The sequence below is a fragment of the Nocardia sp. NPDC059691 genome (genome assembly GCF_042733915.1).
Classification (GTDB): Bacteria; Actinomycetota; Actinomycetes; order Mycobacteriales; family Mycobacteriaceae; genus Nocardia; species Nocardia sichangensis.
Genome location: NZ_JBHWFB010000001.1, coordinates 902897 through 960567, shown reverse-complemented (window position 1 = coordinate 960567; position 57671 = coordinate 902897). Strand labels below are relative to the sequence as shown.

Below are 57671 nucleotides of genomic sequence, written 5' to 3'. Positions count from 1 at the left end.
CTCGCCGTGGGCGCCGTACCGGTTCTGCTGCCGCCCGGAGGCGACCCTGTTGACGCTGGTAGCCGCGCCGCCGAAGCGGCCGGGCGCCGACACGGGCCAGGGAGTGTCGGCATCGGAGGCCGTCGCCCGCTAATGTCCCCTGCCGAGACGTGTGGCAGGTAGGGGACAACTGTGAGTGGATTCGACGACCGGCGCGACCCGACGACTCCGGGACGGCCCGCCGGGCCGCCGACTCCTCGGCAACAGTCCTACCCCCCATTACGTTCCGTTCCCGCCTCGGCGGACGGTAACGACGCTCGACCACCGCACAGCGGAGCGCATCCCGGCGGAGCCGACGACTCGGGACGCCCCGCCGGCACGCCTTGGCAGCGGGGCGCTCGGTCGTCCGGCCTGATCCCGGGGCAGCCGCATTCGGGCCCAGCCGAGCACGGCGCGACGCCTCAGTGGTGGCAGCCCGACCCGGCCACGCAGTGGCAGCAGTACCAAGAGCCCGCACCCACACTCCAGTGGCAGCCGGGCGGGCAGAGCGATCCCGCACCGGCTCGGCCGCAGGGCACGCAGGACGACCCGACCTTGCTCGCTCCGTCGTCGGGTGGTCCCGCACAACCCGGACCGTCGGGCCACAACGATCCCACCATGCAGGCCCCGTCCCTCGGGCAGACGCCCTCCGGGCAGTGGCCGCCACAGGGCGGTCCCGGCCCCGGTACAGGCGGGCGCAACGATCCGACCATGCTCGGCCAACCGCTCGGCGCGCTCGACCCCTTCGGCCGCGGGGGGCCGGGTCCCGCGCCGGGCTCCGGCGATTCGGCACCGACCTTGCTCGGCTATCCGAGCGCCGATCGATTCGGCCAACCGGCACAGGCCCCACAGTGGCAACCGGGCGGCGGGCCCGGGCAATACGGCACGGCACCGGATGGCCGATATCACCCGGGCTATGGTCCACAGGCCGGAGGGCCGCCACCGAACCGTCCGAGCGGGAGCGGCCGAGGGAAGGTCCTTCTGTCGGTTGGCCTGGCGGTGCTGCTGGTAGCCGGTCTCGTTGCCGGGGCAGTGGCCCTCACCCGCATGAAGACGAACGATCCCGCCGAGGGCGCCGCGCCATCGATGGTGAACGCGCTCAACACCACCACAGCGAGCGCGCCCGCCAGGAGCACGACCAGATCGGCCCCGACGACGACCGCGCGAGGTTCCGGCGACAAGACTCCGGTCGTCCCCGGCTATCAGGTGGTCCGAGCGCCCGACAGCGGCGCCGCCTACGACGTGCCCGCCGACTGGACGGTGGCGCCGCAGGGCACCATCGGCGGCTTCGGCGAGCCGCCGAATGCCGTCGCGGGGAAGGGCTTGGCCAGCGAGGGCAAGGGCTACTGCCCGGGCTCGACCCGGACCGTAGCTTTCCTGACCGGCTCGAACACCTCAGACCCGGGGAAGGCGGCCACCGAACTCGGCACGAGGACCGCCACGCTCGCCTACACCGCGACCCAGGGCGGCACACCCGGCCTGCCCATGCCGCTGGCGTCGCTGGACGGATCACAGCACGGCATGTTCGTGGAGACCAAGGGCACCGTCTCCGACGCCAAGCCCGGCTGCGCGAAGGCATACTCCGTCTACACCGCCGCGTTCCCCAACGACCAGGGCAACTTCGTCATGGTGATCGCCGCCGACACGGGCGTCCCGCACGCGCTCGACGCCGAGACCGCCAAGAAGATCTTTACCAGCATCCGCCCCCTCGCAGGGTGACTGACCTGCCGGTTTAACGTCTCGGGCACCCCTGTTGTAAGCTACTCCAGGTTCGCTTCACGGGGTGTGGCGCAGCTTGGTAGCGCGCTTCGTTCGGGACGAAGAGGTCGCAGGTTCAAATCCTGTCACCCCGACTCGTGGTTGAGACGACGGGAAGGCCCCTGACCGGTTCACGGTCGGGGGCCTTCTCCGTTGTGCGGCCCTTCGTAGGTTGGTCCGCTCGCATGCGGGAATATCATCGCTGAAACCGAATTCCCGCAATCGACGAAAGGTCGGCAGATGAGCAAGCCCGTCGACAGCGTGCCCGCGGACAGACCGCTGTCCGGGAAGACCGCCCTGGTCACGGCGGCCTACACCGGAATCGGCAGGTCGATCGCGAAAACTCTTGCCGCGCAAGGCGCTCAGGTCGTGGTGCAGCATCCGCACTTCCCCGAGCCCGCCGCGGACGTCGTCAAGGAGATCACCGAAGCGGGCGGCGCGGCGCTGGCACTCGCGGCGGATATCGCCGATCGCGACGAATACGAGGAGCTGGTGCAGGCGCTGCTCGAGGATTGCGGCGGGTGGCACGTGCTGGTCAACACCGCGGCGGTGCCGGAGTCCGAGCCGTTCCCGAAGCTCAGCTCGGAGGCGTTCGACAGCAATTTCGCGGCCACGGTGAAGGGCGTCTTCCACGGCCTGCAACTGGCCTTGCAGCACTTGGCCGACGAAGGCCGGGTCATCACCGTCTGCGATCCCGCCGACCCGGGCGGCGCGGTGCACGAAGCGGTGCGCGGCGCGGTCGAGCAGCTCGGCCAGGCGGTGGCCCCGGACTTCGGCTCCCGCCGGATCACCGTCAATACGGTCAGCTACGGCGCCGGGACGACCGACAACGCGCAACTCGAGACCGCCCTCGCCGCGATGCGGCCGACCGAGCCGGGCGCGGTGGTCGCCTATCTGGCCGGTAACGCGGCGAGCACGGTGAACGCACAGGTCATCCGGCTCGACGGCACGGGCGGCCGGTAGCAGGCGCGGCTGCGGCCGACGCGCCCGCGGTCAGCGAGCGCGCCGGCCGGTCGCTCAGGCGGTGACCGTACCGCCGTAGGAACTGAATCCCCGGCCCAGAGCCTGGCAGGTGAAGCTGCCGTGGAAGCCGACCTGGCACGACGCTCCGGCGTGCTCGATGATCGGACCCCACTGGCCCGAGCCGGTTTTCACGTCGTTGATGCTGGGGTTGCCACCCGGCAGCGTGTACGGCGTGGCCGGGTCGAAGGTGGGATGCGCGGGCAGCCAGGCCTGGTCGATCACGATCTCGTTCACCGTCACCGGTACCGGGATGTAGGTGCCGCCGACGTAGTAGCTCATGTGCTGGGGATAGCCGAAATCGCATCCGACGGAGCCGTCCGCGAAGATCGCGCAGTTCGTGCTGCCCGCCGAGAAGTAGACCGTGCCCGGATCGGCTTGGGCGTTGCCTGCCGCCACAAGGGTCGCCATCGCCGCGGCGGCGAGGGCTCCGGCGATCTTCGTGCTGCGCTTCATACCGTCTCCTTGATGCTTCGCTGATGGACAACCGACTCGATGAGACTGTCGGGGCCGCGCGGGATTTCGTTTCGCTCCGAGTACCCCGGACGGCGGCCGAACATTGCTCCGACCGGCGCGGTGAGCAGACGCTAACGCGGCGATAACTTACGGTCACTCCATCGAAACGCGAGGTCAATAGCGTATACAGCCATGTCGACACGGATAGCGACACTGGCCGACGCGGCGGGCAAACCCCTGCGCGACGTGGTGTACGAGAAGCTGCGCAGCGAACTCATGAACGGGGACATCAAGTTCGGCGAACGTCTCACCGAGCCGAAACTCTCCACCCGCTTCGGCATCTCGCGCACGCCGATCCGCGAAGCGCTGACCGTCCTGTGCTCGGACGGACTACTCCAACGCGAAGAATACGGGTTCAGTCCGGTCCGGCCGAGCATTCCGCTGATCCGCGACCTGTACGAGCTGCGAATCACGCTGGAGCTGGGCGGTCTCCAGCGCGCGATGACCAATCCCGCGGTCACGCACGATCGGGCGCTGCTGGAGGCCGAGCGCGCCGCCTGGCTGGAACTGCGCGCCGACCCTCCGGCCCAGGAGCCCGGCTTCGTGGTGCGTGACGAGGAATTCCACGTCACGCTGCTGACCGCGGCGGGAAACACCGAGATGGTGCGCGCGCTCAAAGCGGTGAATTCCCGCATTCGGCACGTACGCATGTACGACTTCATGGTCAACAACCGGATCGAGACCACCATCGCCGAGCACCTCGGAATCCTGGACGCCGTTCTGGCGGAGGACCTTCCGCTCGCGTATCGGCTGCTGCACACGCACATCGGTGAATCGCTGGACGTCGTGCTCGAGCGGGTCACCCGCGCGATCGCGGCGATGTCGCTGGCTACGGAATAGCAGGGAGCGGTAGTGAGTCTGGAATTCGATACGGTACTCGTCGCCAATCGCGGCGAGATCGCTTGCCGCATCATGCGCACAGCCCGGGAACTCGGGCTGAAGACGGTGGCCGTGTACTCCGATGCCGATGTCGGCGCCGCGCACGTCGAAATGGCCGATGTCGCCGTGCACCTGGGTCCGGGACCGGCCGCGCAGTCCTACCTGCGTGCCGATTCGGTGGTCGAGGCGGCGCTGGCGACCGGATCGGGGGCCATTCATCCCGGCTACGGATTTCTCTCGGAAAATGCCGATTTCGCCGCCGAGGTGGAGAAAGCGGGCATCGCGTTCGTCGGACCGACCCCACAGCAACTGCGCGTCTTCGGTGACAAGCACACCGCACGCACCGCCGCACGCGCGGTGGGCGTGCCGCTCATCCCGGGCAGCGACCTGCTCGAATCGGCCGAACACGCGGTGGCGGAAGCGGAGCGGATCGGTTTCCCCGTGATGCTGAAGGCGGTCGGCGGCGGTGGCGGCATCGGTATGCAGGCCTGCTTCGGCCCGGACAAGGTGCGCGCGGCCTACGAGCGGGTGCAGCGCATCGCCGCGGCGAACTTCGGTTCGGCGGGCGTCTTCCTGGAGCGTTTCGTCGCGCGCGCCAGGCACGTCGAGGTGCAGTTGTTCGGCGACGGCAACGGCCGCGTCGTCAGCCTCGGCACCAGGGACTGCTCGCTACAACGCCGCAACCAGAAGGTGATCGAGGAGGCGCCCGCGCCGGGACTCACCGCGGAGTTGTCCGAGCACCTGCTCGCCGCGTCGCGGGAACTGGCCCGCTCGGTCGGGTACCGCTCGGCCGGGACGGTGGAGTTCGTCTACGACACCGACAGCGGCGCGGCGTCGTTCCTGGAGATGAACACTCGCCTTCAAGTCGAACACCCGGTCACCGAGGCGGTCACCGGCGTCGACCTGGTCGAGTGGATGCTGCGCCTGGCCGGCGGCGACACCGCGATGGTGGACGAGCAGCCCGAGAGCGGACCGGCGGTCACCGGCCATGCGGTGGAGGCGCGGGTCTACGCGGAAGATCCCGGCCACGATTACCGTCCGAGCGCGGGCCTGGTCACGGCCGCGCACTTCCCGGACGACGTCCGGGTCGACACGTGGGTCGGCACCGGTTCGGAGGTCAGTTCGTATTACGACCCGCTGCTGGCCAAGGTGATCAGCGCGGGCGAGAGCCGAGCCGACGCCTTCGCCGCGCTGCGCACCGCGCTCGGCGCGACTCGCGTCTACGGTGTGCAGACGAATCTGCCGCAACTGCGCCAGGCCGCGGCCGACGGCCGGGTCCTGCGCACCGAGCACACCACGACCACGCTGGCCGAGATCCGCCCGGTCGGCCGCCGCATCGACGTGCTGCGCGGCGGAACGATGACCACGGTGCAGGACCATCCGGGCCGGATCGGCTTGTGGGAGGTCGGCATTCCGCCGTCCGGTCCGATGGACGACCTCTCCTTCACCCTCGCCAACACAGCGGTCGGCAACCCGGTCGGCGTCCCCGCGCTCGAATGCACCTTGCAGGGACCGCAATTGCGCTTCTCCGACACCACGGTCGTGTGCGTGACCGGTGCGCAGGCTCCGGTGACGGTGGATGGCCGCCCGGTGGCCATGTGGGAGCCGGTCACCGTGGCCGCGGGCGCGGTGCTGGACATCGGCGCACCGGCCGACACCGGCCTGCGCACCTATCTGGCGGTACGCGGCGGCATCGACGCGCCGCTCTATCACGGCAGCGCGTCCACCTTCACCCTCGGCGGATTCGGAGGTGTGACCGGTAAGGCGGTGGCCACCGGCGACGTGCTCGGAATCGCCCCGGCGGCCGCCGACACGCTCGGCGCGCCGGCCGCGGTGCCGCCGGGTGACCGGCCGGAGTTCACCCACGAGTGGCAGCTCGCGGTAGGTGTCGGCCCGCAGACCTCGCCCGCGTACTTCACCGACGCCGACATGACCCAGTTCTGCACGCACCCATGGCGGGTCGGCAGCCACGCCAACCGCACCGGCATCCGGCTGGAGGGCCCGAAACCGGCCTGGTCGCGCAGCGACGGCGGTGAGGCCGGGCTGCACCCGTCCAATCTGCACGACAACCCCTACAGCGTGGGCGCGTTGAACGTCTCCGGCGACACGCCCATCCTGCTCGGTCCCGACGGCCCGAGCCTCGGCGGCTTCGCCTGCCCGCTCACCGTGGTGTCCGCGCATCGCTGGCGGATGGGCCAGTTGCGTCCCGGCGACTCGGTGCGGTTCGTGCCGGTCGACGACGACAAGGCGGCCGCGTTGCGCGCGTCCAACGGCAGCCGCGTGCCGGATCTGGTCACCGATACCCGCGCCGCCCTGCGTGATCGCGGCGTACTCGGCAGTGTCGAGGCGTCGCAGGACCGCCCGCGCGTGCGCTATCTGCGCGGCGGGGACGACAACGTGTTGGTCGAATACGGGGAGATGGTCCTCGATCTGGGGCTGCGCATGCGGGTGCACGCACTGGCCGAAGCTCTCGCGGCCGTGCGGCTGCCCGGCATTCTCGACGTGACTCCGGGCGTCCGGTCGCTGCACGTCCACTTCGACCCGGAGGTGCTGCCGCAGCATCGGTTGCTCGGCACGTTGGCCGAACTCGAACTCGATCTGCCCGCCACGACCGACCTGGTGGTGCCCAGCCGCACCATCCGGCTGCCGCTGTCGTTCGACGATCCCTCCATCGCCGAGGCGATCGACCGCTACCGCAGCGGCGTGCGCGACGCCGCGCCCTGGCTGCCGTCGAACATCGAGTTCATCCGCCGCATCAACGGGCTCGACAGCGTGGAGGATGTGCGCGCCACCGTCTTCGACGCCGAGTATCTGGTGCTGGGCCTCGGAGACGTGTATCTCGGTGCGCCGCTGGCGGTTCCGCTCGATCCGCGGCACCGCCTGGTCACCACCAAGTACAACCCGGCGCGCACCTGGACTCCCTCCGACGCGGTCGGCATCGGCGGCAAGTACCTGTGCGTCTACGGCATGGCCTCACCGGGCGGTTACCAGCTGATCGGCCGCACCGTGCCGATCTGGTCCAGCTACCGGCAGTCCGCGCCGTTCGAACCGGGCACGCCCTGGTTGTTCCGGTTCTTCGATCGCATCGTCTGGGAACCCGTCGGCGCGGAGCAGTTGCTCGAACACCGTGCCGCGGCCGAGGCGGGCAGATTCGACGCCGAGGTCAGTGAGGGCAGTTTCGCGCTCGCCGACCATCTGCGGCTGCTGCGCACGGAGGCCGATTCGATCGCCGAGTTCGAGACCAGGCAGGCCGCCGCGTTCGAGGCGGAGAAGGAAGCCTGGCGGGCGGCGGGTGAGTTCGAACGCGGCACCGTCGCGCCCGTCGCCGCGCCGATCGAAGACCCGTTGGCCGGGCTGCCCGCCGACGCGACGGTGGTGTCCGCGCCGATGATCGGCAATGTGTGGCGCGTGGAAGTCGAGCCGGGGCAGCGAGTCACGGCCGATGCGCCGGTTGCCGTCCTGGAGGCGATGAAGCTCGAACTACCTGTGCACAGCCCGAGCGCGGGCACCGTGCTGAAGGTATTGACCGCGCCCGGCGCCAAGGTGGAGCCGGGCACGCCCCTACTAGTGATCGGAGTCGACTGAATGCCCGTTCCAGGCAACACGGCAGCCGACCCCGTCGAACGCGTCGCGGCCGCCTATCGGCGGATCGTCGAGGTCGATCGGCCGGAGGTGTGGATCATCCTGCGACCGGAGCGCGAGGTCGCCGCCGAAGCGGCCGCCCTCGCGCGACGGCTCGCCGCCGGAGAGACCTTGCCGCTGGCGGGAGTCCTGGTGGCGGTGAAGGACAACATCGATGTGGCGGGGCTGCCGACCACCGCGGCCTGCCCCGAGTTCGCCTACCAGCCGGAGGTGACCGCGGCGGCGATCGAGCGGTTGCTCGCGGCCGGGGCGCTGGTGCTGGGCAAGACGAATCTGGACCAGTTCGCCACCGGGCTGGTCGGGACGCGCAGCCCGTACGGCGCGGTGCGCAACGCTTTCGATCCGGAGTTGGTGTCGGGCGGGTCGAGTTCCGGTTCCGCGGTGGCGGTCGCGCTCGGCATCGCGGATATCGGAATCGGCACCGACACCGCCGGATCCGGCCGCGTGCCCGCCGCACTGCACGGGATCGTCGGCATCAAAGCCACGCTGGGCGTGATCCCGGCGCACGGGACCGTGCCTGCCTGCGCGGACTACGACGCCGTGACGGTCTTCGCCGCCGACCTCGCCTCGGCGGTGGCCGCGGCGGCGGTGATGGCGGGCCCGGAGCCGCGTGACTCGCGCAGCCGAAGCTGGCCCGCCGACGTCCGGTTGGCCGCCCCGCTCGCGCCGCGCATCGCCGTGCCGCGCCCCGAGGACCTGGCCGCGCTCAGCGAGCCATATCGGGAAGCGTTCGCGCGCACCGTCGCCGCTGTCGGCGAAACCGGTGCGAAGACCGAGGAGATCGACATCTCCGCCCTGCTCGACGCCGCGCTGTTGCTCTACGACGGCGCGCTCGTCGCCGAACGCTATGCCGCGGTGGGCGCGTTCCTGGACACCGCCCCCGCGGGCGCCGATCCCACGGTCGCCGCCATCATCGGCGCGGCGCGGCACAAGACCGGTCCCGCGTTCGCCGCCGACCTCGACACCCTCGCCCGCGCCAAGGCGGCGGCCACAGAACTCCTGCACGGCTTCGACGCACTGCTGTTGCCGACGACCACCGAGCACCCGAGCATCGCCGCGGTGCGGGCCGATCCGATCGGCATCAACCGGCGAATGGGCACGTACACCAACTTCTGCAACCTGCTGGACATGGCCGCAGTCGCCGTCCCCGGCGCCCCTACCGCCGAGGGCGCGCCGTTCGGCGTCATGCTGGTCACTCCCGCCTTCGCCGATCAGGTGGCCGTCGATCTCGCCGCCCGTCTTGTCGGTCTCGACAGCGCTCCGCTGTTCGTCGATCGCGGTGTCGACCTGGCCGTCTTCGGCGCGCACCTGCGCGGGCAGCCGCTGCACTGGCAGCTCGAGCAACTGGGCGCCCGCTTCCTCGGCGACATCCGGACCACCGACGCCTACCGCCTGACCGCACTGGACACCACGCCGCCCAAGCCGGGCTTGGTGCGACACGGACCGGGCCGCGGCGCTCCGATCGAAGGGGAACTGTTCCGCGTCTCCCCGGCGGGGCTGGGTGGCTTCCTCGCCGATTTGCCGGCTCCCATGGCGCTGACCAGCATCGAACTCGCCGATGGCCGCGACGTCGTCGGGTTCGCCTGTACCTATGACGCCGCGAGCGCCGCAACCGACATCACCCACCACGCGAGCTGGCGCGGATACCTCCGGCACCGCGCCTAGCTCCTGCGATCCACCAGTGGCCCATGGCCGCGAGAACTCCTCGCCGCCATGGGCCTTTCGCATTCGGGGCCGCTTAGACATTTGTACTAGACATCCGTGCAAGTGTCGTGTTAGACATATGTCTAAGACATTTGGACAAACCCCATGGGAGTCGAGGAAAGTCATGAGCGCCAAGTCCGTAAGCAGCCAGCTCCGCGTGCTCGTCGCCGGCGGCGGCATCGGCGGCAATGCCGTCGCGCTGCAACTGCTCCGGTCCGGCATCCGGGCCACCGTGGTGGAGCGCGCCGCGGCGCCGCGACCGGGCGGGCAGGCCGTCGACCTGCGCGGACCCAGCCGCGAGGTGGCCGAGCGGATGGGCATGATGCCCGGCATCCGCGATTATCAGCTCGACGAGCGCGGCATGAAGTACGTCGACGACGCGGGCCGCGAAATCCTCCGCATGCCCGCAGAACTCTTCGACGGCAAGGGCGCCGTCGCCGAAATCGAGATCACCCGCGGGGACCTCAACCAGGTGCTGCTCGACCTGCTCGACGCCGAAGGCGGCGTCGACTACCGCTACGGCGAGTGGATCACCGACATCCGGCAGGACGACGCGGGCGTCGACGTGACCTTCGCTTCCGGCGCGGCCGGGCGATTCGACATCGTGATCGGCGCGGATGGGCTGCACTCCGCTACCCGCGGGATGGTGTTCGGCCCCGAGGAGCAGTTCGCGACGTACCTGGGCGGATACATGTCGTTCTTCACGCTGCCGCGACCGGAAGACCTGGAACCGCACTGGTTCACGATGCATTCGATGGTCGGAGCCACCGGCTTGGGCATGCGCCCCGACGCCGACCCGGCCACCTGCAAAGCGCTCGTCGTGATCCGCGCGGCGGCGGATCCCGCGCTGCGCCGGGACGTCACGGCACAGCAGCAGTTCATCCGCGAGCGCCTGGCCGGCGGCGGCTGGGAGTCCGCTCGCATCGCGGCGGCGATGACCGATGCGCCGGACTTCTACTTCGACGAGCTGGCCCGCATCGACATGCCGAGCTGGGTCCAGGGCCGGGTGGTCCTGCTCGGCGACGCCGGGTACTGCGGTTCCCCGCTCACCGGGCAGGGCACCGCGATGGCACTGGTGGGCGCGTACGTGCTCGCCGGTGAACTCGCCGCGCACGCCGACAACCCCGGACAGGGCCTGGCTCGCTACGAGGAGGTCCTGCGCCCCTTCGTGAAGACGGCCCAGCAGTTGCAGCCGGGCGGCTTGAACGCGATGACGCCCAAGTCGCGCTTCGGCATCCGCGCGGGCCACACCCTCAGCAAACTGATGCTGTCGAAGGCGATGCGACCGGTCATGATGCGGATGCTGAGCAAGACCGAGACCTACGACCTGCCCGACTACTCGGCAGCGACCGTCTGAACCCGTGGCCCGCGCTTCGACCGGAGTCCCGTAGGGCTCCGGTCGACGACCGGCGTCAGTCGATCACGGTCCGGTCGTCGAGCAGGAACGGCAGCACGAAGGTGCGCAACATCGCTCGTTCCTCGTCTTCTCCCGCGCCGGGCAGCGTCAGCAACGACACCATCGCGCGCACCACCCATCGGCCGACGCGCTCGGCCGCGTGCAGGGGCAACCAAGGACGGAATCCGGCGACGAAATCCGTGGCGAGCGCGTCGACCACACCCGGCGAATTGGCCAGCTGGGTCACGATTCCCGCGTTGGACGGTTCGAACCAGACCGCCAGATGCGGCGTCTTGCGCACCTCGGCCAACAGTGCGGTCAACGTGTCGAGCAGTCGCTCCCCCGGCTCCGCGCTCGCGGGCTCCGCCCGGTCCCGCCACACCCGCTCGACCAGCTGCCGAGCCTCCCGGCCCGCGAACGCCACGTAGAGCGCCTGCCGATTCTCGAAATAGCGATACAGCGTCGCCCTGGAACAGCCCGCGGCGTCGGCGACTTCGGCCATGCCGACCCCGCTGACGCCCTTGTCGATGAACAGCGCGCGCACCGCGTCGAGAATGCGCTCACCGGCCAGTTCGGCGCGACCGTCGCCCAGCCAATCGCCACTCATGCCGTGTCCCTTCCGGCGCGAACGAGGTCTTCCGTGGTCACGCCCCGCACCGGAACGGCACAGTAGTCGGCCTGCGGACGTACGGACCGCTCGCGTACTCGACCGCGTCGACGTCGACGACGTACTCCGGGAAGCGATCGAGCAACTCTTCGAGCGCGACACGGGCTTGCATCCGCGCGGCCGCCGCGCCGAGACAGTGATGCGGCCCGTGCCCGAAGGTGAGGATGCGCTGCGGATTCCGGTCGATATCCAGCTCGGCGGCGTCGGCGCCGAACGCCCGCTCGTCCCGGTTGGCCGACCCGAACACCAGTAACACCTTCCGCCCCGCGGGCACCGTCTTCCCGGCCAGTTCCACATCGCGCGTCGCGGTCCGCGCCAAACCTTGCACCGGTGCGGTGAGCCGGGCGAACTCCTCCACCGCGACGCGAATGCGGTCGGGTTCCGCGGCGAGCGCTGCGCGCTGGTCCGGGTGCTGTTGCAGCAGTTGCACGGCGCCGCCGAGCAGGCCCGTGGTGGTGTCGTTGCCGCCCGCGACCATGGTCCAGGTGTAGGCGAGGATCTGGATCAACCCGCGCACGTCCGTGTCGTCGGCCGCCATTCCCGCCTGGACCAGCAGGGACACGGTGTCGTCGCCGGGGTCGGTGCGCCTGCGTTCGATCAGCTCGGCGAAGTAGCCCATCATCTCCGCCGACGCCGCCTGCGCCTTGGTGTTCGTCCGGTCGATGCTGCCCGCGACGACGGCATCGGTCCAGCCGTCGAACCTCGCCCGGTCCTGTTCCGGCACCCCGAGGTAGTACGCCACCACCATGCTCGGCAGCGGCTTGAACAATTGCTCGACGATGTCCCCGCCGCCCAGGGCCGCGATGGCGTCGAGCCGGTCGCGCACGAAGCGGCGGACCACCGGCTCCACCTCCTCGACCTGGCGTGGGGTGAATCCGCGAGCGACCAGTTTGCGGAAGTCGGTGTGCTGCGGCGGGTCCTGCATCACCAGCGGAGGGTTGTCGGTCAGGCCGAGTTCGTCGAGTTCGCCGTATTCCACCGTCAGCCCGTCGCGGGAGGAGAACGTGTCGCTGTCGCGCGCCGCCGCGTAGACGTGCTCGTGCCGGGTGAGCACCCAGTAGTCGTTCTCCGGTCGCGCGGCCGGTACGACGTGCTGCACCGGATCGTGCTCGCGCAGTGCCGCGTACATCTCCCACGGCGACGCCCAAGTGGGACCGGAACGAAGTTCGAAAACGGGATCCGTCCGATACGCAACATCCGCCATGTATCGACCGTAAGACAAATTAACCAAACTGTCTAGAACTGGTTTCAGGTCGGCCGGCCGGTCACCATTCACGACCAGCCCAGCCGCGCCCGCCTCGCGTGGGGCCCGGCGCCGCACACTCGTGGGTTACCTTCGGCAGCGGCAACACCGTCTCGTTGCCGGTCAGCTCCAGGAAGAGCCAGCGCGAGCGACCGCTCCGCGTCCCGCGTCCGCCGGACCGGCCACCCCTCGTAGACCGGCCCGGCGGACACCACCCCCGAGTTCCGACCTGTCACCCCTCGAGACAGGTCGTTCCTCGGTTCGCACCTGCGGTGCTGGGTATGTCCCTCCCGCGAGACAAAGAATGCAGGGGCGGGCTTGGCGCGCACTTAAGAACACCTTGCAAGATCGAAATCGCAGATGAGCGGGTCGACCGAGCGGTGACCCCGCTAGCGCCTATCGCCCGGCCCCGGATCGCGGGATGATGGTCATAAGTGCGCCAAGAAGATTGGGAGCGACGATGGAAACCGTGGTGGTCTGGATTCTGGCGACCCTGCTCTACTGGTGGGGCCTGCTGTAGCTGACCGGAGCCTGGCCGCCCGATCCGGCCAGGTCTACTACAACTCGTCGTAATCTTTGCCCTTCGGACGCCACCGAGTTCGTCCTCGACGAGCCGAGGGCGCCGCCCCCGCCACGGCCCCCGGCCTCGCTATCGGCGTCCGCTTCCGCCGACACACCCGGCGAGTGTCACCGGAGCCGGTCCACGGCCACCTTCGTCACTTCCGCCAGCAGGTCGTTGTTCACCTCGGCGTCCTCGGCCGGTTTGCGGCTCATGATCGCGATCACGATCGGCGCCCGCCCGCCTTCGGGCCAGACGATCGCGACGTCGTTGGCGGAACCGTAGGAGCCGGTGCCCGTCTTGTCGCCGGTGACCCACTCGGCGGGCAACCCCGCCCTGATGCGCTTGCCACCCGTCGTGTTCGCCTTCAGCCAGACGGCCAACTGGTCGCGTTCCCGGACGCCGAGCGCGTCGCCCAACGCCAAGACGCGGTAGTCCGCGGCCAGTGCGGCCGGAGTGGTGGTGTCGCGCTCGTCCCCGGGGATCGCGGTGTTGAGTTCGGTCTCCCAGCGGTCGAGCCTGCTGGTCGGATCACCGAGCGTGCGAAGAAACGCCGTGAGCCCCGCCGGGCCGCCGATCTCACGCAGCAACAGGTTGCCGGCGGTGTTGTCGCTGCGAGTGATCGCGGCCTCGGCCACGCGCGCCAGCGTCATCCCGTCGGCCAGTTCGGCGCTGGTCACCGGCGAGTTGTCGACCAGATCAGCCTCGTGGAAGCGGATCACTCGATCGAAGTATCCCGTGTCGAGCGGATGCGCTCGCAGCACCGCGGCCGCCGCGAGCGTCTTGAAGGTGGACAGGAACGGGAAACGCTCGTCGGCGCGGTGGGTCACCGTCCTGCCGGTGCCGGTGTCCACCGCGAACAGCCCGATCTGCGCCCCGTACCGAGCCTCCAGATCCGCCACGCGCGCGTTCGCGGCGGGACCGGCCTCGACGCTCGTCGTGATCGGCTGCGTCGCATCGGTTTCGGCACCGCAACCGGCCAGCAGCGCCAATGCGGCGGCCAGCGCCACCCGGTAGTCGCGTGTCAGCCGAGACATGTCTTCACTCTGACATCCGAGCACCTACCGGGCAAACAGGATCGGCCGGACACGCCGAAGGCAGGTGCGCGGCGCCGCGCACCTGCCTTCGATGCGGATTTTCTCAGCCCCGCGAGCTGTCGAGCCCGCGCGCACGCCCTCTTCGACACGCTTGCCGAGATCGGCGTCCACGTTCTTCCAGTACTGGAAGACCCGGCTCAGCACCGGCTATCGGACACCGCCGAGTACGTGGCCGTCGATGTTGTCCACCAACCGCTTCCGCTGCGCGTCATCGAGTACCTCGCGCACGAGATTGCCCGCCTGGGTGAAATCGCCGTCCTCGGCATGCTGGAGGTAACCGGCTCGCACGATGGCCGGATCGAAGTCCCAGATGCCGTCGTCCTGAGACTTTTCCGGGTCGGCGTGCGGTCCACCGAACGAATTCGGTGCGTACACCGGCACATTCGGTTCGTTGTAGTAGTACCGCATGGCGCCCTCCTCGGAATAGGAGTTCACCTCCGCCGCCCTTGCCTGGTTCGGCGGCAGCTGCGCGTAGTTCGTGCCGATGCGGTAGCGGTGCGCGTCCGCGTAGGCGAAGACGCGGCCGAGCAGCATCTTGTCCGGCGAGAAGCCGATGCCGGGCCCTGTGCGCCCGCGGTGAGCGATTCGTCGTCGCTTTCGACCGGGATGCCGGTGTTCGTGGTTCGGTCACAGGAGACTCCTCGGCTGGTGAACATCGTTTCCCGGGATGGGACCGACCCGGATGTATGGACCGCTACTCGGAACGGCAGGACGGGCAACAACGGGTCTCGCAGCGCGGCGCGCCACATCGATGCATCGAGTGGCGAGCGTCACAAATCCGGCCCGGAATAGCTTCCGCGAGCGCGTGGTTGAACCCCCTGTCGGCGTCCGGACAGCCCCGGGCCGCACCCTTTGTCGCTACGAGCGACCACCCGCCGAGAGGCGCTTGTGGGACGTCGACACCCACCGTCGGCGTCCGGACAGCCCCGGGCCGCACCCTTTGTCGCTACGAGCGACCACCTGCCGAGAGGCGCTTGTGGGACGTCGACGGTTACAGACACCAGCACGGTGTCCCAGCCCACAGCGCCGCCAGGTCATTCCGACCTGGCGGCGCTGTCGCTTCCAGCGGTCTCCACCCCACGAGTGGGACATGGTTGTGCGGGCTTCTCGCGTTCTGCCGCGGCCATGTGCCACTCGCGGAGTCGCGCTGCGAGGGCGGGCGTGGTGGGGGAGGATGCGGTTATGGCGTCGCGAGATGGGGTTTTGCGTCGACGGCTCGGGCTTGCCGATTCGGTGGTCATCGGGTTGGGGGCGATGGTGGGTGCGGGGATATTCGCGGCGCTCGCGCCTGCGGCCGCGTCGGCGGGGAGTTGGTTGCTGGTGGCGCTCGCGGTGGCGGCGGTGCTGGCGTATTGCAACGCGACGTCGTCCGCGCGGCTGGCGGCGCGATACCCCGTTTCCGGCGGCACCTATGTGTATGGGCGGGAGCGGCTCGGACCGTTCTGGGGATATCTCGCGGGGTGGGGGTTCGTCGTAGGGAAGACGGCCTCTTGTGCGGCGATGGCGCTGACGGTCGGTAGCTATGCCTGGCCCGAGCAGGCGCACGCCGTGGCGGTGGGCGCGGTGGTGGCGATCACCGCGATCAATTACACGGGCGTACAGAAGTCGGCGTTCGCGACTCGGGTGCTCGTCGCGGTAGTGCTCGCGGTGCTCGCGGTGGTGGTCGTGATCGGGCTGTTCGGAACGCATTCGGCGGCAACCGCATTGCCCGGCCGGGTCGGTCCGCGCGACGTGCTCACGGCGGCGGGACTGCTGTTCTTCGCGTTCGCTGGGTACGCGCGCATCGCCACGCTCGGTGAGGAGGTGCGCGAACCGCAACGCACCATCCCCCGCGCCATCATGATCGCGCTCGCACTCGCGCTCGCGGTCTACACGCTGGTCGCGGTCGCGACGCTGAGCGTGCTCGGCTCCGCCGGACTGGCCGAGGCGGCCGACCCGCTGGCGCGAATGGTCAGCGCGGCGGGCGTTCCCGCTGCCGCGCCGGTGGTGCGGATCGGCGCGGTGCTCGCGGCGGCCGGATCGCTGCTCGCCCTGATCCTCGGCGTATCCCGCACGATGCTGGCCATGGCGCGGGACCGCTATCTGCCGGGCGCGCTCGCCGCCGTGCATCCGCGGTTCGGGGTGCCGCACCGCGCCGAACTGGTGGTCGGCGCGATCGTCGCCGTGGTCGCCGCGCTCTTCGATGTACGCGCGGCCATCGGGTTCTCCTCGTTCACGGTGCTCTTCTACTACTTGATCGCCAACCTCTCCGCCGCCACACTGACCGTCGAGGAGAATCGGCCGCCCCGGTGGATTCCCGTGGTCGGCGCGGTGGGGTGCGTCGTCGTCGGATTCGCGCTGCCCCTCGGCTCCGTTCTCTCCGGGCTCGGCGCGCTCCTCGTCGGCGCGGCGCTGTACGTGTCGGGCAAGCGCTACCGTTGAAGATCGGGCCGTCCACCGCGCCGCCCCGACTGGCCCCGCGACCTCCCTTGGCCTTGCGCTGTAGACATCGGGTGAGCGCTACCACCGAAGGGGTCGCGGCGTACCGGCCCGCGGTGTCCGACCAAGGCGAACGGTGTGGTGTACCGAAGCGGCGGGGTCGCGCCGCACGGCAAGTGCCCGGTCTGTTCCACCCCTCGACGCCGATATCAGATGTCCAGTTCCCCGCCTGTTTACCGCGTGAACAGGCCAAAGGGCGCTAGCCTTTTGCACATGGGGCGTTTCGGTGGATTCCTGGCGGGAATCGCGGCGGTTTCGCTGGTGGCGGGCAACGTCTTCGCCGGAGGCGCGGCCGCCGCGACCGGCGACGAGGTGCGGTGCGCGGTCACCTCGGGGCGCGATCTGGAGCGGGCGGCGCCCGAACAAGTCGGTTTGGATTCCGCGAAACTGCGGGATGCGCTGACCTTCGCGAACGGCCGAAACCGCTTCAATGTGCAGGTGTTCCGGCACAACTGCCTCATCGGCGAGGGACCGACGAACGACCGGACCGGCAACGTGGCGTGGAATATCTGGAGTGCGACCAAGAGCGTCGTCTCGCTGCTCGCCGGAATCGGATGGGACCAAGGAAAACTAGATCTCCACGCGCCCATCGACCGCTATCTGCCCGCCGGGCTCGGTGATGCGGAGCACCGGTCGATCACCGTCGAGAATCTGCTCACCGAGACCTCGGGCATGCGGGTCGGCGTGCTGACCGAGGGCGTCACCGGTGTGATCCCGGTCGACCCGGACAGCGCGGTGCAGGCGCTCGGCGTGCCGCTGGACAACCCGCCGGGCACCGTCTTCACCTACAGCCAGCGCAATGTCGATCTCTTGGCCTACGTGCTGGAGCTGGCCGTCGGCGAACCTCTGCAAGATTTCGCGCAGCGCGAGCTGTTCGATCCGCTCGGAATTCCTCGCGGGGACTATTACTGGGCTCAGGACCGATCCGGGCACACCTACGGCTACGCGCACTTGATGATCCCGCCGAACGATTTCGCGAAGCTCGGACTCCTGGTGAGCAACGACGGGCACTGGGGAGCGCAGCAGATCGTCTCCCGCGACTACCTGCGCAAGGCGCGCACGCCCTCACCCACGAACGCGTGCTACGGCTACCTGTTCTGGCTCGGTGGCGGTTGCGCCGAAATCGCCGACTTCCTGCCCGACGACGTGTACGCGATGGCCGGCCTCGGCATGCAGAACGTCTTCGTCATACCCAGCCTCGACCTCACCGTGGTGTGGACCGGCGTCTTCGGGAACGTCAGCAGCCAGGGCGTGTCCGGAGTCGTGCAGAACACCCAGGAATTGCCCTACGAGTTCTTCCGCAAAGTGTTCGACGCGTTCTACGACCGGCCGGTACCCGACCCGGGACCGTACGTCGAGCCGCCGCTGCGGCTGGACCCACGTCGTTTCGTCGACACGGACATCCTTATCGCGGTATTCGGCCTCGGTCCCGCCGCCTATCCGGGCTGCAACGTCTTCGCTTGCCTGAGCCACCCGCTGGATCCGCCGTTCGCGGACGTCCCGCCGGGCTGCGCCATCCTGGTCTGCCTGGGACCCGACCCGCGCACCCCGGCCATCCGCTGAACGAGCCGCTACCTGGTCGCGGACAGATCCGTGACCCAGCCGTGCACGTCGTCGGTGCGCAATGCCGCATGGTGGCGTTTGCGCAGCGCCTGGGAGATCGGGCCGGGGACGCCGTCGGCGACAAGGCGGCCGTCCACCTCGACGACCGGCGCGGCACCGGATGATGTGCCGGTGACGAACACTTCGTCGGCGATGTACAACTCGGTGAGATCCACGGTGCGTTCCACCACCGGGATGCCGTCCTCCGCCGCCAAGGTGAGAACGGTCCTGCGGTTGATGCCGTCGAGGATGTCGCAGGAGACGTCGGGCGTGATCAACGTGCCGTTGCGGACCAGGAAGATGTTCGCCGCGCTGAGTTCGCAGACGTGCCCGTTGCCGTCGAGGAAGACACAGTCGTCGTAGCCGCTGTCGATCGCGTCCTGCTTGGCCAGCACCGAGTTCACGTACGCGCCGTTGACTTTCGCGCGGGAGGGAATCGCGTTGTCCGGAATGCGCCGCCACGGACTGGATTTCAGGCGCATACCGTCCTGCGGCACGATGGGCACCGCGTCGTAGACGAAGATGCTGACCCGAATGGCACAGCCCCGCACCCGCGTGCCCGGGATGGACTCGACCACGTGCACCGTCGCACGCACGAAAACGTCCTCACGCGGAGCATTCGCGGCGATCAGCTCCACGACGGCCGCACGGAAACGCGCGTAATCCCACTCCTGCGCGAATCGATCGATCCCGATGATCTTGCAGGACTCCTCGAGCCGACGGAAATGGTCGTCCAAACGAAACGCCGTACGCGCTGCCCCGTCCACGTGCACCGGGAACACGGTGTAGACGCTGAGTCCGTACAACACCGCCGACGATGCGACGCCCACCGTGGCCGCTTCGGCCGCGACGATCCGGTCGCCGAGATACACGTGAGGATGTGGATTCGCCATCGGCGCAGGCTAACAGCCCCGCCCCGCGCCGGGCGAGGCCATTTTCAGCCCGCGGCCAGGCGGGCGAAGCGGGCGGTGTCCATGTAGTCGCGGAAGAGCACCACTTGGCCGTCGCGGACCCGGACGACGTTGACGGAGGTGCGCCTTCGGGCGCGGCCGGATCCGGGGATGGTCATGTCGACCTCGTTCTCCACGAGCAGCACTTCGGGATCGGTGGTCTCGTAGACCTGCGGGTGGATCGCGTGCACTTCGATTCCGGACAGGCCCGACCATCGTTGCGCCAGGTGCTCGCGGATCGCTTCGCGGCCCTCCAAGCGGCTCGGGTGGCCGGGGATCGCGAACGGGATTTCGAAGCCCGCGTCGGGCGCGAGCAGCGCGACGAACGCATCGGGGTCACGGGCCGGTAGCTCACCGAACAACCGCTCGACCAACTCGCGCGGGCTTCGCACGGACGAATCAGCAGCCATCACAAACCTCCAGATAAGCGGAACGAAGGACCCGCTTATTTTTCGGAACGAGCGCCCCGTTTGTCAACAGTAGACTCGGTCCTCGTGACCGAACCCGAGCGCCGACCGCTGCGCGCCGACGCTCGCCGTAACCGCGAGCGAGTCCTGGCAGCCGCGCAGGAAGCGTTCGCGGCGGAAGGACTCTCGGTGCCGCTGGACGAGATCGCGCGGCGGGCCGGCGTCGGCGCGGGCACCGTCTACCGGCACTTCCCCACCAAGGAAGCGCTGTTCGAGGCGGCTATCGTGGATCGGGTCGACCGGATCATCGCGCTGGCAAGGGAATCGGCCGACGCCGCGGAACCGGTGACCGCGTTCTTCGACTTCCTGGCCAGGCTCGTGGCGGAGGGCAGCGTCAAGCGTGATCTCGCCGATGCCGTAGGCGGGCAGGACGCCCCGGAATATCTCCGGCCGGTGCACGAACTGAATTCGGCCATCGGCACGCTGCTCACCCGCGCGCAGGAGGCGGGCGGCGTGCGCACCGACATCGAGGTCGAGGACCTGATGCGCCTCATCAAGGGCGCCTTCCTCGCCACCCACGGCACCGCCGCTACTCCAGCGCAGCGCGAACGCACCTTCGCCGTCGTCTTCGACGGACTGCGGGCCCGCTGATCCGTCGCCGAAGCGCCTCCCGGCGGCAGGCCGCCCGATCCGCGACCAGCACAGCGCGGATACCAGCGACATGGAGCCGCCAACAGCACCGGCGGCATCATCCACGCTGGGCGCGCTCGCGCGAATGCGGGAAACGACGAACGGGCCGCGGAAAGTCCACGGCCCGTTCGATCGAGAAACGTCTCAGCGGTCGCTGAGCAGTACCTCGGCAATCTGAATGGTGTTGAGCGCAGCGCCCTTTCGCAGGTTGTCGCCGGAGATGAACAGCGCGAGTCCGCGACCGTCCGGCACGCCCGGGTCCTGGCGGATGCGGCCGACGAGCGAATCGTCGACGCCCGCCGCGGCGAGCGGGGTAGGCACGTCGACCAGCTTCACGCCGGGAGCCTTGGCCAGGATCTCCTTGGCGTGCTCGACCGAGAGCGGCTCGGCGAATTCGGCGTTCACCGAGAGCGAGTGGCCGGTGAAGACCGGCACGCGCACGCAGGTGCCGCTCACCGCGAGATCCGGGATGCCGAGGATCTTGCGGCTCTCGTTGCGCAGCTTCTGGTCCTCGTCGGTCTCGCCGGAGCCGTCGTCGACCAGCGAACCGGCCAGCGGAAGCACGTTGAACGCGATCGGCGCGACGTACTTGTTCGGCGCGGGAAAGTCGACGGCGCGGCCGTCGTGGGTCAGCTTCTCGGCGTCATCGATCACCGCGCGGGCCTGGCTCGCCAACTCTTCGACACCGGCCAGCCCGCTGCCGGAGACCGCCTGGTAGCTGGAGACGATCAAGCGGCGCAGACCGGCGATGTCGTGCAGCGGCTTGAGCACCGGCATGGCGGCCATCGTGGTGCAGTTCGGGTTGGCGATGATGCCCTTGACCAGGTTGCGCGCCTGCTCCGGGTTGACCTCGCTGACCACCAGCGGGACCTCGGGATCCTTGCGCCACGCCGAGGAGTTGTCGATCACCGTGACGCCCGCGGCGGCGAAGCGCGGCGCCTGCACGCGGGACATGGTGGCGCCCGCGGAGAACAAGGCGATGTCCAAGCCGGACGGATCGGCGGTCTCGGTATCCTCGACGACGATCTCGCGGCCGCGCCAGGGCAGCGTCTTGCCCGCCGAACGAGCCGAGGCGAAGAACCGCACCTCGTCGGCCGGGAAGTTGCGCTCCTCCAGCAGTTTCCGCATCACGGCGCCGACCTGCCCGGTCGCGCCGACGACTCCTACGCGAACACCCATGACCTATCGCCCCGTTCCCGCGTGGACCACCGCGACCTCGTCGCCGCCCAGGTCGAACGCCCTGTGCAGCACCTTGACCGCCTCGTCCAGCTCGGTGTCCTTGACCAGCACGGAGATCCGGATCTCGGAGGTGGAGATGAGATCGATGTTGACGCCCGCCTCGGCCAGCGCCTCACAGAACTTGGCGGTGACGCCGGGGTGGCTCTTCATGCCCGCGCCGACCAGCGACACCTTGCCGATGTGGTCGTCGTAGAGCACCTGGGAGAAACCGATCTCGGACTGGCGCTTGGTCAGCATCTCGACCGCGCGGGCGCCCTCGGTCTTCGGCAGCGTGAAAGTGATGTCGGTCTTGCCCGTCTCGACCTTCGAGATGTTCTGCAGGACCATGTCGATGTTGATCTCCGCGTCGGCCACGGCGCGGAACACCTTGGCGGCGTAGCCCGGTTCGTCCGGCAGGCCGACCACGGTCACCTTGGCCTCGCTGCGGTCGTGCGCGACGCCAGTGAGGATTGCTTGCTCCAAGGGGATGTCCTCCATCGATCCGTAAACGTAGGTGCCCTGCTTGTCGGTGTAGGACGAGCGCACATGCACGGGCACGTTGTAGCGGCGGGCGTATTCGACGCAGCGCAGCATCAGCACCTTGGCCCCGCAGGCCGCCAGTTCCAGCATCTCCTCGTAGGAGACCTGCTCGAGCCGCTGCGCGTCGGGCACGATCCGCGGGTCGGCGGTGAAGACGCCGTCCACGTCGGTGTAGATCTCGCAGACGTCCGCGCCCAGCGCGGCGGCCAGCGCGACCGCCGTGGTGTCGGAGCCACCGCGGCCGAGCGTGGTGACGTCCCTGCTGTCCTGGCTCACGCCCTGGAAACCGGCGACCAGCACCACGAGGCCCTTGTCCAGTGCGTCGCGGACGCGGCCGGGGGTCACGTCGATGATCTTCGCGTTGCCGTGCGCGCCCGTGGTGATCACGCCCGCCTGCGAGCCGGTGAACGAGCGGGCCTCCGCGCCGAGGGAGTGGATGGCCATGGCGACCAGCGCGTTGGAGATGCGCTCACCCGAGGTGAGCAGCATGTCCATCTCGCGGGCAGGCGGCGACGGCGCCACCTGCTGAGCGAGATCGAGCAGCTCGTCGGTGGTGTCACCCATGGCGGAGCAGACCACCACCACGTCGTGGCCTTGCTTCTTGGTCTCCACGATCCGTTCAGCGACGCGCCGGATCCGCTCGGCGGTCGCTACCGAGGATCCTCCGTACTTCTGAACCACGAGAGCCACGACAGGGTCCTCCAAGATCGACAACAAACTGGTAACAGTCATCCAGGGTACCGGCCGAGGCCAGCGGTTTTGCCGCTACCTACCCGGCTTGTGGAAAAGCACACAGCCGCATCCGATCCCGGTCGCGCCGCGCGGGCCGCCGCGGATGGGGGACGATGGGCGCATGAAGAGCACGCTGCTCGAGGTGAGAACGGGCCACAGTGAAGTGGTACAGGACATCACGCCGCAGTGCGCGACATTCGCGCGAGAAGCGGGCGGTGACGGGCTGCTGCACGTCTTCGTGCCGCACGCCACGGCCGGAATCGCGATCATGGAACTCGGCGCGCGCAGCGACGACGATCTGCTGGCCGCGCTACGTGATCTCCTGCCCGCCGACGACCGGTGGCGGCACGCGCACGGCTCGCGCGGACACGGGCGTTCGCACGTGATGCCCGCCCTCATCCCGCCCTACGCGACCGTTCCGGTACTCGGCGGAAAGCTCGCCCTCGGTACTTGGCAGTCGATCGCGCTGGTCGATCTCAATGTCGACAACCCGGACCGGCAGGTGCGGCTGTCGTTCCTCACCGACGCGAGCTGAACCGGGCCCCTCCGGCCGAGGCGACGAATGTCCGGGCAGACCGCCGCCCGGACAAGCCCAACCCCGGCGTGACGACCCGGCCCGACTCCGCCGGGCCGACGTGTGGCCGCGCGGGCGTGGGCAGCGTCCCGGGGGGGACTCCGCCACAGCGCGTGACACGTAGTACTACAAGCGGAGTGCTTTCAACTGCCGAGCGGTCCGCCGCGGTCACCACGGAGCGGAGCCGGGCACTGATCGAAGCCGCGGCCGACCGCGTGATGAGCTCGGATGACCGTGATCGGATCCCGCGCGCCTTCACGGAGTGGTTGTGACGCGCAGCACTCCGTTCGATAATGGGGCGATGATCGCACATGTAGGAGATCGACTCTGCGTGCACGGACACGTGGTGGGAGAAGTGGATCACCTGGCCGAGATCATCGAGGTCCGCGGGCCGGACGGGACGCCGCCCTACGTGGTGCGCTTCTCCGACGGTCACGAGTCACTGGTGTATCCAGGGCCCGACGCGATCGTCGAGCCCGCCACGTCGGAATGACCGCCGCGCCGGACCGAGCGCTGGGCGGCCTCGCCCGCGCCCGGCCCGGCGCTCACCGACGGGGAACTGCGCCCGCATCGCTCAGGCGCTTCGCTTGGCGCGCCGGGCCAGCGCGAAAGCCAGGATGGCCGCGATCAGCACCTTGCTTGCCGTCTCGATGATCGCGTTGACGTCCACGGCCGGATGCCAGGTCAGCCGACCATCGCGAAGCACGTAAGCGCCGACCGGCTTGGCGCCTACACCGAACGCCACGCCTTCGCCGGAGCCATCCCCGCCGGCGCTGTTCCCGGTACCGCCGCCGCCACCACCGCCACCCCCGACCGAGGCGGCGGGAATGACTATCGCGCCGCCGGATTCGTAGGGGTCGCCGTAAACCCGGCGCACCGTGATCGCGTCGCGCGCCTGCGCCAGCAGTTCGGCGTATTTCATGACATCCTCCCGCCCGTACCGAAGGCGCCGGATACCGCGCCCATTCGGATCCGATCGTAGGCGCGCGAACCTCGGCCGAGCCCGTCGTTCCGGACGGAAGTTGTTCCGGCGGTTGCCCGATCGCCGATCTCGAGCAGATAACGGCACGTTATCCCGGTAACCGAGATGTGGTCTGGCACAGTCAGGTTGACGAACCGGACAAATCACGGAGACAATCGGCCGGACTTGTCCATCCGGGTGTCGGAGGTATGCCATGCGCACCAAAACGGATATCCGATTCTTCGTCGACACCGATCCCGGACAGGTCATGGACGCCCTGACCGACGTCGAAGCGCTTCCGGAATGGTCGTCGTCCTACAGCGACGTCCGGGTCGCGACCCGCGACGCACGACGCAGACCCCGGCGGGTCTTCCTCAAGGCGGAGCTGCTCGGCAGCTCGGATTTGCAAGTGCTGGAATATGATTGGACCGACGACCGGTCCTCCTGGATCGTCGCCGACAGCACCAGGGGCGTGCGGGGCGGCGGTTTTTTCGAGGTGACCGACAGCGTCGACGGCACGCACGTCTGGTACCACGTCGAGCTCTATCTGCCCCTCCCGGTTCCCGGATTTCTGCTCAAACGCACTTTCCGTAAGGCCAACGAGGTGGTCGTGGAGTGCTTCATAGATTTCGCCGAGCGGTTCCCCGAAACGGAGACCTATCAACCCGTATAGCGCGAACGGCTGCGCTCTGCGCGAAATCGGCCGCCGGGCGAAGCAGCGGACCGGCGCGGAATCGGCCGGGGTGCGACGATGAGCGCATGATCGGTTCCAAACGGGTGCGGTTCCAGCCGATGGCCGAAGGCGCGTCGGTGACCCAGCTCGAGTTGTTCTTCGACCTGGTGCTCGTCTTCGCGTTCACCATGGTCACCGGCTTGGTCGCGGAGGAGACCAGCGCGAAGAACATGCTGCGCGGGCTGCTGGTGCTCGCGGTGATGTGGTGGCTGTGGATCGCCTATTCCTGGCTCGGCAACGTGGTCCGCGCCGACGAGGGCATCGCGCGGGTCGCGATGTTCGCCGCGATGGGCGGCGCCTTCCTCGCCGCGCTCACCATCCCGGAGGCGTTCCGAGATCTGGCCGGAGGATGGTTCGGTCCGCTGGTCTTCGCCGTCGCGTACCTGATCGTGCGGTTGGTGCATTTCGGGATGTTCTGGCTGGCCAGTTCCGAGGATGCGCAATTGCGCGGCCAGCTGCTGCGCTGGGCGCTCGGGTCGATCACCCTCGGCACCACATTGCTCGTCGTCGCCGCCATGACCACCGGTCGCGTGCAGATCGCGCTGTGGATCGCCGCGATCGCGGGCGACTACCTCTGGACACTGTTCGCGGGCACCGATTGGCGGTTGAATTCGGCCACCCATTTCGTCGAGCGATACGGGCTGATCATCATCGTCGCGCTCGGTGAATCGATCGTCTCGATCGGTATCGGGGTGGCCGGCCTGCCGATCTCCTGGCCGATCGCGCTCGGCTCGCTGCTCGGTCTCGCCATTTCCGGTCTCCTGTGGTGGGCGTATTTCGACGTCGCGGCCCTGGCGGTGGAGCACGAACTGGTCCACGCCGAGGGCAAGCGGCAGATCAAGATCGCGCAGGCGTCCTACACCTTCTGGCATTTCCCGATGATCGTCGGGATCATCGCGCTGTCACTGGGGCTGAAGAAGGTCTTGTACTACGTCGGGGATTCCGCACACCACACTTTGACGGACGCGCTGTACGGAATTCCGCTCTACGCCCTCTACGGCGGCGTCGTGCTGTATCTGATCGCGCTGGTGGGTTTCAAGCACTACGCCACGCGCACCGTCACGGCGCCGCGCGTGGTCGCCATCGTGGTGCTGCTGGCGCTCATCCCGTTGGCCTGCGCCTTGCCCGCGCTGGCTTCGCTGGCCCTGCTGTGCGGCGTCTTGGTCGCGCTGATCGCTTGGGAGACCGTGCGTTTGGCACAGCCGCGGGACGCCATCAGGCACGCGGTACCTGATTGAGCCGATGCCGCACGCAGTCCTCGTCGGGCGTGGGCCCGTACGCGGACGGCGGCACCCGCACACCGTCGCGAACCGCGTCGCGGATCTGATCGATGTTCTCCCGCAGCACGTCCGCGACGAGTTCGTCGGTGCGCGGATCCTCCAGCACCTGGAACACGATGCGGAACGTGGTGTCGGCGATCAGCCGGATGATCTCGTCGTGGAACGGGATGTAGCGCACCCGTCCCGCCTGCGGGTCCTTCTTGATCAACTCCACGATCATCTCGTCCAGCTCGGCGCGGTTCTCCTCCAGGGCGGCCGCGATGTTGCGGGTGTAGTGGCCGGTGCGCAGCACCTCGGCCACCTCGTCCATCACCGCGATCGTCATCGGACGGCGGATGGTGTCGACGATGGTCGCCACGAACCGGTTCACCACCGCGGCGGTCACCCGGTCACCGAACACCCGGTCGGCCACCCGGGCCAGCCGGACGCCGATCACCACGACCCGCAGCAAACGGAAGCCGCGGAAGAACGGGCTGGTCACCGGGATCATGCCGACGACCTCGTACCAATAGATGAACGGGAAGGTCCACGGCCAGCCCGCGCGGCGCCAGCGCCACAGGAATTCGATCGCGAACACCCCGCACAACGTCCAGTCGACGACCACGACCACGTGGTAGGTGTGCCCGGAGACCGGGAAGAAGGTGATCCAGGCGACCAGCGCCACGGACACGATGGCCAGCGCCAGCATCAGGAAATCGGTCCAGAGCATGGGCGGCTTGCGCGGATAGTCCTGCGGCTCCGGCGCGTCCCGCAGACCGTATCGCTCGACGGAGGAGCTCTCGATACCCGAGCTGGGAGCGGACACTGCGGTTCCCTTCGACGCCGAACGGTGCCGCCGACATTAGTACGCGGAAAGCACGCTCGGCACGGTTGGCGATACCCCCGGAAAGGGCGCCGGGCGAACGCTTCGCCCGGCGCAGGCGAATCTCAGCGACCGGCGCGAACGATCGCCTCGATATTGCGCTCGGCCAGCGCGGCGATGGTCAGCGACGGGTTGACCGTTCCGGTGCTGCCGGGTATCGCGGCGCCGTCCATCACGTAGAGGCCGGGGTGACCGTGCACCCGGCCGTAGCCGTCGGTGGCGCGCCCGAGCACCGCCCCACCGAGTGGATGCGCGGTGAACAGCGCGTTCGCGTCGTAGCCGAGGGCGCTGTACTCGACGAGGGCGTCCGCGCGTTCGGCGATCCGGTGGTCGACCGCGCGGGCCAGCGCGACCGTCTCGTCCCGGTTCTTGACCGACCAGCTCAGCCCGACTCGGTTCGTGGCCCGGTCGTAGCCGAACCGGGTGCGGGTCGAGTCGAGCACCATGCCGAGCGAGGCGAGCGCGCCGGTCTCGAACGGGATGCCGGGGATGTACCAGCTCTCCAGGGTCAGCGGCACGGCGGACTCGTCGAAGATCCGGCTCGCGCTCGGCACGCCTTGGCCCTGACCGGCCAGCGCGCTGGCCCCGCGGGCCAGGACCACGTCACCGTTGGTGCCCCACCCGTCGCCGACGTGCTCGTTCAGGTTCGGTAGCGCGCCGGTGGCCTGCGCACGGACCAGCAGTTCGGAGGTACCGATCGACCCGGCGCCGAGGAAGAGCCGATCACAGGTGAGGGTGCGGGTGGACAACACGTCACCGGTCGGCGACAGCTTCGCCACGGTGACCGCGTAGCGGCCGCCGGATTCCTGCGCGATGGCGTCGACTCGGTGGCCGGGGAAGACTCCGCACCGGCCGGTGCCCTGCGCATATGCCAGGTAGTTCTGATTCAGGTCGAACTTGGCGCCGTTGGAGTTGCCCAGATTGCTCCTGGCCGCCGTCGCGGAAGCCCTTGACGCTCCGGCCAATTCGGCGCGCAGGATGTCCCAGTTGAAAATCGAGTCGTTGGCCTGGGGCTGATAGCCTGCCTTGCGCACCTGGTCGTCCCAGGCGCGGGAGTGCGCGAACGGCGAGGAGTTGTAGATGTCCGCGGGCATCGGGCTCAGCCGCAACATCTGGCGCACGCGCGGGTAGTAGACGCGCTCCATCTCGCCGTAGTCGACGCCGCCACCGAAGACGTGGTCGAAGAAGCGGCGCTCCGGGGCGATCATGGCGCCGCTGAAGATCACCGAACCGCCGCCGACGGCAGCCGCGCGCCAGACGTCGATGCCCGGATACTCGGTGCAGTCCAGCACGCCGCCGAAACTGGCGAAATGCATCGGCACCTTGGTGACGCCGGTGAAGTTGGTGCGGTGCCAGAAGCCGCGACCGTCGGGGAGGTCGTCGCCGGTGAAGATCTCCCGCCACGGGTCGTTCGGCCAGCGCGAACCGCGCTCCAGCACGGTGGTGGCCACCCCGGCCTCGGCCAGGCGCAACGCGGACACCGCTGCGCCGAAGCCCGAGCCGACGACGATCGCGGGCGAGTGCTCCGGCGGGTCGGGAATCGGGGCGAAGATCTCCGGCACCCAAGCGTGGAACAGGGCCTCCCACATCGGATCCGCGGCCGCCGCGCCGGTTCCCGTTATCGATCCCACAGCACCGAGCAGGGCGGCCGTGCCAGCCGCCTTGAACAAGGCACGTCTACGCACCGGTCACCTTCCATCATCAGGCTTAGCGTGCGCAGATTACCGGTATTCCCGATTTGTGAACAGATATCCGTTTTCGCTATCGCTCGAACGGCAGCTCGTCCGCGCGACAGGTCGCTCCCGGGGCGGGCAGTTGCAAGTCGACGAGATAGCGCTCGCGCAGTTTGCGTGTGCACTCGCCGAGCACAGCGTGCCCGTAGCCGCCTTCGACGACGACCAACCGTGCGTTCACCAGTTCCCGCTGCGCGCGCCGCGCGGAGCTGAGCGGGGTGACCGGATCGAATCGGTTGTTCACCAGCACGGCTGGGGTGTCCGATCGCAGGATCCACGGCCCGGCGTATCGCTGGGCATATCCCTCGGGCGGCGACGGCCAAGAGGCGCAGGCCTGGTGCAGCCACAGCCAGAGCGGGCCGTAAGCGGAGCTGACACGCGTCAGATCCTTTGCAAGTGAAGGCCACTGGGCCGAGTCGCGGGGAAAGTTGTTGTCCGCACAGGAGATCGCCGTGAACGAGTCGAGGAAGTCATACGGTTGCGTTGTGGCCGAGAGGATCCGGCCGACCGTGTCGGGATCGCCCGACGGGCCGCGCTCCAGTTCGGCGAGCAGTTGAGCCAGGGCGGGCCAACCCTCGTCCGGGTCGTACAGCAACAGCGCGTGCGACGACAGCGCCTCGGCGTAGGTGACCGTGCGCGCTCGCTCCCCGGCCCCCACCATCAGCGGCGCGTCGCGAAGACGTTGCAGCACAGCGTCATTGCGAGCGCGAAGGTCAGTGGAGCGGCCGGGATCGCCCGCGCCGCCGTCCGGCGCCGCGAAGGCACAGCGCTCCCGCCCCGCGTCCGCGCACAACCGCAGGAATTCATCGAGCACTTCCTCGGTCCCGGCCGCGGTGGTCTCGATGGCGCTGCGCGTGTCGTTGGTGTAGGCGTCCGGGTCGATCATCGACGCCAGGTGCAGGGCGCGCACCCGATCGCCGAACAGCGCGCCGTACACCTGGCCCAGGTAGCTCGCGTAGGAACCGCCTTCATAGGTCAGCTGGGGGTCGCCGACGGCCCGGCGCAGCAGGTCCAGGTCGCGCGCCGCGTCGACGGTGGTCAGGTGCCCGAGCAACGCGCCGCCGTGCGCCGCGCAACCGGCGGCCAGCTCGCGGCTCGCCGCGTCGGCCGCGCGCTCCTGCTCCGGACGCACGGGCGGCAGCGGGGCCCCGGACCAGAACCGCCGCTGCTGCTCGGCGTCCGCGAAACACCGCACCTGCCCGCTGCGGCCGACGCCGCGCTGGTCGAAGGTGACCACGTCGAAGCGGCGCGCGAGTTCGCCGCCTAACAGTTCTCCCTTCGCCGCCCAGCGCAGCCCCGAGCCTCCGGGACCGCCGACGGCGGAGAACAGCGTGCCGATCCGCCGCTGCGGGTCGGTGGCCTGCTGACGCACCACCGCCAGCCCGAGGGTCGGGCCGTCGGGGTGCGCGTAGTCCACCGGAACTTGCGCGGTCGCGCACTGGAACCGGCTCAGCTCCGGCTCCGCGCACCCCGCCCACTCCAGCCGGGGCGTCGGCGCGGCGTCGGCCTGGGCGACCAGGTCCGCGACCGCCGACTCGTGTCGGCTCGGCGGGCCGCCGCAGCCGCTCACCACGGGCAGCAGCGCGGCGAGCGCGGCGACGATGACGATTCTCCAGCTAGGCACGGCATTCATCCTGGGCTCCGTGCCCGGTGGCCGTCGTCACCCTGAGGATTGACATCCGGCTCTAGGACGTCACCAAACGGATCACCGCGATCAGTCCGACCACGACGATGACCGCCCGCAGCAAGGTCGGCGGCATCCGCCTGCCCAACCGCGCGCCGAGTTGCCCGCCGATGATCGAGCCGAGCGCGATCAGCACCACCGCGCGCCAGTCCACGTCCGCCACGACGATGAAGATCAGCGCGGAGACCGCGTTCACGATCAGGGCGAGCACGTTCTTCGCCCCGTTGAGGCGCTGGATGTCGTCGTGCACGAAAACGCCGAGCAACCCGATCAGCAGCACGCCTTGCGCGGCCCCGAAGTACCCGCCGTAGACACCGGCGGCGTAAACCGCGGCGAGCAGGATGGGCCCCCCGTGCTCCGGCACCGGGGCGCCGTCGTTCTCCCGGCGGCGCTTGACCCAGCTCGCCAGCCGTGGCTGCACGACGACCAGCACCAATGCCACCATGATGAGAATGGGCACGATCGCCTTGAACGCTTCGGCGGGCAACACCAGCAGCAGCACCGCACCGGTGATGCCGCCGAGCAGCGAGGCGGTGCCCAACCGCAGCAGCCGATCGCGCTGCCCCGTCAGTTCGCGGCGGTATCCGTGCACGCCACTGATCGAGCCGGGGACCAGACCGATGGTGTTGGACACATTCGCGGTCACCGGCGGCAGGCCGAACGCGAGCAGAACGGGAAAGGTGATCAGCGTGCCGGAGCCGACGATCGTGTTGATGCCGCCCGCCGCGATGCCCGCACCGAAGACGGCCAGTTGCTCCAGCCAGGTCATTGCCAATCCTTCGACGTCCCGTCGGACCTCGGGCCCGTACAAGCGTGGTTCACTGCCGGACCGAACGGTAGCGGGGTCGTCGGATCACCCGACGACGGGACCACCCTTCCCGGCAGTATGTCCGCACGGTAAACTCGCGGACATCATGCAGCGGGCACTTCTTCTCGACCGCCGCGACGGGGTCTGATCGGACCGGCTCCCGTCGCGGGGTTTTGCCGCGCCGGTCGACCAGCCCCCATTGGGAAAAACGACATCCTCGGGAGAACCGCCCATGTCCCCTGCTGACGCATTTGTGTCCGGCGCGCGCACCATCACCGCGCCGAGCAGACCAGCCCCCGCCGACCAGCCCGGCTGGAACAAACAGAAGAACTCCTCGATGCCGACGTTCCGTTACCGGCCCTTCGCCGAGGAGGTCGAGCCGATCACGCTGCCCGACCGCACCTGGCCGGACAAGGTCATCGACCGGGCGCCCGGCTGGTGCGCGGTCGACCTGCGCGACGGCAACCAAGCGTTGATCGACCCGATGAGCCCGGCCCGCAAGCGCCGCATGTTCGACCTGCTGGTGCGGATGGGTTACAAGGAGATCGAGGTCGGCTTCCCCTCGGCCAGCCAGACCGATTTCGACTTCGTCCGCGAGATCATCGAGGACGGCGCGATCCCCGACGACGTCACCATCCAGGTGCTCACCCAGTGCCGCCCGGAGCTGATCGAGCGCACGTTCGAAGCCTGCGCGGGCGCGCAGAACGTCATCGTGCACTTCTACAACTCCACCTCGATCCTGCAGCGCAAGGTGGTCTTCCGCGCCGACCGCGACGCGGTGAAGAAGATCGCCACCGACGCCGCCGCGTTGTGCCTGGAGATCGAGCAGCGCTACCCGGACACCAATTGGCGTTACGAGTACAGCCCGGAGTCCTACACCGGCACGGAGCTGGAGTACGCCAAGGACGTCTGCGACGCGGTCTCGGCGATCATCGCCCCGACGCCGGAGAAGCCGCTGATCATCAACCTGCCCGCCACCGTGGAGATGGCGACTCCGAACGTCTACGCCGACTCGATCGAGTGGATGAGCCGCAACTTGGCCCGCCGCGAGGCGATCGTGCTGTCGCTGCACCCGCACAACGACCGCGGCACCGCCGTGGCCGCCGCCGAGCTGGGCTACCAGGCCGGCGCCGACCGGATCGAGGGCTGCCTGTTCGGCAACGGCGAGCGCACCGGCAACGTGTGCCTGGTCACGCTGGGGATGAACCTGTTCTCCCGCGGCGTCGATCCGCAGATCAACTTCTCCGACATCGATGAGATCCGCCGCACCGTCGAGTACTGCAACCAGTTGCCGGTGCACGAGCGGCACCCGTACGGCGGCGACCTGGTCTACACTGCGTTCTCCGGCAGCCACCAGGACGCCATCAACAAGGGTCTGGACGCGATGAAGACCGCGGCCGACGCCGCCGAGGCGGACGTCGACGACATCGTCTGGGAGGTGCCCTACCTGCCGATCGACCCGAAGGACGTGGGTCGCACCTACGAGGCGGTCATCCGGGTCAACTCGCAGTCCGGCAAGGGCGGCGTCGCCTACATCATGAAGACCGACCACGGGCTGGCGTTGCCGAGGCGGCTGCAGATCGAGTTCTCCCAGGCGATCCAGAAGATCACCGACGGCGAGGGCGGCGAGGTGACGCCCAAGGAGATGTGGGACGTCTTCCACGAGGAGTACCTGAGCCCGATCCGGCCGCTGGAGCGGATGCGCCAGAAGGTCACCGCGTCGGAGACCGACGGCGGGGTCGACTCGATCGTGGCCGTGGTGAAGGTCGACGGCGTCGAGCAGGAGATCACCGGCAAGGGCAACGGACCGCTCGCGGCGTTCGTCGACGCGATCGCCGCCGTCGGTTTCGACGTCGAGGTGCTGGACTACTCCGAGCACGCCATGTCCGCGGGTGACGACGCGCAGGCCGCCGCCTACGTGGAGTGCGCGATCGGCGACAAGGTGGTGTGGGGCGTCGGCATCGCCACCTCGATCACGACCGCGTCGCTGCGCGCGGTGGTGTCGGCGGTGAACCGGGCGCACTGACAGCGCATCTCGGCAAGTACGCGGACGGGCGCCGCGCGGGTTCCACCGCGCGGCGCCCGATCTCGCTGGGACAGACCATTTGTCGCGGGCATTCGGCTCCCCAAGCCCGGCATGCCTACCGCGACACGGGGTAGCGAACCCCGTGCTAGCGTTGGATTCGCACTCCAAGCGCCGAGCTCTCTGCTCGAACTCCCGAGCAGATGGGGGAACCGTGACAACAAACGACCACAATCCGACCTCTCCACCCTGGCTGCAGAGTCATTCCGTGGATACGGCCGAAGTCAGCGACGTGGAGTCATCGGCCAAGGACCCGTCGGCCGAGCCGGCCGGCGGTACGGAAGCGAAGGAAACCGACGCGTCGGCCGGGTCGGCCCAGCCGGACGCCCAACCCGAACAGCCCGAGCCGCACGGCTCGACGGAGCAGACCACGGCCTACCCGCAAGCCGCCCCGCTGGCGCAGGCATGGGCTCCCCCGCAGGCCGGACCGGCCGAGCCCTACGGCTCGTACGCCCCGCCGAACGCGGGCGCGTATCCCCCTCCGTCGCCCTTTCCGGGAGAGCCGTTCACTACCGGCACCTTTCAGCCACCGTCGGGCCATAGCGGTAGCCACCCGATAGCCCCGCCTCCGGACGGACCTCATCCCGGTTACGGGGAGTACCGCCAGGAGATCGGCGGCGACGGCCTGACCCGGCATGTGCCCATGGATTCCGCGCAGCCCGAATCTCCTGCGCCGCAACTCGATCAGCCCAGCGGCCCGATCTACAGCTGGGCGCCGCCGCCTCCGCCGGTGACGCACCAGCCTCCGCCGCCCGCCTATCAACCGCCGCCTCCGCCGCCGCTCGGGCAACCGCAGGGGCCGGGCTGGCAAGGCGGGCCGGGTCCGCACCAGTCGGTACCGCCGTTCCAACCGCAGCATGTGCCGCAGCCCGGCCAGCCGGGACATTCGGTGAACGACCTGAATCTGCTCCGGCGCGCCCGCAGGGCGCCGCGCAGCGGCTGGCGTCGTGCGGTGCACAAGGTGTCCGGCGGCATGATCAATCCGGGCGAGTCGGCGGCCGACATCGTCTACCAGGACCTCGCCGACCGGGTGAACCAGCCGGTGCGCGGTGACTACCGGATCGCGATCCTTTCGCTCAAGGGCGGTGTCGGGAAGACCACCACCACGGTGGGTCTCGGCTCCACCTTCGCTTCGCAGCGCGGCGACCGGGTCATCGCGATCGACGCCAACCCCGACCTGGGCACGCTCGCGCACCGGGTGCCACGGCAGACCCGCTCCACCGTGCGCAACCTGCTCGAGGATCAGCACATCACCAGGTACTCCGACGTGCGGGCGCACACCTCGCAGGCGCCGAGCCGCTTGGAAGTGCTCGCCAGTGAACAGGATCCGGCGGTCTCGGAGGCGTTCAGCGAAGCGGACTACCGCAAGGCGATCAGCATTCTGCAGTCGTTCTACAACATCATCCTGACCGACTGCGGAACCGGCTTGATGCACTCGGCAATGGCGGGCGTGCTGGATATGGCGAGCTCGCTGGTGCTGGTCACCTCGCCCGCCATCGACGGCGCGCGCAGCGCGTCGGCCACGCTGGACTGGCTCGACCACCACGGCTACGGCAAGCTGGTGGAACGAACCGTCGTGGTGGTGAACGCTTCCCGGCGCGGCGCGTCCACCGTCGACCTCGACCAGCTGCGCAAGCTGTTCCTCGATCGCACCCGCGCGGTGCAGGTCGTGCCGTTCGACGATCACCTCGCCGAGGGCGCGGAAATCGATCTGGAACTGGTGAGCAAGCCGACCCGGCGGGCGCTGCTGGAGCTGGCGGCGATGGTCGCCGACGACTTCGGCTACGTCAGCTCGCAGGCCCAGCATCCCTATCGGCACCAGCCACCGCACGGATTCTGATCGTCGCGCGGAATCATGCTCGTGCGGCGGAGCCCGTTCCGTGCGCGGAGTCGGCCGTCGTGAGTGCGGCGGCCGACTCGAACGCCGCGAGCACGGCCGCGATCGCCGGACGGGCCTCGGCCCGGGGCCGGGTGGCCAGTTCGTATATCCGAGCGGCGCGTACGCCGGACAGCCGTAGCACCGCCAGATCAGGGTGGCCGACCGCGTAGCGAGGCATGAGCGCGACACCGTAGCCGACGGCGACCAGCGTCTCGATGACGCGGAAATCGTTGAGACGCTGCGCTATACGTGGCTGCACGCCGGTCACGGTGGCGATCGAGCGCAGTACGTCGTCGACGGGAAAACCGCCCCGCACACTGAGCCAGGTCTCGTCGGCCAGTTCCTCCGGCGCGACGGCCGAACGGCCCGCGAGCCGATGCGTCGGCGCCGCGACCACATCGATCGGCTCGCGCATGAGCACCCGGGTCGCGACGCGCGGGTCGGCGATGGGTGCGGCGCGCTCGTCACGATGGGTCAGCACCACGTCGTAATCGGCGAGCAGTCGCGCCACTTCCGAGGGCGGCACGTCTTCGTCCCGCGCGATCACCTCGACTCCGCTGTCCACCATGCCGGGCAGCACATGCGGCAGCAGCAACGCACCGCCCGAGGGAAACACCGCGACGCGGACCCGTCCGCGCGGCGAGCCGCGATAGTGCGCCATCTCGGCGACCGCGCGATCCATTGCGGCGAGCACTTCGTCGGCGCGCACCACCAGTGCACGACCCGCGTCGGTGAGCCGCACGCGTCTGCCGTCCGGTTCGAGCAGGGCCACGCCCGCCTCCCGCGCGAGCACCTTGAGCTGCTGGGAAACGGCGGAGGGCGTCATGGACAGTGCTGCCGCCACGGCGGACACTGTGCCGCGATCGGCCAGCTCACGCAGCACACGCAGCCTCTCCAGCGCCATGGGCGGACCGGCCGCGACCGGTTCGGAACCGAAATTCATTAAGTGAAGCTACATCATTGATCCATAATTATTCGATTGTTCTGATCTTTAGCAGACCGCACGATGAAGGCGTGACCAACCGCGACCGCCTGCTCGGCCTGACCGTCGTCCTGCTCTGGGGATTGAATTTCCTCGCCATCCGGGTCGGGCTCGACCACTTCCCCCCGTTCTTCTTCGCGGCACTGCGCTTCGCCGTGCTCGCGGTGCCCGCGCTGCTTTTCATCCCGCGCCCTCCGGTGCGGATGCGGTGGATCCTTCTGTACGGCACCGGTTTCGGCATCCTGCAATTCGCGTTCCTGTTCACCGCGATGCGGGTGGGCATGCCGACCGGGCTGGCCTCGCTGGTACTGCAATCCTCGGCGCCGTTCACCGTGCTGCTCGGCACGCTGCTGCTGGGCGAGCGGATCCGCCCGGTGCAGATCGCGGGCATCGCCGTCGCGGTGGCGGGCATGGCGGTGATCGGCTGGGACCGGCTCGCCCACGCCACCCTGCTTCCGGTGCTGCTGACCTTGGCGGGCGGGTTGGGCTGGGCATTCGGCAATATCGGCGCACGACTGGCCGGTACCGAGACCCCCGGCGTCAACCCGCTGCACCTGATGCTGTGGACCACCGCCATCCCGCCGCTGCCGCTGTTCGCGCTGTCGGCGTTCGCCGAGGGGCCGACCACGGGAGCGCGGGCTCTGGCCGAAGCGTTCACACCGGCGGGCCTGCCCGCTCTGCTGGCGCTCGCCTACATCGCCGTCCTCGCCACTGTGGTCGGCACGGGGTTGTGGACCTATCTGCTCGGTCGCTATCCGGCCGGCCTGGTCGCGCCGTTCTCCCTGCTCGTTCCCATCGTCGGCATCGCCGCGGCGTGGACTTTCCTGGGCGAAACTCCGACCACGTTGTCGCTGATCGGCGGGGTGGTGGTGCTGGCGGGAGCGTTCGCCGCCACGTCGGGCAGGCCACGCGCGACTACGGTGAACGCCCGCATCGAGCCATCGGGAACACCCGCGATGGCAGGTACCGGTCGCCCGGCCTAGCGGCCGTACCCACGTTCGATGTGCACTCCGTCACGACATTCGCATTCCGCACCGGCCGCTGGACGGGGTCGGTGCGAATCGATCGGCTTGCCGCTTTACAGTAGTGCCCGGCGTGGAAGTTGGTCCCTAGGCTAGGCAGCAGAGCGGCGCATGGCAGACAATCAGTGGACCGTATCGCGAAGAGCACTGCTTCGTAACACGGTCGCGGCGGGGGTGGCTACGGCGGGGGCACTGGCGGCGGGTGCGCTGAAACCCACGCCTGCCGCAGCGAATCCCGGCGGCAAAAGGGTCGCGGTACTCGGCGGCGGTGTCGCGGGCCTGACCGCGGCACACGAGCTGGCGGAACGCGGATTCCAGGTCACCATCTACGAGAAACGGGCGTGGGGCGGCAAAGCCCGCAGCGTCGGCGTGCCCGGCACCGGAACGGGTGGACGGCCGGATCTGCCCGGCGAACACGGCTTCCGTTTCTTCCCCGGCTTCTATCAGCACGTGCCGGACACGATGCGCCGAATCCCGTTCCCCGGCAACGCGAACGGCGTGTGGGACAACCTGGTCGCGGTGCCGGAAGCACGATTCGCCCGGCACGGCGGCGACGACTTCCGCGTCCCGCTCGGTCCGCGCGCCCGTGCCGAATTCTCCCCGGACAGTTTCCGCGAAACGCTCGGCGCGGCGCTGTCGACCGCACTCAAGATGCCTTCCAACGAGGGCGTCTACTTCGCCGAACGCCTGCTGGTCTTCAACACCAGCTGCGACGCCCGCCGCCTCGGCCAATGGGAGCGCACCTCCTGGCACGATTTCGTCGGCGGCCACGCGCGCTCGCACGAGTTCCGCGCGCTGCTGTCGCGCACGCTGACCAGCATCATGGTCGCCGCGAAAGAGAACATCGCGAGCGTGCGGACCATCGGAACCATGGGCGAGCAGTTCCTCGGCAATCCCTTGGGGATCGGCAACGACGGCAGCCTGGACCGGGTACTGAACGGTCCGACCAACGCGGTCTGGATCGAGCCGTGGACGCGGCGGATCCGCGAACTCGGAGCGGATTTCGTGCTCGGCGCCGAGGTGCGCGAGCTGGAGGTGCGCGACCGCAGGATCGTCGCGGCCCGGGTCGTGGACGAGACCGGCGCGCAACGCACGGTCGAGGCCGACTACTTCGTCGTCGCGTTGCCCGCCGAACGGGCGCGCACGCTGTGGTCGCCGCAAGTACTCGAGGTCCGGCCCGATTTGGCCGGGATGGACAACCTGTTCACCGACTGGATGAACGGCATCCAGTTCTATCTGCGCCGACCGGCCGACATCTCGCGCGGTCACACCGCCTACATCGACGCGCCGTGGTCGCTCACCTCGATCAGCCAGAACCAGCTGTGGCGCCGCAAGCTGACCGAGTTCGGCGACGGCGGCGTGCAGGACTGCCTTTCGGTGGACATCTCCGACTGGAACACCCCTGGCATCGTATTCGGCAAACCCGCCAAGGAGTGCACCCACGAGGAGATCGCTCGAGAGGCGTGGGCCCAGATCAAGGCCCATCTGGACGATCGCGGCGAGGTGCTGCGCGACGCCGACCTGCACTCCTGGTTCCTCGATCCCGGCATCACCTGGCAGGAGGGCGAGCGGCGCAACGCCAACGCCGACCCGCTGCTCATCAACACCGCCGGGTCGTGGGAGTACCGTCCGCAACCGCACGGCGCACTGGAAAACCTCTTCCTGGCAGGCGATTACGTGCGCACCAACGTCGACCTGGCCACCATGGAGGGCGCCAACGAGTCCGCGCGCGCCGCGGTGAACGCCCTGCTGGACGTGGCCGGTTCGAACGCGGAGCGCTGCCGGATGTACACCCTCTACCGCGCCACCGAACTGGAACCGCTGCGCCGCGTCGACGCCGACCGCTACGCGGCCGGACAGCCGAACATGTTCGACGTCCCCGTCTGAGCGGATGTGATCGATCTCCCTTCGCCGGAGCCGAATTCGATCGCCATCCCCCAGGCCGCGGTGCTTGAATCGAACTATGCGTGAGAGCACCGCCTCCGACGAGATCACCGACCCGGCGGACCTGCGGGCATTGCTCGGCGAGGTGGCGCCGCGCGCGGCCACCAAGGAGCGCCCCGTCCTGCATGCCAGGGACCGGGAGTGGATCGCGCTCTCTCCGTTCCTGGTGATGAGTACGAGCGACGCGGACGGCAACTGCGACGCCTCGCCGAAAGGCGATCCGGCGGGGTTCGTGCGGGTGCTCGACGACACCACCCTCGCCATCCCGGAGCGCCCCGGTAACCGCCGCGCCGACGGCTACCTCAACATCCTGGCCAACCCGCACGTCGGCCTGCTGTTCGTGATCCCGGGACGCCGCGAGACGCTGCGGATCAACGGCCGCGCCCGGTTGGTGCGCGACGCGCCGTACTTCGACGACATGGTGGTGCGCGGGCACCGCCCGATCCTCGCTGTCGAGGTGGAGATCGACCAGATCTTCTTCCACTGCGCCAAGGCGTTCATGCGCAGCCATCTCTGGGAGCCGGAGCAGTGGCCGGAGGACACCCTGCCGAGTCCCGCCTGCCTGGTCAAAGAGGTGCAGACGAACGTCGCGGAGACGGTGGAGGAGCTGGAGCGCTACTACTCGCCGGAGAACTACGCGGCCAAGCTCTACCGCGACTGACCCGCGTGGCCCACGCCACCCGACCGCGGCGCGCCCGGATCGCGCGTCGAACATAGACTCGCGACGTGGCAGAACTATCGGTGCGCGGACGGCTCGCGCTGGCGGCGGCGGCCGCGGCGTCCTGGGCCTCGCAGAAGGCGGGTCGTGGTAAAGGGTCGATGATCGGCGGACTGATCGCGTTGAAGATCGATCCGACCGTCATGGACCAGCTCGGGCAGCGGCGGCGCACCGTGCTGGTGACCGGCACGAACGGCAAGTCGACCACCACGCGGATGACCACCGCCGCGCTCAGCACCCTCGGCGCGGTCGCGACCCAGGCCGACGGCGCGAACATGGACGCGGGCATCGTCGCCGCGCTGAACGCGCACCGGCGCGCGCCGCTGGCCGCCATCGAGGTCGACGAACTGCACCTGCCGCACGTCACCGATTCGCTGAATCCCTCGGCGGTGGTGCTGCTGAACCTCAGCCGCGACCAGCTCGACCGGGTCGGCGAGATCAACATGATCGAGCGCAAGCTGCGCGCGGGCCTGGCGAAGCACCCGGCCACCGTGGTGGTCGCCAACTGCGACGACGTGCTGGTCACCTCCATCGCCTACGACCATCCCAACGTGGTGTGGGTCGCCGCGGGCAGCGGCTGGGCGATGGACGCGACCAGCTGCCCGCGCAGCGGCGAGCCGATCGTCTGGGAGGGCGCGCACTGGCGCAGTACCGGAGCGGAGTTCCAGCGTCCCGAACCGGACTGGTGGCTCGACGGGGACGATCTGGTCGGGCGGGAGGGCAAGCGTTTCCCGCTGCGGCTCGCACTGCCGGGCCGGGCCAACCGCGGCAACGCCGCACAGGCGGTGGCCGCCGCCGTCGCGCTGGGCGCCGACCCGGAGCAGGCCGTCGCGGCCGCGGGCACGGTCCGCGAGATCGCGGGCCGCTACCGCACCGTGCAGGTCGGCGAGCACGACGCGCGTCTGCTGCTGGCCAAGAACCCGGCCGGGTGGCAGGAGGCGCTGTCGATGATCGAGCCGACCTCGGCGGGCCTGGTGATCGCGGTGAACGGCCAGGTGCCCGACGGCGAGGACCTGTCCTGGCTGTGGGACGTGCGCTTCGAGCACTTCGAAGGCGTGCAGGTGGTGGCGGCGGGCGAACGCGCCACCGACCTGGCGGTGCGACTGACCTACGCGGGCGTGGAGCACACCCTGGTGCCCGATCCGGTCCGCGCCATCGCGTCGTGCCCCGCGGGCCATGTGGAAGTGCTGGCCAACTACACCGCCTTCCGTGATCTCAACCGTGACCTCGAGGAGCGGGCTTCATGACCGAGTCGACCTTCCGCATCGGCCTGGTGCTGCCGGACGTGATGGGCACCTACGGCGACGGCGGCAACGCGCTCGTGCTGCGGCAACGACTGCGCATGCGCGGCTACGACGCCGAGATCGTCGAGATCACGCTGTCGGAGCCGGTGCCCGATTCCCTGGACGTCTACACCCTGGGCGGCGCGGAGGATTCCGCCCAGCGTCTGGCCACCCGGCACCTGCAGCGCTACCCCGGCTTGCAGCGCGCCGCCGGGCGAGGCGCTCCGGTGCTGTCGATCTGCGCGGCCATCCAAGTCCTCGGCCAGTGGTACGAGACCTCGGCGGGCGAGCGAGTCGACGGCGTCGGCCTGCTCGACGTCACCACCTCGCCGCAGCACAAACGCGCCATCGGCGAGGTGACCACCGCTCCACTGCTCGACGGGCTCACCGCACCACTCACCGGCTTCGAGAATCACCGGGGCGGAACGAAACTCGGCGGCGACGCGCAGGGGCTGGCCCGTGTCACCCGCGGCGTCGGCAACGGCGTCGGCGACGGGCTGGAGGGCGTCGTCCAGGGTTCGGTGATCGGCACCTACATGCACGGCCCGGCGCTGGCTCGTAACCCCGAACTCGCCGACCTGCTGCTGATGCGCGCCCTCGGCGTCACCGAACTGGCGCCCCTCGACCTGCCCGAGGTCGACCAGCTCCGCCGGGAGCGCCTGCGCGCCTGAGCCTGTTCCCGCCGGTCAGGTCGCCGGAGTAGCTGAATTCGCGGCAATCCGGACCGAAGCGATGAGTTCGGGCGTGTTCGCCGGTACGTACCGGTGCACAGCCACACCATCGAAAGGAATCCGGTCATGAGCGTCATCGTCTGCGAGTTCGTCACCCTCGACGGCAGGGTGTCCGACCCCGACGGCCGCGGCGGCACCGCGACCGGCGGGTGGGCCTTCCGCTACGGTTCCGAGACCGTCGGCGGTGACAAGTTCCGCCTGGCGCATGCCCTCGATGAGGGCGTGCTGCTGCTGGGCCGCCGCACCTGGGAATTGTTCGCCACCATCTGGCCCGGCCGCGACGATCCCTTCGCCACGCGCATGAACAAGGCCGCGAAACTGGTTGTCTCGCATACGCTGGCGGACACGTCGAGCTGGACGAATTCCACGCTTGTCGAAGGCGACCTCCATACGGCGGTGGAGAACGCACCCGGCGACGTCATCGTCACCGGCAGCCTGAGCATCGTTCGCGCATTGCGGGAAAAGGATCTGATCGACGAGTACCGACTGCTGATCTTCCCCACGGTCCTCGGTAGCGGTGACCGTTTGTTCGCCGATGGCGCGCCGCCCGCGGACCTCGAGTTGCTGTCGGTCGACACGGTCGGCGCGGCCGTGCTGACCCGTTACGTCCGAGCCGGGCGCTGACGACCAACGTCCGGCCGGATCGCGGACGGCGTCAACCGGACGGTCCGACCATCCGTCACACCGCGCCACGGGCCCGAGCCGATTTGCCTGGTTTGTCCGCCTCGCCACCGCGCCAGTCGGCGCGGTGGGCGCTCGACCTCGTCGGCGATCCGGGACCATGCCTTCACCGGCCGTATTCGCGAGCCGCGGGTAAATCGCGTGGTACACCCACCTCGGTGACGTCGACGGAGACGGTGATCGTGCTGTCCTTCGCATCGGTGTAGATGATGCCGCGCAGCGGAGGGACGTCGGCGTAGTCGCGGCCCCAGGCGGCGGTGATGTAGCGCTCGTCGCCGAGCTGGTCGTTGGTGGGGTCGAGGTCGATCCACCGGCCCGAGCGGTCGGGTCCGTCGGCGCCGGGCACCCATACCGCCGCCCAGGCGTGCGTGGCGTCGGCGCCGACCATGCGCTCCTTCCCTGGTGGTGGATCGGTGGCCAGATAGCCGGACACGTACCGGGCGGCGAGGCCGTGCGACCGCAAGCAGGCGACCGCGAGGCGCGCGAAGTCCTGGCAGACGCCTGCGCGGGCCGCGAACACGTCGGCCACCCGGGTGGACACCGTCGTGGCGCCGGACCGGTAGGCGAAGTCGGTGTAGATCCTGGTGTTCAACTCGGCCACCGCGTCGAGCAGCGGCCTGCCCGGCCGGAGGGATTCGGCCGCGTACGCGACGATCTCCGACGTGATCTCCTGCGGGTGCAGGTCGAGGGCGAACTCCACGGCGAACGGCCCGTTCGCCCCCGTCGGGCGCGCGCGTTCCCACGGCTCGACGGCCGGGCCCGCGTCGTCGCGGGCGGGCGCGTCGACTTCGACCAGCGATTCGCCGACGACCGTCAGAGCACGATGCTCGGTGGTGACGTGGAAGTAGGACGTGATGTTGCCCCACACATCCGCGCCGACCGACCGGTCCGAGGGGGCGGGGTCGATCCGGATCTCGTGCGCGAGCAGACGCTGACCGGGGAGATCGCGCGGCGTCAAGTACGCGCGCCCATAGGAGTTGATGACTTCGCCGGAGTACGAGTACTTGGTGCGATGCTCGATCCGGTAGCGCCGGACCGCACGGCCGGTCATCCGACGACCTGCGCGCTGCCCCACAGCGGCTGGATGTCGACCGGGAGCGACAGCGTCGTGGTCTCGAAGGACTCGGATACCTTGCGCAGGCGCACGTGCACTCCCTCCAGCAGCTCCGCCAGTTCGGTGCGCCGTTCGTTCGCGTCGGTGACCTCGAGGTCGTCGGGATCGAGGCGGCGCAGCATGCGCCGGGCGTCCGCGAGCAGCCGCTGCGGACGCGACGAGCCGGACGCACCGGGCAGCGCCTGGAAATCGGCGTGCAGGCGGCCCAGCTGATAGGCCAGCGATCGCGGATTGGCGGTGTCGAACAGCAGGAGTTCGGCGACGTTCGCGATCCGCACCGAATCCTGGTGGCGTCGACGGTAACTCACCGAGGACTCGGTGGCGCGCAGCACCCATTCGGTGACCTCGCGTTCGATCTCCTCCGGATACCGTTGGGTCAGCGCGGCCGACAGCAACGCGGTCAGGGCGAGACCGCGCTCGATCCGCTTACCGATGTCCCTGACGTGCCACCCGGTGTCGCGGATCAGCGACTCGCCGTCGATCCCGGACAGCGCGAGCAGCCCGGCCAGGGTTCGCGAATGCACATCCGACAACTCCGCCTCTTGGTCGTCCACCGCGGCGGGGTAGCACGCCAGCGCGCGCTCGACCGAGCCGAGGATCATCCACGTGTCCACCGACAACTGGTCGCGCACGGCGCGCGCGGCGCTGCCGTACCGGTCGATCGCGAAAGCCAGCGATCCGGGCAGCTCGCGGTCTATCGTCAGTGCGACGAGGTAGTCGTGGCCCGCGCGGGACGCGCCCGGCACCCGGTGTACCGCCGGAGCGCTGTCCTGCGCCGCACCGGTGGCCACGCCGTCGTCCGCCCCTTCGGCGACGGCCTCCACACCGGCCGTAACCTGTTGTCGCGCTCCGGCTCCGGCCATCGCTTCGTTCCGGGCCACGGTAGCGTGGTGCTCAGTGTGATTCGAACTACGCTCTCCCCCAGTCTCTTCCGGCATCCGCGATCCGGATGACGCGGCAGCCGACAATTTTTCGGCCGTACCGTGGCCGGAAGATCGTGATCGGACCGGCACCGAAGTCCCCTGCGCGCACTCGCCCGCACCGGGCGATACCGGAGCATCACCAGAATCCGGAAACGATCCGGCCGCAGCGTGCGACCGCTCGTCGCCGTATTGCGCGACATCTTCGTCGACGCCGGCACCCGACGGAGCGAGCAGGCCGCGATCGACCGAACTCTGCTGCGGCGCAAAGGCTCGCACCTCGGGACCGAACAACCCGTCGGTCGGAGCCGCGGTGGCGGTGGTCCGTCCGAGGGCGGCCAAGAGGATCGGTAACGCACCCGCGCCTTCCAGCCAGGGGCGATACCGGAACTCTTGGTAGCGCTCGTGGGTGGCGATCAAGAGACGGGCGGTGTCCTCCGCGCGCTCGCCGTAGCGGCCGATCCAGAACAGGTCGTTGAGCACGCGGGGGGAGCTGATCCCCGCCACGACCGGAGCGGTGCGCCGCGGCTCGCGCGACGGCTCGGTGCTGATCGCGGCGGCGGCCGTCGGCGCGGCCCGCACCCAGATGTCCTTGGCGGCGACTTTCCGCGCGGCGTGATCGGTAGTGCGCTGACGTAGCTGGCCGAGACCGCCGGACATCACGGTGTAGCCGCGCCGATGAGCGAGCGAGAACAATCGCATGCCGACCGGAGCCGCGGCGAGTCCGTCGCGCTCGCGGATGGCGGGCGCGACGGAGAACTGCGCCGGTTCCTGGCCAACCCATTGCCATCCGTGCGCATCGATCCGCACCTTGATCTCGTCGCGCTGCTGACGACTCAGCTCGGGGCCGAACAGCGTGGCGCCGTCGACCGCCGAGCGAACGATCAGCTTGTCCAGATTCGCGATCAGATGTCCGCGCTCCCGTTCCTGACCACCCCAGTACGACGGCGCGTTCTCCAGCAACAGGTCCGCACCGAGCAGCGCGCGCGACAGGGCGGGCAGGAATCCGGCCAGCGCGGGATTCTCCAGCAGCCCGCTGCCGAGCGTGTTCACCACCGTCACCGCGCCGCGGCGCAGCACCTCGACCAGTCCCACCACGCCCAGCCGCGAATCCGGCCGCAGATCCAGCGGATCGGAGAATTCGGCGCCCACCCGGCGCAGCACCACGTCCACCCGCTTCAGCGTGCCGAGCGACCGCATCCACAGCGCACCGTCGCGCACCACCAGATCGGCGCTCTCCACCAGCGGAAAGCCGAGTGTGGAGGCGAGATAGGCCTGATCGAACGCGGTCTCGGAATGCACGCCTGGACTGAGCACGACGACCACCGGTTCGTCGTCGTCGGTCTGCGCGGATTCGATCAGCATCAATCGCATCGCCCTGGCGAAGGGTGTCAGCGGACGCGGATTCGCGTGCTCGAACGCCTCCGGGATCGCGGTCGACACGACCCTGCGGTCGGCCAGCGCGTATCCGGCGCCGGACGGCGCCTGCGCCCAGTCGGCGAGCACCCGGAACCGGCCGTCGCCCCAGCGACTGAGATCGCAGGCGTGCAGGAAGAGTTGGTGCCGCCCCGGCACGGTGATGCCGTGCGCGGCTCGTACGTAGCCGCGATTACCGAACACGACTTCCGGCGGGAGCAGTCCCGAGGCGAGCGTCCTGCGTGGACCGTAGATGTCGGTGAGCACCTCGTCGAACACGCGGGAGCGCTGTTCCAGCCCGGCCTCCAGCCGGGTCCAATCGTCCGCGGCGACCGGCAAGGGAATCGGATCGAGGCGCCACGGCGCAGGCGTGTTCTCGGCCGACGCGCCTGCCTCGAGGTAGGTGATGCCGTCGTCGTCGATCAGCCTGCGCACCCGGCTGTCCAGCTTGCCCAAGCCGTCCCCGCCGAGTTCGGCGAAGTCGGCGGACAGTTGCGACCACACCCGGCGCACCTTGCCGTCGGCGTCGACCAATTCGTCGTAGTAGCCTGCGACCGGCGCGCCGCACTCGTCGTAGGCGGCGGTGGCAGAAGCATCTTCGCGGTAGCGCGCGACCTGTTCCCGCACGGTGATCGCGGTCTCTCGCCGCTCATCGCGCAACGTCACCGCGCCGACCTCACTTCCGCCATCCATGCCCAATGGTCGCCGAATGCTTCCCGTGCGGTCCGGAAACCTTGTGCCGGACACCCGCATCAGTGGTCTTTGCAGCCATTTTCGCATGTAGCAGGGGTCATAACGGGTAAAACGCTATGCGGCGACAACTAATTGCCAGAAATTTGCTGAACATCGGGCGCGGCGACACACGGGCCTGGGTCCCACCGTGGCGCCCGCACCGGTGGTATCACCGAACGACGACAACGATCTCGTCAGGAGGTCATTATGCGTAGATCAGACTGTTCGTCTTGCGAATCCGCGTTCGACCACTGCCACGGAACCCTGATCGTGCACGTGAGCCGGATCGCCGAATGCACCGACGAACACTGCTTGGAGCTCAGCCACGCCAGACACGCCTTCGTCCTCGATTGCCGAGACCTCGCGGGCGGCTGCCGGTGTGGCGACGGCGAGACGGCCCGGCGCCGCGCCTGAGCGGTTCCGTACCCTGGCCCGGTGAGCTATGACCACGTGTTGCTGCCGTCCGGTGTCGCATCGTCGATCGCGGAGGTCGACGCCTACCTGAGCACCCAGCAGGGCGTCCCCGAGTCGGGGGCGGTCGCGCAGATCGCGGCCGAACTGAACAGACGCAACGCGGAACTGCCCGAGGAGGACAACTTCCTCAGCACCGTGCCGGTCGGCGGCGCGGCCACCGGTGCGGCACTGCACGTGCCGTGCCCCTACGACGCGGTCGGCTTCGTCCGCCACTTGCTGTTCGAACTCGCCACACCGCTGAACTATGCCGTCTACGACCCGCAACTGGCCTGGCTGATCGATCCCGCCGAGCACGTCGAGGCCATCGTCACGCACGGCGGCGCGGGCGAGTTCCCGTACCTGACCGAAGCGCTGGTCCAGCAGTGGATTCCGGAGCTGGCCCCGCCCAACCCGTACCTCGTCGTCGAACGCGGCGAGCAGTTCTACATCCAGACCTACCGGGAGAACTCCGGCGCCTACACCGTGGAATACCGGGACGGCTCCCCCGACAAGCATTTCGGCACAACCATCTCCGATCCCGCCACCGTAGCCGCCCTCATCTGGGGCTGGGCCAACGACGACCGCAGCCGGTTCCCCGGCCTGCCCTGGTCGCGCGTCGACCTCTGAACCCGGTCACTGGTTCTGGGTGGCCAACCGGCCCGCCAGCGCGAGGAACGACGCGCCGAAGATCCGGCGCATCCAGGTGATCACGACGGGACGGGAAATGACCTGGTCGCGGACGGCGGCGGCGCACGCGCCGTACACCGCGAACACCACCAGGGTGGCGAGCATGAAGATGCCGCTCAGTTCGAGCATGCGCGCCAGTGCGTTCGGCGCGCCGCCGGGCACGAACTGCGGCAGGAACGCGAAGAAGAAGATGGTCAGCTTGGGGTTGAGGAGGTTCAGCAGCACCGCCGAGGTGATCACCTTCCGTGCCGAGGGTGCGGTGCGCCCGGTCTGTTCCGGCACGGCGAGCGCGCCCTTGTCCCGGAACGTGGTCCACGCCATGTACACCAGATAGCCGACGCCGAGGTACTTCAGCGTCTGGAACGCGACCGCGCTGGCGTTGAGCAGCGCGGCCAGACCCGTGATCGCCGCGATCATGTGCGGAACGATGCCGAGCGTGCAGCCGAAGGCCGCGATCACCGCGGCTCGCACACCGCGAGACAGCCCCGCCGCCAACGTGAACAGCACACCGGTGCCGGGGGTGGCGACGATGACGAGCGTCGTCAGCACGAATTCGATGCTCATCCCCGACACGGTAACGCACGCCCGGCGCGGCGCAATCCCCGCCGCGGGAGGCGTTTTCGCGAGCTATAGCGCGCGGCGGCCGGACAGCGCGCGCCCGAGGGTGAGCTCGTCGGCGAATTCGAGGTCGCCGCCCATCGGCAGGCCCGAGGCCAGCCTGGTCACACTCAGACCCGGGAAGTCGCGCAGCATCCGGACCAGGTAGGTGGCGGTGGCCTCGCCCTCGGTGTTCGGGTCCGTCGCGATGATCACCTCGCTGACGTCGACGCCGTCCTCCTGGTTTCCGATACGCGCCAGGAGTTCCCGGATCCGCAGCTGGTCGGGGCCGACACCGCTGAGCGGATCGAGCGCGCCGCCGAGCACGTGGTAGCGACCGCGGAACTCCCTGGTGCGCTCGATCGCCTGCACGTCCTTGGGTTCCTCGACCACGCAGATCATGGTCCGGTCCCGGCGCGGGTCGGCGCAGATGCGGCACAGCTCGCCGTCGGAGACCGTTCCGCATGTCACGCAGAACTGCACCCCGTCACGCACCTTCTGCAGCGCGGCCTGCAGCCGATCGATCTCCGGCGGCTCCACCTGGAGCAGATGAAAGGCGATGCGCTGCGCGCTCTTCGGACCGACGCCGGGCAGCTTGCCCAATTCGTCGATCAGATCCTGGACCGGACCCTCGTACAACTGCTACCTCGGCTCAGAAACCGGGCAGCGAACCGCCGCCGCCGAAGCCACCGGACAGGGGTCCGAGCCGTTCGGCGGCGATGCGCTGCGCGTTGGCCATCGCGTCGTTGACCGCACCGATGACCAAATCCTGCAATGTCTCGACATCGTCGGGATCCACGGCCTTCGGGTCGATGGTCAGCGACACCACCTCACCGCTCGCCTTCAGCCTGACCTGCACCAAGCCACCGCCGGCAGCGCCGTCCACCTCGGTCGCCGCGATCTCGGCCTGGGCTTCCATCACCGCCTGCTGCATCTGCTGCGCCTGGGCGAGCAACTGTTGCATATCGAACTGGCCACCTGGCTGCACGGGAGCGTCCTCTCTGAAGAAGGTGTCACCGGCCAGCCTAGTCCTGCCGCGGCCGGTCCCCGGCGCGGCCCGACGGTCCCAGGTCCGCGGCGCAGGACGGATAACAGCGCGCATGACGGGTAACAGGTTGGGTAGTTCCGATCGGAACCGACCATGCGCGCCTTACCATCGACACCGAGTCGGAAAGCGGTGTGCAAATCTGGAGCCAATGATGATCGCAGTTCGTGCACGTTTCCTGAGCACCCTGGTGCTCACGCTCGGTGTTCCCAGCATCTTTCTCGGCGCAGCGGCGTCCGCGGATACGGAGATCACCGACACGCCCGGAGTGATCGACACGCAAGGGGCAGACGAGCCCCAGACGACCCCGGCGGTCGCCGACTACGGGGGCGGCTGCGTCCTCTACCCGGACGACAAGGCCGCGACGCTCGATTCGCTGCGTTCCCGGTGCTCGCCGGAGCAGCAGGACGCGATCTTCCGCGCCGCACCGCTCGGCGCCGTTCCGGTCGGCGTGAAATCGGGCTGGGTCACTCGGCCGCCGGTCATGCAGGCCATCGCGCCCCCGCTGTGGATCGGCAAGACCTTCTACACCGGCCCGGACGGCGGCTTCCTGATGAACCGCCTCACCGGTGCGGGCTTCGAGGCCTGGGGCGCCGACGTCTACGTCGCGCCCGCCCTGACCGATGGGCAGCCGACCTGGGCACTGAACTACGCGCCCTCGCCGACGCCGCAGGTCTACGACGAGATCCGGGAAGTCACTCCCGGTGTGTGGTTCGGCTACTCGTGGTGGCGCGGCATGTTCCAGACCACCCTGCTGCTGACCTTCGCGCTCGCCTGAACAGCGGGTGTCGTTTGACCCTCCCGTCACTGGAGGGTGTTGGCTGGTGCCATGACGGCCACCGTCCCTATCGGGGAATTCTCCAGGCTGAGCAATCTCAGCGTGAAGACGTTGCGCTACTACCACGAGATCGGTCTGCTCGCTCCGGCCGGCATAGACGCGAATTCGGGCTATCGGCGGTACGCGACGGCGCAGGTGACGCAGGCACAGTTGATCCGGCGGCTGCGCGAGCTGGACATGCCGGTTCCGGAGATCCGCGCCGTGCTGGCCGCACCGGACGAGAACGCCCGTGACGCCACGCTGCGGGCGCATCTGGAGCGCATGGAAGCCGAGCTGACCCGTACCCGCGCGGTCGTGGCCTCGTTGCGCGCGCTGCTGACGCCATCGGCTCCGATCGCCGTGGAGTATCGCGTGGTCGGGGCGTTCCCGGCGGCGGCGATCGGCGCGACGGTGGCGCGCGAACACATCGGCGAGTGGTGCGCTTCGACGTTCCAGGCGTTGTACGCGGCGCTGGCCGCCGCGAGCATCGCGCCTGCGGGCGTCGCCGGCGCCACCTACAGCACCGACTTCTTCGAGCAGGACGAAGGCGAAGTAGTCGCGTTCGTCCCAGTCGCCGACACGGATGTGGCGCTGCCGGCAACGCTTTCGCTCATCGAGCTACCCGCGCGCCGTTTCGCCGTCGCCGTGCACGAGGGTCCGTTCGACGATTTCGACCGGACCTACGGCGCACTGGGCAGTCACGTCGCCGAACACGCTGTCGCGCTGCCCGAGCCGATCCGCGAGATGTACCTGCTCGGACCGGACGCGTCCGATGAACCCGCCGGCTACCGGACCGAAGTGTGCTGGCCCGTCGCCCAACCGTAAAAGGAGATATTCATGACGATCTCGATCGCCCACGTCACCATCGATTGCGCGAACGCGGGCGCGCTCGCCGAATTCTGGTCACAGTTGCTGGAGACGCCCGTCGATCCCGACCCCACCCCGGAGTTCGCCACCGTCGGCCGGACCGCGGGCGCCCCCGCTGATGTTCATCCGCGTGCCCGACAAGAACCCCGGCAAGAACGTCATCCACCTCGACCTGCTCGCTTCCGGCCGGGACGAGGTCGCGCGCGCGATCGATCTCGGCGCGAAGCACGTCGCCGACTTCGACGAGTGGGGCATGAAGTGGACGACGCTGGCCGATCCCGAGGGGAACCTCTTCGACATCGCGGCCGAATAGACCCAGCAGACCGCGACGACGGCCATGGCCGTCGTCGCGGCCGTACGATCAGGCCAGTTCGCGCTGGAGGTTGCCGAGCACCTCGGCCTGGATCTTCTTCAGGCCGAGCGGCGCGAAGATGCCCTCGAAGATGCCCGCGACGCCGCCCGCGCCCTTCCACGTGGTGCGCAGCGTGACCCGCGCGCCCGCGCCCTCCGGGGTGACGGTCCAGGTGTTCACCAAGGTCGAATTCGAGTCGCGCTCGGTGACAATGGAATCGGACACCGAGACGACCGCGTGCACGTTGCGCGAGCGCTTCTCGGTGGCCTGCAACGTCCATTCCGCGACGGTGCCCGCGCCCTTGCCCCCTTCGACCACCTTGTAGTCGCGGTAGTGCGACGAGAGGATGCGCGGACGCACCGTGTCGTAGTCGGCGATGGCCTCCAGCGCGCGCTGCGGATCCGCCGCCACGTCGATCGAACTACTGGCGCTGACCTGTCCCACAATGAGCTCCTTGTCCGGATGCGGTGTCTCGACGGATCTCCATCCTGCCCTGTCGGCCCCGGATGATAACGGCGAGGGCGGAGCGTGTGGCGAACTTCTCCGGACGATTCGGTATTCCATTTCGCAACATATGCGTGACATTTCTCCACGACCGAGACCTCGCGGTGGCCCCGCCGTATGGTCCGTACTAGCGTCGAGGGGTGGCAGTGAGTCTGTTGGGGAAGGCCGGACACGCACCGGCCGCACGCGAATCAGGATTTGCCGCGCATCGAGCCGGCGTGGATCGCCTTCTGGCGAGTTACCGCGCCATACCCGAGCACGCCAACGTCCGTTTGGCCAAGAAGACCTCGAACCTTTTCCGCGCCAGGGCGAAGAACACCGCGCCCGGCCTCGATGTCTCGGGGCTGACCAGGGTGATCGCGGTCGACCCCGTGGCGAGGACCGCCGACGTCGCGGGCATGACCACCTACGAGGAGCTGGTCGCCGCCACCCTCCCGTACGGGCTCGCGCCGCTGGTCGTTCCCCAGCTCAAGACCATCACGCTGGGCGGAGCGGTCACCGGCCTCGGCATCGAGTCCACCTCCTTCCGCAGCGGTTTGCCGCACGAGTCGGTGCTGGAGATGGACGTGCTGACCGGCGCGGGCGAGATCCTCACCGCCACGCCGGACAACGAGCACGCCGATCTGTTCCGCGGCTTCCCGAATTCCTACGGGACGCTGGGTTACACGGTCCGGCTGAAGATCGAGCTGGAAGAAGTACAACCGTACGTCGCGCTGCGGCACGTTCGCTTCCGGGACCTGCGCGAACTGGAGGCCACCCTCGCGACGATCGTCACGGATCGGGTCTATGCGGACGAGCCCGTGGACTACCTCGACGGCGTCGTCTTCTCCGCCGAGGAGAGCTATCTGACGCTGGGCCGCCGCACCGACGAGCCGGGCCCGGTCAGCGACTACACCGGGATGGACATCTACTACCGGTCCATCCAGCACGAGGGCGAAACGCCCAAACGCGACCGCCTGACCATCCACGACTACCTGTGGCGCTGGGACACCGACTGGTTCTGGTGCTCCCGCGCCTTCGGCACGCAGAATCCGAGGATCCGCCGATTCTGGCCGAAGCGCTATCGGCGCAGCAGCTTCTATTGGAAGCTGGTTGCGCTCGATCACAAGTACGACATCGGGGACAAGCTGGAGGCTCGCAAGGGCAATCCCCCGCGTGAGCGGGTCGTGCAGGACATCGAGGTGCCGGTGGACCGCACCGCCGACTTCGTGGAGTGGTTCCTGCGCGAGATCCCGATCGAGCCGATCTGGCTGTGCCCGCTGCGTTTGCGCGAGACCGGCCGCACGCAGCGGTCCGGCGGACGCGCTTGGCCGCTGTATCCCCTGGAGCCGGACCGGACCTACGTGAACGTCGGATTCTGGTCGGCCGTGCCCACCGTCCCGGGGCAGCAGGATGGCGCGGCCAACCGCGCCATCGAGCACAAAGTGACCGAATTCGACGGTCATAAGTCGCTGTACTCGGATTCCTTCTACGACAAGGATGAGTTCGCGGCGCTCTACGGCGGAAACACCTACACCGAACTGAAAAAACGCTACGACCCGAACCAGCGCCTGCTGGATTTGTATTCGAAGGCGGTGCAACGCAAATGACGACATTCAAGGACCGTTCCGATGTCTTCGCCGATCTCGGAACCAAACTCAGCATTGCCGAGATCTTCGAGACCCTCGTCGAGGGCGAAGTCCCGATCCGGTTGACGGCCTACGACGGCAGCGCCACCGGACCGGAGGACTCGGAGTTCGCGCTGGACATCCGGACTCCGCGTGGCATCAACTACCTGGCCACGGCCCCCGGCGACCTGGGCATGGCGCGCGCCTACATCGCAGGCGACATGACCGCCAGCGGGGTGCACCCGGGTGATCCGTACGCGATCCTGAAGGCGATGGACAGCTTGAAGTTCCGCCGTCCGTCCGCGCTGGCCCTGGTGACCATCGCGCGCTCGCTGGGCTGGGAGCGGCTCAAGCCGGTCGCCCCGCCGCCGCAGGAGACGCTGCCGCGCTGGCGGCGGATCGCCTTCGAGGGACTGCGCCACTCCAAGACGCGCGACGCCGAAGCCATCCACCACCACTACGACGTCTCGAACGCCTTCTACGAGCACGTGCTCGGCCCGTCGATGACCTACACCTGCGCGACCTACGGCGACGAGAGCTGGACGCTCGAGCAGGCGCAGGAGAACAAGTACCGCCTGGTGTTCGAGAAGCTGCGCTTGAAGGAGGGTGACCGGCTGCTCGACATCGGCTGCGGCTGGGGCGGCATGGTGCGCTACGCCGCCAAGCGCGGCGTCAAGGTCATCGGCGCGACGCTCTCGGCCGAGCAGGCGGATTGGGCGCAGAAGAAGATCGCCGAGGAGGGCCTGGCCGAGCTGGCCGAAGTGCGGCACTCCGACTATCGCGACGTGCCGGAGGGCGAGTTCGACGCGGTGTCCTCGATCGGGCTCACCGAGCACATCGGGGTGCACAACTACCCGTACTACTTCGACTACATCAAGAACAAGCTGCGCGACGGCGGCCTGTTCCTGAACCACTGCATCACCCGCCCGGACAACACCCGCACCACAAAGGCGGGCGATTTCATCGACCGCTACGTGTTCCCGGACGGCGAGCTGATCGGCTCCGGCCGGATCATCTCCGAGATCCAGAACATCGGGCTCGAGGTGCTGCACGAGGAGAACCTGCGCGAGCACTACGCCCTGACTCTGCACGAATGGTGCAAGAACCTGGTCGCCAACTGGGACGCCTGCGTCGCGGAGGTCGGCGAGGGCACCGCGAAGGTGTGGGGCCTGTATATGGCGGGGTGCCGGCTGGGCTTCCAGCGCAACGTGGTGCAGCTGCACCAGGTGCTCGGCGTCAAGTTGCCCGCCGACGGCGACTGGACCGTACCGCTGCGCCCGTGGTGGCAGCCGTAGACCGGGACGTTCAGAAGGCGTTGCTGCCCGCCTCGTTCAGGAGTTCATCCAGGAACGGGGCGGGCAGTTCGACGTCGCCGACCTGGGCGGAGGCGGGCAGGTCGGCGCGCAGCACGCGCAGGATGCCGACCACGCCGGGGCCCGCGTCCAGCAGCGGCCTGGTCCAGCCGAGGTCGGCGCAGGTCGCGACGGCGGGCAGCAGCAGGTTGGTGGCCTCACCGACCCAGCCCGCGGTGGCCAGACATTCCGCGAGGAGCAGCGCGGCGTCCAATTGAGCGCGCGGGCGGTGCTTCTGGCGGGTGTGGTCGGACAGCGCGCGGGCGCGGCGCACCGCCCGGTCGTCGGAGCCGAGCCGGCGTTCGGCGAGCAGTGCGCGGATGGCGGCGAGTTCCTCGGCTTCGGCGGTGAGCAGGGCGGCGCCGGTCAGCCGATGCGCCGCCTGGAGCGGCGTGGATTCACTGAGGTCGGTGTAGCGGCGATCCGCGGACTCCAGCGCCATGCCCAGACGCAGCCGTTCGGCCCGGATGTGGGCGGCCAGCCGGGGCAGCCGGTTGTCGGCGGCGATGCGCGCGCCCTCGTCCAGTCGCGTTGCCGCGGTGAACAGATCTCCCCCGACCGCCTTGACCCGGGCGCCGACGACGAAGGTGGAGATCAGGAAGTCCACCGGACCGACCCGGGTGACCAGCTCGTGACTTTCGTCGAGCAGCCGGTCGGCGGTCGCCAGATCGCCCCTGCGGTAGCTCATCTCGCCCAGCAGCGCCGCGGCGACCCGCACCGCGTGCGAGCGCGGTCCCGAGCGTTCCCGCGCGAAGTCCCAGGCCTGCTGGAAACAGCGCGTGGCGGTGTCCACGTCGAGTTGCTCGTAGGCGGCGGCGCCCTGGCCGCAGCGACCGAACACCAGGCCCAGCGGATCCTTCGAGCGTTCGTGGTACTCCTCGGCCCACTCCTGGATGTTCCTCGCGCCCTCGAAGTCGAACTCGCACAGGCGCACGAAGGATGTCAGGTTGGCCGCCGTCGAGACCGTCCACACGGGTAGATCGTCCTGCTCCCGCAGGCAGTCGGCGACCCGATCCAGCACGCCATCGGTGTGGTCGCGCGCGATCTGGTCGGCGGCGGCGAGCACGGCCGCCTGGCAGCGCTGCACTCGCACATCGGCGTCGCCGGTGGACCCGCGGGCCAGGATGTTGGACAGCCTGCCCAGGGCGTTGCGCGCCGCGCCGGACTGCTGCAGGTTGACGTTCGCCCTGGCCACCGCCATCAGCAACTTCGAGCGCGACGCCACCTGCTGCATCGGCAGCTTCGACACGCTGCCCAGCAGCGTGGCGAGCCGGGAACCGTCGATCAGGTCCATCCCGCCACCCTCGAGCAGGTCCAGCGCCATCTTCAGATCGGTCGCGGCCAGCGCGTGGTCGACCGACTTGCGCAGCAGCTGGTGTTCGGCGTACCAACGCGAAGCCTTGCGGTGCAGCGACTTCAGCTTCCCCGGGTGGACGCGGTCGAGCCGGGTCCGCAGGTGCTCCGCGAACAGCGGCTGCATCCGGAACCACTCGGGGTCGTGCTCGATGCGCCGCAGGAACAGCTCACGCTGCTCGGCCTGCTCGAGCAGCTGCTCGGCGTCCGGCTCGCCGGACAACGCCGCGGCGAGCGAACCGCACACCCGCTCGGTCACCGCGATCGACATCAGGAACTCGAGCATCTTCGGTTCCAAAGTGTCCAAGACGTTCTCGGCGAGGTATTCGCGAATGCCGTGGTTGCCTTCGGAGAGGGTGGCGATCAGCTGAGCCGGGTCGGCATTGCCGCGCAAGGACAGGCCCACCAGCTGGATGGCCGCAGGCCATCCGTCGGTGGCGGTGTGGATTTCGGTGACCTGTTCGGGCGTCAGGTCGAAGCCGTTGCGCTCCACCAGGATCTGCCTGGTCTCCGCCTCGTTGAGGCGCAGCGCGGCCGAGCCGATCTCGACCAGTTCGTCGTGCACTCGCATGCGGCTGGTCGGCAGGCCGGACTGTTCCCGGCTGGTCACGACGAAACGCAGGTGGTGGCAGCAGTTGTCCAGCAGAGCTTCCATCGCGCGATGCGCGCCGCCGTCGGTGATCCGCTGCCAGTCCTCGACGATCACCACGACCGTCCTGCCCGCCGCGTGGATCTCGTCGATGAGGGTGGGAATCACGAAAGCGGCCGCGTCGGCGGGCCG

The 57671-nt window shown here is 69.0% G+C and carries 49 protein-coding genes, 1 tRNA gene and 2 pseudogenes (2 of these 52 running past the window's edge); 30 read left to right on the top strand and 22 right to left on the bottom strand.

Features of this window, described 5'->3' with window-relative positions; genetic code table 11:
- The 4 genes from ACFV2O_RS04295 to ACFV2O_RS04280 form a co-directional block, all read left to right on the top strand.
- Positions 1 to 133: the 3' end of a metallophosphoesterase gene (locus ACFV2O_RS04295; protein WP_379250072.1), read on the top strand. The gene continues 830 nt to the left of window position 1, outside the view; 133 of the gene's 963 nt are visible here — the last part of the coding sequence; its start codon lies beyond the left edge, outside the window; its stop codon occupies positions 131 to 133.
- A 38-nt stretch (positions 134 to 171) separates the two neighbouring features.
- Positions 172 to 1737, top strand: a complete 1566-nt coding sequence (locus ACFV2O_RS04290) for a hypothetical protein (RefSeq protein WP_379250070.1) — start codon at positions 172 to 174, stop codon at positions 1735 to 1737.
- A 60-nt stretch (positions 1738 to 1797) separates the two neighbouring features.
- Positions 1798 to 1871: transfer RNA gene (locus ACFV2O_RS04285), tRNA-Pro, on the top strand.
- A 145-nt stretch (positions 1872 to 2016) separates the two neighbouring features.
- A complete protein-coding gene (locus ACFV2O_RS04280; RefSeq protein WP_379250068.1) occupies positions 2017 to 2739 on the top strand; it encodes an SDR family NAD(P)-dependent oxidoreductase in 723 nt (240 codons plus the stop codon).
- Positions 2740 to 2793: 54 nt separating this feature from the next.
- On the opposite strand, the gene ACFV2O_RS04275 is transcribed toward ACFV2O_RS04280, so the two are convergent.
- Positions 2794 to 3252, bottom strand: coding sequence for a hypothetical protein (locus ACFV2O_RS04275; RefSeq protein ID WP_355078685.1), 459 nt, complete (start codon positions 3250 to 3252; stop codon positions 2794 to 2796).
- A gap of 192 nt (positions 3253 to 3444) precedes the next feature.
- Between ACFV2O_RS04275 and ACFV2O_RS04270 the strand changes: the two genes are divergently transcribed.
- The 4 genes from ACFV2O_RS04270 (at position 3445) to ACFV2O_RS04255 (ending at position 10894) form a co-directional block, all read left to right on the top strand.
- Positions 3445 to 4152, top strand: a complete 708-nt coding sequence (locus tag ACFV2O_RS04270; protein WP_379250066.1) for a GntR family transcriptional regulator — start codon at positions 3445 to 3447, stop codon at positions 4150 to 4152.
- A 72-nt stretch (positions 4153 to 4224) separates the two neighbouring features.
- The gene (gene uca / locus ACFV2O_RS04265) at positions 4225 to 7776 is read left to right on the top strand and encodes an urea carboxylase (protein WP_379250150.1); all 3552 of its coding nucleotides are present in this window, start codon (positions 4225 to 4227) and stop codon (positions 7774 to 7776) included.
- A complete protein-coding gene (gene atzF, locus ACFV2O_RS04260) occupies positions 7777 to 9498 on the top strand; it encodes an allophanate hydrolase (RefSeq protein WP_379250064.1) in 1722 nt (573 codons plus the stop codon).
- Positions 9499 to 9661: 163 nt separating this feature from the next.
- On the top strand, positions 9662 to 10894 hold the full coding sequence (locus ACFV2O_RS04255; protein ID WP_379250062.1) for an FAD-dependent monooxygenase: 1233 nt from the start codon (positions 9662 to 9664) through the stop codon (positions 10892 to 10894).
- 55 nt (positions 10895 to 10949) lie between these two features.
- Here the strand turns inward: ACFV2O_RS04255 and ACFV2O_RS04250 are convergent, their stop codons facing one another.
- From ACFV2O_RS04250 to ACFV2O_RS04235, 4 genes and pseudogenes are all read right to left on the bottom strand, one after another.
- Positions 10950 to 11540 carry a TetR/AcrR family transcriptional regulator gene (locus ACFV2O_RS04250; protein ID WP_379250060.1) on the bottom strand — a complete coding sequence of 197 codons (591 nt, stop codon included), beginning with the start codon at positions 11538 to 11540 and terminating at the stop codon, positions 10950 to 10952.
- Positions 11541 to 11577: 37 nt separating this feature from the next.
- The gene (locus ACFV2O_RS04245) at positions 11578 to 12804 is read right to left on the bottom strand and encodes a cytochrome P450 (RefSeq protein WP_379250058.1); all 1227 of its coding nucleotides are present in this window, start codon (positions 12802 to 12804) and stop codon (positions 11578 to 11580) included.
- 726 nt (positions 12805 to 13530) lie between these two features.
- The gene (gene bla, locus ACFV2O_RS04240; RefSeq protein ID WP_379250056.1) at positions 13531 to 14439 is read right to left on the bottom strand and encodes a class A beta-lactamase; all 909 of its coding nucleotides are present in this window, start codon (positions 14437 to 14439) and stop codon (positions 13531 to 13533) included.
- Positions 14440 to 14553: 114 nt separating this feature from the next.
- A pseudogene (locus tag ACFV2O_RS04235) lies at positions 14554 to 15060 on the bottom strand (catalase); the annotation flags it as partial.
- Between the two features lie 621 nt (positions 15061 to 15681).
- Between ACFV2O_RS04235 and ACFV2O_RS04230 the strand changes: the two are divergent.
- On the top strand, positions 15682 to 16920 hold the full coding sequence (locus ACFV2O_RS04230) for an APC family permease (protein WP_379250055.1): 1239 nt from the start codon (positions 15682 to 15684) through the stop codon (positions 16918 to 16920).
- A gap of 270 nt (positions 16921 to 17190) precedes the next feature.
- Positions 17191 to 18540 (top strand): serine hydrolase domain-containing protein, encoded by a 1350-nt coding sequence (locus tag ACFV2O_RS04225; RefSeq protein ID WP_379250053.1) that lies wholly within the window; start codon positions 17191 to 17193, stop codon positions 18538 to 18540.
- Positions 18541 to 18548: 8 nt separating this feature from the next.
- On the opposite strand, the gene ACFV2O_RS04220 is transcribed toward ACFV2O_RS04225, so the two are convergent.
- Entirely contained in the window at positions 18549 to 19472 is a 924-nt protein-coding gene (locus tag ACFV2O_RS04220; RefSeq protein ID WP_379250051.1) for an aminotransferase class IV, read from the bottom strand.
- 44 nt (positions 19473 to 19516) lie between these two features.
- Positions 19517 to 19939 carry a nuclear transport factor 2 family protein gene (locus ACFV2O_RS04215; RefSeq protein WP_379250049.1) on the bottom strand — a complete coding sequence of 141 codons (423 nt, stop codon included), beginning with the start codon at positions 19937 to 19939 and terminating at the stop codon, positions 19517 to 19519.
- 84 nt (positions 19940 to 20023) lie between these two features.
- Between ACFV2O_RS04215 and ACFV2O_RS04210 the strand changes: the two genes are divergently transcribed.
- Entirely contained in the window at positions 20024 to 20587 is a 564-nt protein-coding gene (locus ACFV2O_RS04210) for a helix-turn-helix domain-containing protein (protein ID WP_356963442.1), read from the top strand.
- A gap of 183 nt (positions 20588 to 20770) precedes the next feature.
- On the opposite strand, the gene ACFV2O_RS04205 is transcribed toward ACFV2O_RS04210, so the two are convergent.
- Positions 20771 to 21805: an aspartate-semialdehyde dehydrogenase gene (locus ACFV2O_RS04205; RefSeq protein ID WP_379250047.1), complete on the bottom strand. Its 1035-nt coding sequence runs from the start codon at positions 21803 to 21805 to the stop codon at positions 20771 to 20773.
- 3 nt (positions 21806 to 21808) lie between these two features.
- On the bottom strand, positions 21809 to 23074 hold the full coding sequence (locus tag ACFV2O_RS04200; protein WP_379250045.1) for an aspartate kinase: 1266 nt from the start codon (positions 23072 to 23074) through the stop codon (positions 21809 to 21811).
- A 163-nt stretch (positions 23075 to 23237) separates the two neighbouring features.
- Between ACFV2O_RS04200 and ACFV2O_RS04195 the strand changes: the two genes are divergently transcribed.
- The gene (locus tag ACFV2O_RS04195) at positions 23238 to 23651 is read left to right on the top strand and encodes a secondary thiamine-phosphate synthase enzyme YjbQ (RefSeq protein WP_355078703.1); all 414 of its coding nucleotides are present in this window, start codon (positions 23238 to 23240) and stop codon (positions 23649 to 23651) included.
- A 340-nt stretch (positions 23652 to 23991) separates the two neighbouring features.
- A complete protein-coding gene (locus ACFV2O_RS04190; protein WP_039794508.1) occupies positions 23992 to 24183 on the top strand; it encodes a DUF1918 domain-containing protein in 192 nt (63 codons plus the stop codon).
- Between the two features lie 81 nt (positions 24184 to 24264).
- Here ACFV2O_RS04190 and ACFV2O_RS04185 read toward each other — a convergent pair whose 3' ends face one another.
- The gene (locus tag ACFV2O_RS04185) at positions 24265 to 24612 is read right to left on the bottom strand and encodes a sporulation protein (protein WP_379250042.1); all 348 of its coding nucleotides are present in this window, start codon (positions 24610 to 24612) and stop codon (positions 24265 to 24267) included.
- A gap of 253 nt (positions 24613 to 24865) precedes the next feature.
- Between ACFV2O_RS04185 and ACFV2O_RS04180 the strand changes: the two genes are divergently transcribed.
- Both ACFV2O_RS04180 and ACFV2O_RS04175 read left to right on the top strand, forming a co-directional pair.
- Complete coding sequence (locus ACFV2O_RS04180) at positions 24866 to 25324, top strand: SRPBCC family protein (RefSeq protein WP_355078705.1); 459 nt, start codon at positions 24866 to 24868, stop codon at positions 25322 to 25324.
- Positions 25325 to 25410: 86 nt separating this feature from the next.
- The gene (locus ACFV2O_RS04175) at positions 25411 to 26622 is read left to right on the top strand and encodes a low temperature requirement protein A (RefSeq protein ID WP_379250040.1); all 1212 of its coding nucleotides are present in this window, start codon (positions 25411 to 25413) and stop codon (positions 26620 to 26622) included.
- On the opposite strand, the gene ACFV2O_RS04170 is transcribed toward ACFV2O_RS04175, so the two are convergent.
- From ACFV2O_RS04170 to ACFV2O_RS04155, 4 genes are all read right to left on the bottom strand, one after another.
- Positions 26600 to 27469 (bottom strand): ion transporter, encoded by an 870-nt coding sequence (locus ACFV2O_RS04170; protein WP_355078707.1) that lies wholly within the window; start codon positions 27467 to 27469, stop codon positions 26600 to 26602. The genes ACFV2O_RS04175 and ACFV2O_RS04170 overlap by 23 nt on opposite strands.
- 122 nt (positions 27470 to 27591) lie before the next feature.
- Complete coding sequence (locus ACFV2O_RS04165) at positions 27592 to 29211, bottom strand: GMC oxidoreductase (protein ID WP_379250038.1); 1620 nt, start codon at positions 29209 to 29211, stop codon at positions 27592 to 27594.
- A 76-nt stretch (positions 29212 to 29287) separates the two neighbouring features.
- Positions 29288 to 30892, bottom strand: coding sequence for an alpha/beta hydrolase (locus ACFV2O_RS04160; protein ID WP_379250036.1), 1605 nt, complete (start codon positions 30890 to 30892; stop codon positions 29288 to 29290).
- A gap of 52 nt (positions 30893 to 30944) precedes the next feature.
- Entirely contained in the window at positions 30945 to 31712 is a 768-nt protein-coding gene (locus tag ACFV2O_RS04155) for a sulfite exporter TauE/SafE family protein (RefSeq protein ID WP_379250034.1), read from the bottom strand.
- Positions 31713 to 31983: 271 nt separating this feature from the next.
- Here ACFV2O_RS04155 and leuA point away from each other — a divergent pair, with 271 nt between their 5' ends.
- Positions 31984 to 33777, top strand: a complete 1794-nt coding sequence (gene leuA / locus ACFV2O_RS04150; protein ID WP_379250032.1) for a 2-isopropylmalate synthase — start codon at positions 31984 to 31986, stop codon at positions 33775 to 33777.
- Between the two features lie 265 nt (positions 33778 to 34042).
- Positions 34043 to 35674: an AAA family ATPase gene (locus ACFV2O_RS04145; RefSeq protein ID WP_379250030.1), complete on the top strand. Its 1632-nt coding sequence runs from the start codon at positions 34043 to 34045 to the stop codon at positions 35672 to 35674.
- Positions 35675 to 35687: 13 nt separating this feature from the next.
- Here ACFV2O_RS04145 and ACFV2O_RS04140 read toward each other — a convergent pair whose 3' ends face one another.
- Positions 35688 to 36617, bottom strand: a complete 930-nt coding sequence (locus ACFV2O_RS04140) for a LysR family transcriptional regulator (RefSeq protein ID WP_379250149.1) — start codon at positions 36615 to 36617, stop codon at positions 35688 to 35690.
- A gap of 110 nt (positions 36618 to 36727) precedes the next feature.
- Here ACFV2O_RS04140 and ACFV2O_RS04135 point away from each other — a divergent pair, with 110 nt between their 5' ends.
- The 6 genes from ACFV2O_RS04135 (at position 36728) to ACFV2O_RS04110 (ending at position 43017) form a co-directional block, all read left to right on the top strand.
- Positions 36728 to 37678, top strand: coding sequence for an EamA family transporter (locus ACFV2O_RS04135; RefSeq protein ID WP_379250028.1), 951 nt, complete (start codon positions 36728 to 36730; stop codon positions 37676 to 37678).
- 150 nt (positions 37679 to 37828) lie between these two features.
- On the top strand, positions 37829 to 39604 hold the full coding sequence (locus ACFV2O_RS04130) for an FAD-dependent oxidoreductase (RefSeq protein ID WP_379250026.1): 1776 nt from the start codon (positions 37829 to 37831) through the stop codon (positions 39602 to 39604).
- A 76-nt stretch (positions 39605 to 39680) separates the two neighbouring features.
- The gene (locus ACFV2O_RS04125; protein ID WP_355078716.1) at positions 39681 to 40322 is read left to right on the top strand and encodes a pyridoxamine 5'-phosphate oxidase family protein; all 642 of its coding nucleotides are present in this window, start codon (positions 39681 to 39683) and stop codon (positions 40320 to 40322) included.
- Between the two features lie 65 nt (positions 40323 to 40387).
- Entirely contained in the window at positions 40388 to 41626 is a 1239-nt protein-coding gene (locus ACFV2O_RS04120) for a MurT ligase domain-containing protein (RefSeq protein WP_379250024.1), read from the top strand.
- Positions 41623 to 42333, top strand: coding sequence for a type 1 glutamine amidotransferase (locus ACFV2O_RS04115; RefSeq protein WP_379250022.1), 711 nt, complete (start codon positions 41623 to 41625; stop codon positions 42331 to 42333). The genes ACFV2O_RS04120 and ACFV2O_RS04115 overlap by 4 nt, the downstream gene beginning before the upstream one ends.
- Before the next feature lie 126 nt (positions 42334 to 42459).
- Positions 42460 to 43017 (top strand): dihydrofolate reductase family protein, encoded by a 558-nt coding sequence (locus ACFV2O_RS04110; RefSeq protein WP_379250020.1) that lies wholly within the window; start codon positions 42460 to 42462, stop codon positions 43015 to 43017.
- A gap of 163 nt (positions 43018 to 43180) precedes the next feature.
- Here the strand turns inward: ACFV2O_RS04110 and ACFV2O_RS04105 are convergent, their stop codons facing one another.
- Positions 43181 to 44125: a transglutaminase N-terminal domain-containing protein gene (locus ACFV2O_RS04105; RefSeq protein WP_379250018.1), complete on the bottom strand. Its 945-nt coding sequence runs from the start codon at positions 44123 to 44125 to the stop codon at positions 43181 to 43183.
- Positions 44122 to 47217: a circularly permuted type 2 ATP-grasp protein gene (locus ACFV2O_RS04100; protein ID WP_379250016.1), complete on the bottom strand. Its 3096-nt coding sequence runs from the start codon at positions 47215 to 47217 to the stop codon at positions 44122 to 44124. Before ACFV2O_RS04100 ends, ACFV2O_RS04105 begins: the two co-directional genes overlap by 4 nt.
- Before the next feature lie 474 nt (positions 47218 to 47691).
- Here ACFV2O_RS04100 and ACFV2O_RS04095 point away from each other — a divergent pair, with 474 nt between their 5' ends.
- Positions 47692 to 48336 (top strand): hypothetical protein, encoded by a 645-nt coding sequence (locus tag ACFV2O_RS04095; protein ID WP_355078722.1) that lies wholly within the window; start codon positions 47692 to 47694, stop codon positions 48334 to 48336.
- Between the two features lie 6 nt (positions 48337 to 48342).
- Here the strand turns inward: ACFV2O_RS04095 and ACFV2O_RS04090 are convergent, their stop codons facing one another.
- The 3 genes from ACFV2O_RS04090 to ACFV2O_RS04080 all read right to left on the bottom strand — a co-directional run bounded on the left by ACFV2O_RS04090 (position 48343) and on the right by ACFV2O_RS04080 (position 49981).
- Positions 48343 to 48960: a LysE family translocator gene (locus ACFV2O_RS04090; RefSeq protein ID WP_379250014.1), complete on the bottom strand. Its 618-nt coding sequence runs from the start codon at positions 48958 to 48960 to the stop codon at positions 48343 to 48345.
- A gap of 63 nt (positions 48961 to 49023) precedes the next feature.
- Complete coding sequence (gene recR, locus ACFV2O_RS04085) at positions 49024 to 49632, bottom strand: recombination mediator RecR (RefSeq protein WP_063018922.1); 609 nt, start codon at positions 49630 to 49632, stop codon at positions 49024 to 49026.
- Positions 49633 to 49645: 13 nt separating this feature from the next.
- The gene (locus ACFV2O_RS04080) at positions 49646 to 49981 is read right to left on the bottom strand and encodes a YbaB/EbfC family nucleoid-associated protein (protein ID WP_355078724.1); all 336 of its coding nucleotides are present in this window, start codon (positions 49979 to 49981) and stop codon (positions 49646 to 49648) included.
- A 211-nt stretch (positions 49982 to 50192) separates the two neighbouring features.
- Here ACFV2O_RS04080 and ACFV2O_RS04075 point away from each other — a divergent pair, with 211 nt between their 5' ends.
- The 4 genes and pseudogenes from ACFV2O_RS04075 to ACFV2O_RS04060 all read left to right on the top strand — a co-directional run bounded on the left by ACFV2O_RS04075 (position 50193) and on the right by ACFV2O_RS04060 (position 52035).
- Positions 50193 to 50816 carry a hypothetical protein gene (locus tag ACFV2O_RS04075; protein ID WP_379250012.1) on the top strand — a complete coding sequence of 208 codons (624 nt, stop codon included), beginning with the start codon at positions 50193 to 50195 and terminating at the stop codon, positions 50814 to 50816.
- Positions 50817 to 50867: 51 nt separating this feature from the next.
- The gene (locus tag ACFV2O_RS04070; RefSeq protein ID WP_379250010.1) at positions 50868 to 51680 is read left to right on the top strand and encodes a MerR family transcriptional regulator; all 813 of its coding nucleotides are present in this window, start codon (positions 50868 to 50870) and stop codon (positions 51678 to 51680) included.
- A 12-nt stretch (positions 51681 to 51692) separates the two neighbouring features.
- Positions 51693 to 51932, top strand: a pseudogene (locus ACFV2O_RS04065) (VOC family protein); the annotation flags it as partial.
- On the top strand, positions 51841 to 52035 hold the full coding sequence (locus ACFV2O_RS04060; protein WP_379250008.1) for a VOC family protein: 195 nt from the start codon (positions 51841 to 51843) through the stop codon (positions 52033 to 52035). The pseudogene ACFV2O_RS04065 and the gene ACFV2O_RS04060, both read left to right, overlap by 92 nt.
- Before the next feature lie 48 nt (positions 52036 to 52083).
- Here ACFV2O_RS04060 and ACFV2O_RS04055 read toward each other — a convergent pair whose 3' ends face one another.
- A complete protein-coding gene (locus tag ACFV2O_RS04055) occupies positions 52084 to 52518 on the bottom strand; it encodes an SRPBCC family protein (protein ID WP_355078728.1) in 435 nt (144 codons plus the stop codon).
- 206 nt (positions 52519 to 52724) lie between these two features.
- On the opposite strand from ACFV2O_RS04055, the gene ACFV2O_RS04050 reads away from it, so the two are divergent.
- Together ACFV2O_RS04050 and ACFV2O_RS04045 are read left to right on the top strand one after the other, a co-directional pair.
- Positions 52725 to 54167 (top strand): FAD-binding oxidoreductase, encoded by a 1443-nt coding sequence (locus ACFV2O_RS04050; RefSeq protein WP_355078739.1) that lies wholly within the window; start codon positions 52725 to 52727, stop codon positions 54165 to 54167.
- Positions 54164 to 55480, top strand: a complete 1317-nt coding sequence (locus ACFV2O_RS04045) for a class I SAM-dependent methyltransferase (RefSeq protein ID WP_355078729.1) — start codon at positions 54164 to 54166, stop codon at positions 55478 to 55480. The genes ACFV2O_RS04050 and ACFV2O_RS04045 overlap by 4 nt, the downstream gene beginning before the upstream one ends.
- Positions 55481 to 55490: 10 nt before the next feature.
- Here ACFV2O_RS04045 and ACFV2O_RS04040 read toward each other — a convergent pair whose 3' ends face one another.
- Positions 55491 to 57671, bottom strand: partial view of a protein kinase gene (locus tag ACFV2O_RS04040; protein ID WP_379250006.1) — the 3' portion only. 1401 nt of this gene lie beyond the right edge of the window; only the last 2181 of its 3582 coding nucleotides appear in the window; its start codon lies off the right edge, out of view; it ends in the stop codon at positions 55491 to 55493.

Coding starts and splice junctions, on each gene's coding strand:
- ACFV2O_RS04140 (WP_379250149.1), bottom strand. CDS start 36,617: ATGGCGCTGGAGAGGCTGCGTGTGCTGCGTGAGCTGGCCGATCGCGGC.
- leuA (WP_379250032.1), top strand. CDS start 31,984: ATGTCCCCTGCTGACGCATTTGTGTCCGGCGCGCGCACCATCACCGCG.
- ACFV2O_RS04220 (WP_379250051.1), bottom strand. CDS start 19,472: ATGGCGAATCCACATCCTCACGTGTATCTCGGCGACCGGATCGTCGCG.
- ACFV2O_RS04125 (WP_355078716.1), top strand. CDS start 39,681: ATGCGTGAGAGCACCGCCTCCGACGAGATCACCGACCCGGCGGACCTG.
- ACFV2O_RS04270 (WP_379250066.1), top strand. CDS start 3,445: ATGTCGACACGGATAGCGACACTGGCCGACGCGGCGGGCAAACCCCTG.
- ACFV2O_RS04215 (WP_379250049.1), bottom strand. CDS start 19,939: ATGGCTGCTGATTCGTCCGTGCGAAGCCCGCGCGAGTTGGTCGAGCGG.
- ACFV2O_RS04180 (WP_355078705.1), top strand. CDS start 24,866: ATGCGCACCAAAACGGATATCCGATTCTTCGTCGACACCGATCCCGGA.
- ACFV2O_RS04105 (WP_379250018.1), bottom strand. CDS start 44,125: ATGACCGGCCGTGCGGTCCGGCGCTACCGGATCGAGCATCGCACCAAG.
- ACFV2O_RS04100 (WP_379250016.1), bottom strand. CDS start 47,217: ATGGATGGCGGAAGTGAGGTCGGCGCGGTGACGTTGCGCGATGAGCGG.
- ACFV2O_RS04250 (WP_379250060.1), bottom strand. CDS start 11,540: ATGAGTGGCGATTGGCTGGGCGACGGTCGCGCCGAACTGGCCGGTGAG.
- ACFV2O_RS04110 (WP_379250020.1), top strand. CDS start 42,460: ATGAGCGTCATCGTCTGCGAGTTCGTCACCCTCGACGGCAGGGTGTCC.
- ACFV2O_RS04185 (WP_379250042.1), bottom strand. CDS start 24,612: ATGAAATACGCCGAACTGCTGGCGCAGGCGCGCGACGCGATCACGGTG.
- ACFV2O_RS04225 (WP_379250053.1), top strand. CDS start 17,191: ATGGGGCGTTTCGGTGGATTCCTGGCGGGAATCGCGGCGGTTTCGCTG.
- ACFV2O_RS04115 (WP_379250022.1), top strand. CDS start 41,623: ATGACCGAGTCGACCTTCCGCATCGGCCTGGTGCTGCCGGACGTGATG.
- ACFV2O_RS04175 (WP_379250040.1), top strand. CDS start 25,411: ATGATCGGTTCCAAACGGGTGCGGTTCCAGCCGATGGCCGAAGGCGCG.
- ACFV2O_RS04070 (WP_379250010.1), top strand. CDS start 50,868: ATGACGGCCACCGTCCCTATCGGGGAATTCTCCAGGCTGAGCAATCTC.
- ACFV2O_RS04280 (WP_379250068.1), top strand. CDS start 2,017: ATGAGCAAGCCCGTCGACAGCGTGCCCGCGGACAGACCGCTGTCCGGG.
- ACFV2O_RS04255 (WP_379250062.1), top strand. CDS start 9,662: ATGAGCGCCAAGTCCGTAAGCAGCCAGCTCCGCGTGCTCGTCGCCGGC.
- ACFV2O_RS04190 (WP_039794508.1), top strand. CDS start 23,992: ATGATCGCACATGTAGGAGATCGACTCTGCGTGCACGGACACGTGGTG.
- ACFV2O_RS04045 (WP_355078729.1), top strand. CDS start 54,164: ATGACGACATTCAAGGACCGTTCCGATGTCTTCGCCGATCTCGGAACC.
- ACFV2O_RS04130 (WP_379250026.1), top strand. CDS start 37,829: ATGGCAGACAATCAGTGGACCGTATCGCGAAGAGCACTGCTTCGTAAC.
- ACFV2O_RS04075 (WP_379250012.1), top strand. CDS start 50,193: ATGATCGCAGTTCGTGCACGTTTCCTGAGCACCCTGGTGCTCACGCTC.
- ACFV2O_RS04205 (WP_379250047.1), bottom strand. CDS start 21,805: ATGGGTGTTCGCGTAGGAGTCGTCGGCGCGACCGGGCAGGTCGGCGCC.
- bla (WP_379250056.1), bottom strand. CDS start 14,439: ATGTCTCGGCTGACACGCGACTACCGGGTGGCGCTGGCCGCCGCATTG.
- uca (WP_379250150.1), top strand. CDS start 4,225: ATGCGCACAGCCCGGGAACTCGGGCTGAAGACGGTGGCCGTGTACTCC.
- ACFV2O_RS04275 (WP_355078685.1), bottom strand. CDS start 3,252: ATGAAGCGCAGCACGAAGATCGCCGGAGCCCTCGCCGCCGCGGCGATG.
- ACFV2O_RS04090 (WP_379250014.1), bottom strand. CDS start 48,960: ATGAGCATCGAATTCGTGCTGACGACGCTCGTCATCGTCGCCACCCCC.
- ACFV2O_RS04060 (WP_379250008.1), top strand. CDS start 51,841: ATGTTCATCCGCGTGCCCGACAAGAACCCCGGCAAGAACGTCATCCAC.
- ACFV2O_RS04155 (WP_379250034.1), bottom strand. CDS start 31,712: ATGACCTGGCTGGAGCAACTGGCCGTCTTCGGTGCGGGCATCGCGGCG.
- ACFV2O_RS04230 (WP_379250055.1), top strand. CDS start 15,682: ATGGCGTCGCGAGATGGGGTTTTGCGTCGACGGCTCGGGCTTGCCGAT.
- ACFV2O_RS04195 (WP_355078703.1), top strand. CDS start 23,238: ATGAAGAGCACGCTGCTCGAGGTGAGAACGGGCCACAGTGAAGTGGTA.
- ACFV2O_RS04160 (WP_379250036.1), bottom strand. CDS start 30,892: ATGAATGCCGTGCCTAGCTGGAGAATCGTCATCGTCGCCGCGCTCGCC.
- atzF (WP_379250064.1), top strand. CDS start 7,777: ATGCCCGTTCCAGGCAACACGGCAGCCGACCCCGTCGAACGCGTCGCG.
- ACFV2O_RS04245 (WP_379250058.1), bottom strand. CDS start 12,804: ATGGCGGATGTTGCGTATCGGACGGATCCCGTTTTCGAACTTCGTTCC.